This window comes from Okeania sp. KiyG1, from assembly GCF_014132355.1.
GTDB lineage: Bacteria > Cyanobacteriota > Cyanobacteriia > Cyanobacteriales > Microcoleaceae > Okeania.
The window spans coordinates 1-57,671 of the sequence record NZ_BLZO01000097.1 but is presented as its reverse complement, the minus strand read 5'-3'; the positions used below and the strand labels follow the sequence as shown (position 1 = coordinate 57,671).

General features: G+C 37.4%; 42 protein-coding genes, 1 rRNA gene and 2 pseudogenes (1 of these 45 running past the window's edge). 18 read left to right on the top strand and 27 right to left on the bottom strand.

Features of this window, described 5'->3' with window-relative positions; translation table 11 throughout:
* The 4 genes from SAGCYANO_RS45460 to SAGCYANO_RS23805 all read left to right on the top strand — a co-directional run.
* Positions 1–246: the final stretch of an NACHT domain-containing NTPase gene (locus SAGCYANO_RS45460; RefSeq protein ID WP_237396598.1), read on the top strand. 1,230 nt of this gene lie to the left of the window's left edge; only the last 246 of its 1,476 coding nucleotides appear in the window; its start codon lies off the left edge, out of view; the stop codon is at positions 244–246.
* A gap of 5 nt (positions 247–251) precedes the next feature.
* A complete protein-coding gene (locus tag SAGCYANO_RS49405; protein WP_307785962.1) occupies positions 252–1,706 on the top strand; it encodes a pentapeptide repeat-containing protein in 1,455 nt (484 codons plus the stop codon).
* A 631-nt stretch (positions 1,707–2,337) separates the two neighbouring features.
* Positions 2,338–3,759: an RNA-guided endonuclease TnpB family protein gene (locus SAGCYANO_RS23810; protein WP_202222353.1), complete on the top strand. Its 1,422-nt coding sequence runs from the start codon at positions 2,338–2,340 to the stop codon at positions 3,757–3,759.
* On the top strand, positions 3,741–4,697 hold the full coding sequence (locus tag SAGCYANO_RS23805) for a dimethylarginine dimethylaminohydrolase family protein (RefSeq protein WP_202222364.1): 957 nt from the start codon (positions 3,741–3,743) through the stop codon (positions 4,695–4,697). The genes SAGCYANO_RS23810 and SAGCYANO_RS23805 overlap by 19 nt, the downstream gene beginning before the upstream one ends.
* Before the next feature lie 131 nt (positions 4,698–4,828).
* On the opposite strand, the gene SAGCYANO_RS23800 is transcribed toward SAGCYANO_RS23805, so the two are convergent.
* From SAGCYANO_RS23800 to SAGCYANO_RS23775, 6 genes are all read right to left on the bottom strand, one after another.
* Positions 4,829–4,978, bottom strand: a complete 150-nt coding sequence (locus SAGCYANO_RS23800) for a hypothetical protein (protein ID WP_202222352.1) — start codon at positions 4,976–4,978, stop codon at positions 4,829–4,831.
* 1,055 nt (positions 4,979–6,033) lie between these two features.
* Positions 6,034–6,837, bottom strand: coding sequence for a hypothetical protein (locus tag SAGCYANO_RS23795; protein ID WP_237396596.1), 804 nt, complete (start codon positions 6,835–6,837; stop codon positions 6,034–6,036).
* A 28-nt stretch (positions 6,838–6,865) separates the two neighbouring features.
* Positions 6,866–7,429 (bottom strand): Uma2 family endonuclease, encoded by a 564-nt coding sequence (locus SAGCYANO_RS23790; RefSeq protein ID WP_202222351.1) that lies wholly within the window; start codon positions 7,427–7,429, stop codon positions 6,866–6,868.
* 254 nt (positions 7,430–7,683) lie between these two features.
* Positions 7,684–8,247: a Uma2 family endonuclease gene (locus SAGCYANO_RS23785; RefSeq protein WP_202222350.1), complete on the bottom strand. Its 564-nt coding sequence runs from the start codon at positions 8,245–8,247 to the stop codon at positions 7,684–7,686.
* A gap of 155 nt (positions 8,248–8,402) precedes the next feature.
* A complete protein-coding gene (locus tag SAGCYANO_RS23780; protein ID WP_202222349.1) occupies positions 8,403–9,326 on the bottom strand; it encodes a RimK family alpha-L-glutamate ligase in 924 nt (307 codons plus the stop codon).
* Positions 9,327–10,035: 709 nt separating this feature from the next.
* Positions 10,036–11,121: a hypothetical protein gene (locus tag SAGCYANO_RS23775; RefSeq protein ID WP_202222348.1), complete on the bottom strand. Its 1,086-nt coding sequence runs from the start codon at positions 11,119–11,121 to the stop codon at positions 10,036–10,038.
* A gap of 874 nt (positions 11,122–11,995) precedes the next feature.
* On the opposite strand from SAGCYANO_RS23775, the gene SAGCYANO_RS23770 reads away from it, so the two are divergent.
* The 4 genes from SAGCYANO_RS23770 (at position 11,996) to SAGCYANO_RS23755 (ending at position 15,505) form a co-directional block, all read left to right on the top strand.
* Positions 11,996–12,760 carry a DUF1995 family protein gene (locus SAGCYANO_RS23770; protein ID WP_202222347.1) on the top strand — a complete coding sequence of 255 codons (765 nt, stop codon included), beginning with the start codon at positions 11,996–11,998 and terminating at the stop codon, positions 12,758–12,760.
* Positions 12,761–13,059: 299 nt separating this feature from the next.
* Positions 13,060–13,857 (top strand): metallophosphoesterase family protein, encoded by a 798-nt coding sequence (locus SAGCYANO_RS23765; protein WP_202222346.1) that lies wholly within the window; start codon positions 13,060–13,062, stop codon positions 13,855–13,857.
* A gap of 582 nt (positions 13,858–14,439) precedes the next feature.
* Complete coding sequence (locus tag SAGCYANO_RS23760) at positions 14,440–15,153, top strand: RNA methyltransferase (RefSeq protein ID WP_202222345.1); 714 nt, start codon at positions 14,440–14,442, stop codon at positions 15,151–15,153.
* Positions 15,092–15,505: a hypothetical protein gene (locus SAGCYANO_RS23755; protein ID WP_202222344.1), complete on the top strand. Its 414-nt coding sequence runs from the start codon at positions 15,092–15,094 to the stop codon at positions 15,503–15,505. The genes SAGCYANO_RS23760 and SAGCYANO_RS23755 overlap by 62 nt, the downstream gene beginning before the upstream one ends.
* A 543-nt stretch (positions 15,506–16,048) precedes the next feature.
* Here the strand turns inward: SAGCYANO_RS23755 and SAGCYANO_RS23750 are convergent.
* The 4 genes from SAGCYANO_RS23750 to SAGCYANO_RS23735 all read right to left on the bottom strand — a co-directional run bounded on the left by SAGCYANO_RS23750 (position 16,049) and on the right by SAGCYANO_RS23735 (position 28,100).
* On the bottom strand, positions 16,049–17,062 hold the full coding sequence (locus SAGCYANO_RS23750) for a hypothetical protein (protein WP_202222343.1): 1,014 nt from the start codon (positions 17,060–17,062) through the stop codon (positions 16,049–16,051).
* A gap of 527 nt (positions 17,063–17,589) precedes the next feature.
* On the bottom strand, positions 17,590–24,414 hold the full coding sequence (locus SAGCYANO_RS23745) for a hypothetical protein (protein ID WP_202222342.1): 6,825 nt from the start codon (positions 24,412–24,414) through the stop codon (positions 17,590–17,592).
* Positions 24,392–24,577: a hypothetical protein gene (locus tag SAGCYANO_RS23740; RefSeq protein WP_202222341.1), complete on the bottom strand. Its 186-nt coding sequence runs from the start codon at positions 24,575–24,577 to the stop codon at positions 24,392–24,394. The genes SAGCYANO_RS23745 and SAGCYANO_RS23740 overlap by 23 nt, the downstream gene beginning before the upstream one ends.
* Positions 24,578–24,599: 22 nt before the next feature.
* Complete coding sequence (locus tag SAGCYANO_RS23735; RefSeq protein WP_202222340.1) at positions 24,600–28,100, bottom strand: S8 family serine peptidase; 3,501 nt, start codon at positions 28,098–28,100, stop codon at positions 24,600–24,602.
* A gap of 212 nt (positions 28,101–28,312) precedes the next feature.
* On the opposite strand from SAGCYANO_RS23735, the gene SAGCYANO_RS23730 reads away from it, so the two are divergent.
* Together SAGCYANO_RS23730 and SAGCYANO_RS47960 are read left to right on the top strand one after the other, a co-directional pair.
* A complete protein-coding gene (locus tag SAGCYANO_RS23730; RefSeq protein ID WP_202222339.1) occupies positions 28,313–28,516 on the top strand; it encodes a hypothetical protein in 204 nt (67 codons plus the stop codon).
* 386 nt (positions 28,517–28,902) lie between these two features.
* Complete coding sequence (locus SAGCYANO_RS47960; protein ID WP_255502677.1) at positions 28,903–29,037, top strand: hypothetical protein; 135 nt, start codon at positions 28,903–28,905, stop codon at positions 29,035–29,037.
* A gap of 89 nt (positions 29,038–29,126) precedes the next feature.
* Here SAGCYANO_RS47960 and SAGCYANO_RS47955 read toward each other — a convergent pair whose 3' ends face one another.
* From SAGCYANO_RS47955 to SAGCYANO_RS23720, 3 genes are all read right to left on the bottom strand, one after another.
* Positions 29,127–29,261 carry a hypothetical protein gene (locus SAGCYANO_RS47955; RefSeq protein WP_255502676.1) on the bottom strand — a complete coding sequence of 45 codons (135 nt, stop codon included), beginning with the start codon at positions 29,259–29,261 and terminating at the stop codon, positions 29,127–29,129.
* 59 nt (positions 29,262–29,320) lie between these two features.
* Positions 29,321–30,115 (bottom strand): hypothetical protein, encoded by a 795-nt coding sequence (locus tag SAGCYANO_RS23725; protein WP_202222338.1) that lies wholly within the window; start codon positions 30,113–30,115, stop codon positions 29,321–29,323.
* A gap of 116 nt (positions 30,116–30,231) precedes the next feature.
* Positions 30,232–30,753 carry a hypothetical protein gene (locus SAGCYANO_RS23720; RefSeq protein WP_202222337.1) on the bottom strand — a complete coding sequence of 174 codons (522 nt, stop codon included), beginning with the start codon at positions 30,751–30,753 and terminating at the stop codon, positions 30,232–30,234.
* A 119-nt stretch (positions 30,754–30,872) separates the two neighbouring features.
* On the opposite strand from SAGCYANO_RS23720, the gene SAGCYANO_RS23715 reads away from it, so the two are divergent.
* The 3 genes from SAGCYANO_RS23715 to SAGCYANO_RS23705 all read left to right on the top strand — a co-directional run bounded on the left by SAGCYANO_RS23715 (position 30,873) and on the right by SAGCYANO_RS23705 (position 34,958).
* Entirely contained in the window at positions 30,873–32,894 is a 2,022-nt protein-coding gene (locus tag SAGCYANO_RS23715) for a serine/threonine-protein kinase (protein ID WP_202222336.1), read from the top strand.
* Positions 32,895–32,970: 76 nt separating this feature from the next.
* Entirely contained in the window at positions 32,971–33,615 is a 645-nt protein-coding gene (locus tag SAGCYANO_RS23710; RefSeq protein WP_202222335.1) for a Uma2 family endonuclease, read from the top strand.
* A 161-nt stretch (positions 33,616–33,776) separates the two neighbouring features.
* Positions 33,777–34,958: a GNAT family N-acetyltransferase gene (locus tag SAGCYANO_RS23705; protein ID WP_202222334.1), complete on the top strand. Its 1,182-nt coding sequence runs from the start codon at positions 33,777–33,779 to the stop codon at positions 34,956–34,958.
* Between the two features lie 423 nt (positions 34,959–35,381).
* On the opposite strand, the gene SAGCYANO_RS23700 is transcribed toward SAGCYANO_RS23705, so the two are convergent.
* The 3 genes from SAGCYANO_RS23700 to SAGCYANO_RS23690 form a co-directional block, all read right to left on the bottom strand.
* Positions 35,382–35,792: a hypothetical protein gene (locus tag SAGCYANO_RS23700; RefSeq protein ID WP_202222333.1), complete on the bottom strand. Its 411-nt coding sequence runs from the start codon at positions 35,790–35,792 to the stop codon at positions 35,382–35,384.
* 351 nt (positions 35,793–36,143) lie between these two features.
* The gene (locus SAGCYANO_RS23695; RefSeq protein ID WP_375339981.1) at positions 36,144–36,929 is read right to left on the bottom strand and encodes a class II aldolase/adducin family protein; all 786 of its coding nucleotides are present in this window, start codon (positions 36,927–36,929) and stop codon (positions 36,144–36,146) included.
* 504 nt (positions 36,930–37,433) lie between these two features.
* A complete protein-coding gene (locus SAGCYANO_RS23690) occupies positions 37,434–38,717 on the bottom strand; it encodes a hypothetical protein (protein ID WP_202222332.1) in 1,284 nt (427 codons plus the stop codon).
* A gap of 211 nt (positions 38,718–38,928) precedes the next feature.
* Between SAGCYANO_RS23690 and SAGCYANO_RS23685 the strand changes: the two genes are divergently transcribed.
* Positions 38,929–39,099: a hypothetical protein gene (locus SAGCYANO_RS23685; protein ID WP_202222331.1), complete on the top strand. Its 171-nt coding sequence runs from the start codon at positions 38,929–38,931 to the stop codon at positions 39,097–39,099.
* Positions 39,100–39,845: 746 nt separating this feature from the next.
* Here SAGCYANO_RS23685 and SAGCYANO_RS23680 read toward each other — a convergent pair.
* The 3 genes and pseudogenes from SAGCYANO_RS23680 to SAGCYANO_RS23670 all read right to left on the bottom strand — a co-directional run bounded on the left by SAGCYANO_RS23680 (position 39,846) and on the right by SAGCYANO_RS23670 (position 42,137).
* Positions 39,846–39,989 (bottom strand): hypothetical protein, encoded by a 144-nt coding sequence (locus SAGCYANO_RS23680; protein ID WP_202222330.1) that lies wholly within the window; start codon positions 39,987–39,989, stop codon positions 39,846–39,848.
* 361 nt (positions 39,990–40,350) lie between these two features.
* The gene (locus SAGCYANO_RS23675; RefSeq protein WP_202222329.1) at positions 40,351–40,758 is read right to left on the bottom strand and encodes a hypothetical protein; all 408 of its coding nucleotides are present in this window, start codon (positions 40,756–40,758) and stop codon (positions 40,351–40,353) included.
* Between the two features lie 203 nt (positions 40,759–40,961).
* A pseudogene (locus SAGCYANO_RS23670) lies at positions 40,962–42,137 on the bottom strand (DNA cytosine methyltransferase).
* Positions 42,138–42,767: 630 nt separating this feature from the next.
* Between SAGCYANO_RS23670 and SAGCYANO_RS23665 the strand changes: the two are divergent.
* The gene (locus SAGCYANO_RS23665) at positions 42,768–43,241 is read left to right on the top strand and encodes a hypothetical protein (protein WP_202222328.1); all 474 of its coding nucleotides are present in this window, start codon (positions 42,768–42,770) and stop codon (positions 43,239–43,241) included.
* A gap of 543 nt (positions 43,242–43,784) precedes the next feature.
* On the opposite strand, the gene SAGCYANO_RS23660 is transcribed toward SAGCYANO_RS23665, so the two are convergent.
* The 6 genes from SAGCYANO_RS23660 to sufB form a co-directional block, all read right to left on the bottom strand.
* On the bottom strand, positions 43,785–44,162 hold the full coding sequence (locus SAGCYANO_RS23660) for a DUF4177 domain-containing protein (protein WP_202222327.1): 378 nt from the start codon (positions 44,160–44,162) through the stop codon (positions 43,785–43,787).
* Positions 44,163–44,476: 314 nt separating this feature from the next.
* Complete coding sequence (locus tag SAGCYANO_RS23655) at positions 44,477–45,763, bottom strand: SufS family cysteine desulfurase (RefSeq protein ID WP_202222362.1); 1,287 nt, start codon at positions 45,761–45,763, stop codon at positions 44,477–44,479.
* 2,490 nt (positions 45,764–48,253) lie between these two features.
* Positions 48,254–49,615 (bottom strand): Fe-S cluster assembly protein SufD, encoded by a 1,362-nt coding sequence (gene sufD, locus SAGCYANO_RS23645; protein WP_202222325.1) that lies wholly within the window; start codon positions 49,613–49,615, stop codon positions 48,254–48,256.
* 301 nt (positions 49,616–49,916) lie between these two features.
* Complete coding sequence (gene sufC, locus SAGCYANO_RS23640) at positions 49,917–50,693, bottom strand: Fe-S cluster assembly ATPase SufC (RefSeq protein WP_202222324.1); 777 nt, start codon at positions 50,691–50,693, stop codon at positions 49,917–49,919.
* Positions 50,694–51,536: 843 nt separating this feature from the next.
* Positions 51,537–51,704, bottom strand: a complete 168-nt coding sequence (locus tag SAGCYANO_RS23635) for a four helix bundle protein (protein WP_237396595.1) — start codon at positions 51,702–51,704, stop codon at positions 51,537–51,539.
* Between the two features lie 201 nt (positions 51,705–51,905).
* Positions 51,906–53,342: a Fe-S cluster assembly protein SufB gene (sufB, locus tag SAGCYANO_RS23630; protein WP_202222323.1), complete on the bottom strand. Its 1,437-nt coding sequence runs from the start codon at positions 53,340–53,342 to the stop codon at positions 51,906–51,908.
* A 387-nt stretch (positions 53,343–53,729) separates the two neighbouring features.
* Here sufB and sufR point away from each other — a divergent pair, with 387 nt between their 5' ends.
* From sufR to rrf, 3 genes are all read left to right on the top strand, one after another.
* Positions 53,730–54,491, top strand: a complete 762-nt coding sequence (sufR, locus tag SAGCYANO_RS23625) for an iron-sulfur cluster biosynthesis transcriptional regulator SufR (RefSeq protein ID WP_202222322.1) — start codon at positions 53,730–53,732, stop codon at positions 54,489–54,491.
* A gap of 109 nt (positions 54,492–54,600) precedes the next feature.
* Positions 54,601–54,969: a hypothetical protein gene (locus SAGCYANO_RS23620; RefSeq protein WP_307785961.1), complete on the top strand. Its 369-nt coding sequence runs from the start codon at positions 54,601–54,603 to the stop codon at positions 54,967–54,969.
* Between the two features lie 422 nt (positions 54,970–55,391).
* A 5S ribosomal RNA gene (rrf, locus tag SAGCYANO_RS23615) occupies positions 55,392–55,508 on the top strand.
* Positions 55,509–55,877: 369 nt separating this feature from the next.
* Here the strand turns inward: rrf and SAGCYANO_RS23610 are convergent.
* Positions 55,878–56,907, bottom strand: a pseudogene (locus SAGCYANO_RS23610) (C39 family peptidase).
* 415 nt (positions 56,908–57,322) lie between these two features.
* Positions 57,323–57,562, bottom strand: a complete 240-nt coding sequence (locus SAGCYANO_RS23605) for a PIN domain-containing protein (protein WP_202219771.1) — start codon at positions 57,560–57,562, stop codon at positions 57,323–57,325.
* Between the last annotated feature and the right edge of the window lie 109 nt (positions 57,563–57,671).

Here is a 57,671-nt window from a genome sequence, read left to right as displayed (position 1 = left end):
CATCGGGTATTAATTACGGGTAGACCTTTAGCACTTTATGGCATTGAAAGGTTGATGCCATCTAATCTGGAGCGAGCGAGTATTTTGCCGATGGGTGATGATATTCAGCAACAGTGGTTTGAGAAGTGGCAGACAGTTGTAGGGGGGAGTGGAAACAGAAAAAGTTTCGGGAATTTTTGCACAGCCAAAAATGTCCATATCAAGTTAAGGAGTTGGCGCGGGAGCCACTTTTGTTATATTTGTTAGCTGCCATGCACCGGGATGAGCAGTTGCAGGGAGAGATGTTTGCTACTGCTAATGTTAATGGTACAAAAGTTTTGATTTATGAGCAGGCGTTGAAATGGGTACTGGAAAAACAGCGAGTAGAAGAGGGTAAAAATCTTAATCCGGAAATTACGAAGTTGGAGCCAGAAGATTTAGAAATTTTGTTGGCAGAAGCGGGGTTGTGTGTAGTGCAGTCTGGTGGGGAATATGCTGCTATAAAAATGATTGAAGACCGACTGGTGGAACAGGGATATAATGAGTTGCAGGTGTTAATTGAAGAAGCTAGGAAAGATAAACAAGAAGATGGGTTGAAAAATGCTTTAGCTGCTTTTTATTTGAAGTCCGCAGCAAAGGCAGAAAATTCGGTAGAGTTTTTTCATAAGAGTTTTGGTGAGTTTCTCTGTGCTAAACGGATGGCAGAAAGTCTGGAATATTTTACAGAGAAAACTGGGAAGCGACGTAAGACTTATACGGTGCCTGATAAAGACTTAGAATGGCAGATTTACGATCTGTTTGGTTATGGCAGTTTGACGGCGGAAGTTGTGGAATATTTGATGGCGTTGTTGGTGAAAAGTGAGGTGGATTTGCTGGTGTTGTTTGAGCGGTTGCATGGGTTTTATCTAAAGTGGTCTGATGGGGAGTTTATTGAGGACACAAAGAAAACTTTACCTCTGGAAAAGGCGAAGCAGTTGGAGCAGTGGGATATTCAGTCTGGGCAACGTCGGGTGGATATTTATACGGGGTTGAATGTGATGATTTTGTTGTTTGAGTTGCATCGTTATGGACAGTCTCAGGAGGAGTTGCGGGAGGAGTTGCATTTTCATCCTTGTGGTGAACATGGTAGTGAAGATTTTGAAGCAACAAGACTACTTAGGATTATTAGTTATAGTGAATGTCTTGGGAACGCTGATTTTGCGGACATAGTAGGTAATTTTCTCACTAATGCGGACTTCAGAGGTGCTTATCTCGCTACTGTTATCCTCTGTGGTGCTACCCTCATAGATGCTAACCTCAGAGATGCTAATCTCAGTAATGCGGACTTCAGAGATGCTGATCTCACTTGCACTGACCTCAATGATGCTCAACTTATTCACGCCAACTTCAGTGGTGCAGAACTCACTGGTGCAGAACTCACTGGTGCAGACCTCAGTGGTGCTAACTTAGATGCTATCCTCATATATGCTAACCTCATAAATGCTAACCTTATAAATGCTGACCTTAGTGATGCCACTCTCAGTGGTGCCGACCTCAGTGGTGCCGACCTCAGTGGTGCCTACCTCAGTAGTACCGACCTCAGTGAGATCAAATGGAATAATCAAACCAACTGGTCAAATACTATCGGTTTACATGAAGCAAGAGAAGTTCCAGAAGACCTACAACAAAATCCAGCATTTGCCGCCGCAGTTGCTCAGTCGCGAGCAGCAAGTCAGGAACAAGAGTAAATTTTGTAGGGTGCGTTTTCTGCTGAGTTTGTAGGTTGGGTTGACGCCAGGAAACCCAACACCAAGATATATCTGTTGCGTTGCCCGAAAATCTTGTCTTAGGGAATTTCCCCCATGAATAACTTTCCTAATATCGCCTTCAAGAAACCTAACAGCAACCTTGTAGATGTTGGGTTTATCCTCCGGATAAGCTCCGCTAACGCCAGCTCAATCCAACCTACATTATTAGCGATCGCTCCCCATAGGAGTTAAACGCTATTAACCACTACTATATAAAGAAACCCGGTTGCTACCGTAAATCATTATTTTTAACAATAGACATTTACAAGAAGTCGGGTTTTTAGTTTCCCCCTGCCTAAACCCTGTATAATTTTAGATGTACCAATATTGCCAAAGTTACATAAATTAATATGACTGCTGAATTGAATAGTAAGAATTTGGGAGAATTTTCCTTAAAACCTAAAGCTGTCCTTGTTCACGATCCGACTCCGTTTGGTGTCTTTAACTCCCCCGGCGGGAAGTCCCGCGCTCTCCCGTAGGGGAGCGTCGGGATGAAAGCCGGGCCTTATTTGTGTGGTTTGTCGTTATTTTTGATATAATAACTCAAGTAGATATAAAGGTCGATTCTGGGATGCTATTGAAATATAAGTACAAGCTAAAACCACATAAAAGGCAAGCGGTAATTATATCTAACTGGTTGTCCATGGCTAGGAAGCAATATAATTATCGTTTAGCTGAAAGGTTAGACTGGTTTGAAGCTACGCGCACACCAGTTAACGCTTGTCCACTTAATGTTTCAGTAGTACCTGTAGAACGGATTTATCAAAATATTCCAGAGTTGAGAACGCAAACGCGCGACGGTAGGAAAAAAGACAGCAATGGTAACCCGATAACCAAGAAAGGAGATCGGCATCCGAACATAGTTAATGGTTATGTTTTGTGGGAAATAGTACAGCTAGCAGACTTAGCACAAGCTAAAAAACTCTTCCCTGAGTATAAGTCCATGCACTCCCAGGTTCTTCAAGACGTTATTCAGCGCGTGCAAAGTACGATGGATAACTTTACCTTACCCGATAAGAACGGCAAAACCAGTGGGAGACCTAAATTCAAAGGCAGCCATTACTATAATTCTTTCACTTATCCTCAGTTATCAAATACCAATATTGTCAAAAATGCTAACGGTCGTTGTTGCGTTAATCTACCAAAGATTGGTTTAGTCCCCTTTGTGTACAATCGCTCAATACCATTAGGTTTCAAGGTTAAGACGGGTACAGTAATTCGAGAAGCGGATGGATACTACATCAGTTTCACGATAGAAGATAAAGCTGTACCTGTAGAGGTTGTAGAAATTCAACCCACCGAAGAAAATTCTAAAGGTATTGATTTAGGACTGTTGCACTATGCTGTTACGTCTGATGGGGAGTTTATAGAAGTACCATCATTTTTCAGGTTCTCTGAACATAGATTATCTAAACTACAGATGAGATTGGCTAAGAAACCAAAGCACTCAAAACCTTGGAAAATTCTCAAAGGTAAGATAGCAAAACTGCATCAACTAATAGCGAGGCAAAGATTAGACTGGCAATTCAAATTAGCTTATCATCTGTTTTCAGACGTAAATGTTATTTTCATCGAAGACTTGCAGGTAGCTAATTTAGTCCGACGTTGCAAGGCAAAGTTAGGTGATAATGGTCAGTTTTTACCCAACGGCCAATCAGCCAAATCAGGATTGAATAAGTCTTTGCAAGATGCAGCTTTTGGTCAGTTTATCCAAGTTTTACAGTATGTAGCCTGGAAACTTGGCAAGCGAGTTATCAAAGTAAATCCAAAGGATACATCTCAACATTGTTGGCAATGTTTGAGCAAAGTACCTAAAAGCTTATCAGAGCGCTGGCATTCTTGTCCGGAATGTGGACAAGAACTAGATAGGGACTATAACTCAGCACTTCTGATACAGAAAATTGGATTGTTATCAACACAGGAGGAGGACATCACTTCTGTTAAAACTGCGGTCAGGGTATCCCAGACTGAAGAATCCCGCGCTCTCCCGTAGGGGAGGGTCGGGAGTATGTCAATCAGTTTATACATATTCACAAAAAAGAAATTCAAGAATACTATCTTTTTCGGGAATTCCCTCAACCAGAACTCTATCAATCCCATCATCAAGAATTTGTAAATGCACTCAAAGCAGAGATAGGATATGTCTTTTATCTATCAGATATTTTATCCTCATCGACTAATCAATTACTAAGTAAATGGCAAAATTATCTATCAAAAAACCCGAATTTAGTTTTTACTCGTGATGCTTTTATTACCCTTCCTTGGATGCCAGATAGCTATTTGCGCGGTAAAATGGGAAAAAAAATTAGGCAGCTAGAGCCTGAACTCATGTCAGACATTGGTGAAATTTTAGGCTTGAAGGAAATTCTCAAAATTCCCGATCCATTGGTATTAGAAGGAGGAGATGTGATTCCTTTTTGCCATCAAAATCAGCGATACTTGCTAATTGGATATGGTAGAAGAACAACTAAAGAGACCTTATATTTCTTACAAGAACAACTCATTGGCAGTGGAATAATCGATGGTATTGTTGGGATAGAACTAGCTCAATGGCGCATTAATCTTGATGGAGGGATGTTGCCAGTGACTGACGATGTTATTATCACTCATCCCGAAAGTCTAATTAATGGTATTCTTTTAAACCGAACAGAGACACAAATTAATCCGATTCATTTTTTCAAAGATTTAGGATTTCAATTTATAGAAGTCACTCAAGAGGAATCTCTTTATCGACTAGCTTGTAACTGTTTTTGCTTGGGAGAACGCAAGATAGTCGCTTACGATCTCTCAGAACGAGTCTACAACTTATTAAGACAGCATCATGTAAATGTCATTCGAGTCCAAGGAAAAGAGCTAGTTAAAGGAATAGGAGGACCAAGATGTATGACTAGACCTATTTATAAAGAGATTACAACCGAGGCTTTTTCCTAAAAACTAACCAATATTAATGGATAATTGATAATTGATAATTGATAATTGATAATTGATAATTACCTATGCATTATGGTTACAAAATAGAAGAAATTTATCCAATATTGGGTAATTAATATTGAAAATTTGTATCAAGCTCCCAATATTTCATCAACAGTAAAAGTCACATTAGGCAAAGCTTGAATTGACACAGTTTCACCGCTCTTAAAAGTCTGCACAATTTCATAACCATTCGCAGTAGGTTGTCGATAAACTTCCAGACATTTTTGAGGAAGATTCACTAACCAAACTTCAACTGTTCAGGATGCGAGAACTTTATTACAGGAGTTTTCAGATTGATTAACCACACCGTCATAGCCAAAACCCTGGTTAAAACTACTGTAAACCTAGCTATTTTGTAATTGATTCCAGAAAAATTATTTTTTGTAACGAAGCAAAGAAATATCCCCTCAATCTACTATTTAATTTTGTCTGTTTTGCTATTTAGTTTTTCTGTCTTTAGTAGGGGGATATTTCACTATAAGTATATAACCAGTGTATTTTGCATTTGTCAAGAGCCTACTATCATTTTTCTCAAATCTTAGTATTCAGAGGCGCATTATGACTTAGAAGAACAAGATAGTGCAAGATTTATGAAAAAGCCTAGCTGTACTAATTTGCGTGGAGTTGAGTTACGAATAAATACGGGGAAAATATATCCCGCCGCACATTATACTAAGTACATCGCTGAAAGAACCTACATACCGGAATTTTGTCAAGTTCTAACCTTGATATACTTAGCATCATCTAGCTAAGGATATATTCTTACCTAAATTAAACCAGTATATTTTGTGTTTGTCAATACCCTTTTGTAAATTATTGTTAAAGTATTGAGCCTGAAACAATAGCCTTACTTTCTACAAAAGTTTTCTTAACCCGTGAGTCATAATTTACTCTAAGTTCTCAGCTAGCTTCTTGAAGCCATACTCATTTGCGTGGAGTTGAGTAGGATTATTAAATTCTGTCTAGTTACGAATAAATACCTGTTAGTGGAGTGGAAGTGTATCCTAGCCGCACATATATTAGGATATGCCACTGAGGGAACTTACATACCGGAAAAACTTGTCAAGTTTCAGGCATTGGTAATTTTAATCTCATCTGGCCAGGGGTACACCTGTATACTTGTAGTGAGTAGGCTCACTGCAAGTTACTTATTTTAATGATTTTAGTTAGAGTGATTAGTCTCACTTGCCCTAATTTTCATTTAACCACTATATTAACCAGTATATTTTATGTTTGTCAAGAGACTTTTATAAATTATTATAAAGTATTGAGTCTGAAGCAATGGCTATAATCTCTACACAAGTGTTCTTAACCCGTAAGTCATAATTTCTGCTAAGTTCTCAGCTAGTATCCTAAAGCTATTTTTAAGCTTCCATCTGCCAACTTTCGTTGGTTGTAAAAAGCCATGAGCTGTAGTATTTCTGAGAGCTTTTGCTAATTTTACAGCCTCTTGCCAATTACAAACAGCTTGGGAACTAACAAGCCAATGGTTAATAATTTTAGCATCTCCTGCTGTTACTCCAAGAAACTCAGCGATCGCCTCATCTTCTTTTTTAATTAACCATTTTTCAAGATTTGATTTTTCTTTGGGAGTAGGAGGTTCTAATTTAGAATAACTTGGTAAGCTACACTTGTTGATAAAATCCTGAATTATTTTTGGTTTAGTATTTCTTTCAAAATAATTCATCAACCCTTTGGCAGTAATTTCAAAACCCGAATAAGCAATAACAAGTCGCCATTGAACTCCTCGTAACTTTTCATGTGGAGTACGACCTTTCTTACGAGAAAAACTTTCATCCCCAATAGTAGGGTATTTCCAATCAACTGCTGCTTGTGTTAGAGCTACTCCTCTAGTGAGAGCTTTGATAACCTTGTCTATGTGTTCTACACTCTCAGAATGCTCTGGAGAAAAATAAACAAGTTTTTCTTTAATCATAGTGCGTTTACTCTGGTCATCTTTCCAAGAATTGTCAGGTGCAAAAATATTCCAGACATTATTCCAAACATTTCTCAAATTTTCTGCTACTTCTGTGGAATTTTCCATAATTTTTGCCCAATTTTTTAGAGTTCTGATAATTCTGCACAGTCTGATAACCATTCGATATTTTGCGTAAGTCCTGTTAGTACTAATCTCCCAATATTTCATCAACAGTAAAAGTTACATTAGGCAAAGCTTGAATTGACAAAGTTTCACCGCTCTTAAAAGTCTGTACAATCTCATAACCATTCGCAGTAGGTTGTCGATAAACTTCCAGACATTTTTCAGTCAGATTTACCAACCAAACTTCAACAATATTATTCTCAGCATATAAGGGAACTTTTACTTCTCGGTCATATTTAATTGTTGTATCTGACACCTCTATAAGGAGAAATACATTTTCTGGTTGAGGTTGTTGAGTCTCATAAAAATCTGGTCGTCGTTGCAACAAACTGATATCTGGTTCTGGTTCAGAATTATTATTCAATCTTACAGGAATTTGAATTCCCACAGTAACAGTCTGTGCTAAACGCAAAAAGAACAGTTCATTAAGACGGTTGACACAACCTGCATGGCGAATACCCATAGGGGACATTGTGATAATTTCTCCTCGGATTAGTTCTACTCGTTCATTTTCAGTTAATACTCCTGCTTCCAGCATTTTATAGTACTGGTCTACAGTAAATAGTCGTCGCAATAATTGTACAGACATTATCTAACTCCTTGAGAATAATTGTATTAAGCATTCAGCTATTTTTTAGTTATAACTCAAAGCTTTTTTTACCGAAAAATTGTGGTTTAAAGCCTCCCCCTTTTAAGGGGATAATAAAGGAAAAATTTCATTATTAGTCAATCCTCTCCTTGAAAAGAAGAGGTAATTATTAATTATTAATTATTAATTATTGAATAATACTCAGAACACAATAAATTTATATAGTATTGGGTAATTAATGTTGAAAATTTCTGTTAATCTCCCAATATTTCATCAACAGTAAAAGTGAAATTAGGCAAAGCTTGAATTGTCACAGTTTCACCGCTCTTAAAAGTCTGCACAGTCTGATAACCATTCGCTGTAGGTTGTCGATAAACTTCCAAACATTTTTGAGGAAGATTTACCAACCAAACTTCAGCAATATTATTCTCAGCATATAAAGGAATTTTTACTTCTTGGTCATATTTAACTGTTGTGTCTGACACTTCTATGAGGAGAAATACATCTTCTGGTTGAGGATGTTGAGTCCGATAAAAATCTGGTCGTTGTTGCAGCAAACTAATATCTGGTTCTGGTTCAGAATTATCGTTCAATTTTACAGGATCTTGAATTCCCACAGTAACAGTCTCTGCTAAACGCAAAATGAAAAGTTTGTTCAGACGTTTCACACAAGCTGAGTGATGAATACCAATAGGGGACATTTTGACAATTTCTCCTCGGATTAGTTCTACTCGTTCATTTTCAGTTAATATTCCTGCTTCCAGCATTTGATAATACTGGTCTACAGTAAATAGTCGTCGCAATAATTGTACAGACATTACCAACTCCTTGAGAATAATTATATGAATTTGTTGATGTATAACAATTATATTTATTATAAATATTCTTGCCTAACTTTAAAAAGCGTTTCGGTCTGGAATGCTCCGCAAACAGATACCATTATCTATACACAAATTTTTAAGCTGGTAGCTAGTTAACTTGTTAATAATTCTATCAAGTCCTCAGTTATCGGACAACCAGTTTCCCTTTCAAAATGAAGAAACATCGGACTAAAATTCGCCTCCAGGAAAATAAAATCTCCATTAGGTTTAAATCGCCAATCAATACCAGTCCATTTTAATCCAAATGCTTTAGTAATAGCCAAACATTGTCTTTTCATATCCTCTGGTGTTTCTAAATAAATTATTTTTGCTCGTTTATCTTCCCGAAAATCTAAGGAACTACTTCTAATTTCAGCAGAATAAACTTTTTCGCCAATCACATAACTACGAATATTTGTACCGGGAATAAATTCTTGGATAGTTACCGGAGAAATGCTTAATGCTAATTTCATCCGATTAATTTCTAGATGTTCTTTGGTTAAAAATTGAGTATGAGAACCTCCATAAACAGGTTTGAAAATTACATCTTTAAATGCTTGAGAAAATTCTAAAATTTCATCAGCATTATTAGTAATAATAGTCGTTGGAATAGTCACACCTATTTTATTTGCTAAACTTAATTGTAATGGTTTTTCTTGATGAAATTCATAAGCTTCCCAACCATTAACCCATTTATCGGGTTGAGACCGCATAAAAGAACGCAATAAACCCATCGAATCATTAACTGCTATTCTCTCCTGATATGAATCAGTTAATTTCGGAACATTGACCCCAGCAAAAGTCCGCCAAAAAATTTTATTTATATCTGCTAAATTCCATTTTCTGCCATCTGGAAATATTAAACATCCTGTGTGAGTAATAGGTTGCCAAGATATTTTTAACTTAGTAGGAAATAAACGAGTATCTAAATAATCAACTGTTATTCCTTTTTCCATCAGAGATTTTTTGAGATGGGCAGCATGAATATCTTCTTCATTGCCCAGAATTAATATCAAATTCGGTTGAATACTTATCATATATTTGGAGTAAGGGAGTAGGGGAGTAGGGAAGTAAGGGAGTAAGGGAGTAGGGGAGTAAGGGAGTAGGGGAGTAGGGGAGTAGGGGAGTAGGGGAGTAGGGGAGTAAGGGAGTAGGGGAGAAAGATTGTTTTTGGGTTTATCCTAGGGATAAGCTGGCGCTAACGTCCCTCAACCCAACCTACATCTATTGCAACATTTAAGATAAAACAGTCTATTAGGAGCCATGTAAGAATAAGTTGTACAAATTTTATCTGGGATAAATTGTGAAATATAGCTTCCATTAAAAAAACTGTTTAAGTTATTTTTACACGACTACTTACCAATAGACATCTGTTCATTAATTGATAATTGATAATGGATAATTGATAATTACCTCGGGTTTTAACCGTTACGGAATTGAATCTTACTACCGCTTTTTCCCCTTAAAAGGGGAGGTTTCAAGGCGCGAATTATTTAATGATTAATAATTAATAATTAATAATTCGGTAAAAATCAAAAATAAAATCAATTATTATCCATAAATTATCAATTTTTCCTCCCTGTTCCCTGTTCCCTCTTTTCTGGAGATGTCTAATAGCTTTCCCGTTTATTAACTACAGGACTTACGCATAACCACCATATCTAGAATGGCATTTGCGTTCCGCAAAGCTCCGAATCGCGCCCACTACAATTGGTGTATAATTTCACATTTTGCGTAAGTCCTGAACTAAATAAAATCAAGGTTTAAATTATCTAGAGATGAAACATCTTCTACGATCGCAATCAAATCTCCTGATACAGTAGATATATTGACTGAATTATTAACTATTTCAAAACTATAATCATTCAAACTTCCTGATAACTGAATTCGGTCTAAAGGAGCATCAAAATTTTGAATTAAAGCAAAGTCTGAATAACCAAAACCAAGATAAAAAGGAGACTCTGGGGAAGAACCAAGTATAAATTGATCTACTCCTTCTATTCCTGAACTACCAACTAATATATCAATTTCTCCCGTTCCCAAACTACCAGGAATGATTCGATCGCTGATGATGTCATATCCGATAACGCTAACACCAATAATTCTGGTATTGTTGCCGAAAGCATTAATAATATCATTACTATCATTGTCAGTAAAAAAACCAATGCGTTCAATTTCAAATTGTCCAAACTGAATGTAATGTTCTAAACCAGAACTAAATACTCCTCTGTTGATAGCAACATCAATACCAGGATAAGATTGCCGATAAATCTCTTCATTAAAATCTCTACCTTCTTCCCCTATCGCTAAAGTAGTTACTGTTCCTTCTTCCGAACCTACTTGAGTGATAATTTCATTATTAATAGGATCAGCACCACCTTCTTCTCCTACTGCTCTAGTTGTCGGTTCTCTGGGTGGCACTCCTATTGGAGCAGCGCCGCCTTCTTCTCCTACTGCTCTAGTTGTCGGTTCTCCGGGTAGTACTCCTATTGGATCGATACCACCTTCTTCTCCCAGTGCTTGAGTTGTAGGTATAGGTTCACTGAAACCACCTTCTTCTCCCAGTGCTTGAGTTGTAGGTATAGGTTCACTGAAACCACCTTCTTCACCTATTGCTTGAGTTGTAGGTATAGGTTCGTCACCATTTTCTGAATCATCAAAAGCTGTTGTTATAGCACCACCTTCTTCACCCAGTGCTTGAGTTGTTGCTATCAGTTGAGATGGATCGTTACCAGTATTAGGGTTAGCTTCAACTTGACTTTTTTGTAAAGACTCAAGAGTCTCTTGGTCATTTTCAAATGGATGTCTTATATTTTCCTTTGGATGTCTCATATTTTCCTTTTGTTCAACTTTTATTTATTATAGAAAGTACTGAAGATTGTTGAACATCTTCTATCAGTTATATCATGTCCGGATAATTAGTCAGGACTTACGCACGAATACTAAATCCAGTGAGGGCGTTTTGCTACCGCATAACTCCGTTAACGCTCCGCGACATTTAACGAAGTCAGAAGTCAGAAGTCAGTAGGGGCGAACGGCCGTTTGCTTCGCATAACTATCGTTAACGCCCGTACAGAAGTTATTTTTGTAACGGGGATTTAAGCCCCGCTCCAAAAATATTACGCCTTAAAAGGCGGGGTTTTAGACCCATGTTATTTTGATAAAGCGGAGCTTTGCGGAGCGCAAATGCCATTTGCTTCGCATAACTATCGTTAACGCCCCTACTTATGGCGTTTTCAAGGTGAATTTGCGTAAGTCCTGTTAGTGATAAAAAAACTTTCTCCTTTTCCTCCTCTTTATTCTTTCTTCTTCAGGACTTACGCACGGACACTAAATTCAGTGAGGGCGAATGCCATTCGCCCCTACATATACGGACACTAAATTCAGTGAGGGCGAATGCCATTTCCTAAGGTCATGCTCCGAATGGCGCCCCTACATATACGGACACTAAATTCAGTGAGGGCGAATGCCATTCGCCCCTACATATACGGACACTAAATTCAGTGAGGGCGAATGCCATTTCCTAAGGTCATGCTCCGAATGGCGCCCCTACATATGGTGTTTTCAAGGTTGATTTGTGTAAGTCCTGTTCTTCTTTCTTCCCTCCTGACTCCTGACACCTCCGTCATTTATTTATTAAGTATTCAACCGGACATGATATTACAGTATAGTTGAGAAACTTAGAAATATCGATCGCTATTTATAGATGAATAAACTACCCAATGACATAGATGAGGCACTCACTCAAGCTATAGAAGCTGCTAAGGCAGCTCTCCAAGATGGTTACAGTAGAATCCAAATCGAAATAGTTATTCCAGAAATTGAACTTCAAGCTCAATCTCTAGCAGCACAATTTATTCCTGCTTTACTTGAAGAAGGTATTCAACCAAAAGTCTTTTTTCCTGATACTGGTGCTGCAGCATTGGCAAGACGAGATTGGCAAGATGCGTCTTTTAAGGTCAAAGTAGAAGATATTGGTACAAGTAGGTCTCCAGTTGACAGCAAAATTGCACCGGAAGACGAATTTTTTCTGTTAATTGCCCTTTCTTCTGTAGAAGTGGCCCAGGCAGAAAAATTGTGTAATTTGGCAGGCGATCGCCCAGTTGTAATGTTAATTCCAAGATTAGAGGATGTATCTATTGTCGGAATTGGCTATGCTGCACGTCAACTCCGGGAAAGATTTCTTAAAACTATTGAATCTTGCTACTATATCAAGTCTTTTGGTGAGGGTGCATTGTATCGTTGTTATCCTTCTCCGTGGCAAGTTTGGCTTGAGGAAAATGGCCAGTATAGATTGATTGCAGAGCGGCCTGAAAAACCGATGGGAGATACGCTGGAAATAATTATAGCTCAAGCTACTGCTACAGTTCAAACAGATAGCTCTACTTCTTCTCAGCAAACTACTGCTAAACCACAACGGAAAGGATTTTTAGCTGAAGTTCAAAAATTCCTGCGTGCTTTAAGTAACTAAATTTTCAGGGACATGAACTTACTCAAAGTATTTTTCGTCTAAGGTAAGCCGACCCCAATTTTAATTGAAGCTACAATTTGTTTCAAATTAGTTACAATCTGGATTTGCCGGAAAATTAGGGTCGGCTGACTTCAGAAATTATGTTATTATATGTACAGATAAAATGAATAATATATTAGATGTTTGAATTAAATTTTCTGAGATTAAAATTTGACAAAAAAAGTCTATTTTGCCTTACTTAATGTAATTAAGTAGATAGAGGTCTAACTAGATATAATAGAAAATCTTTAAAAGTAAAAATGAAACAGAGACGTATTATCATTGGCGATGTACATGGGCATTATGATGGTCTGATGGTTTTGCTAGAGGCGATCGCCCCTGGAAAAGATGAAAATGTGTACTTTTTAGGGGATTTAATAGACCGAGGCCCGAAAAGTTCTCAAGTAATAGAATTTGTCAGAAAAAGCTCCTATCAGTGTCTACTGGGAAATCACGAACAAATGATGATTCAAGCTCTCTCAGATAAAGGAGGTAAAAAAGGAGCATGGGAAGCTTGGTTTTACAGTGGAGGGAATGAAACGGTAGAAAGTTATAGAGATACAGGAATTATGCCTTATGAAGATGTAGAGTGGATTAAGTCGCTGCCTCTGTATCTAGACTTAGGAGATATTTGGTTAGTTCATGCAGGGGTAAATCCACAATTGCCTATTCAAAAGCAAACCTATCATGAATATTGTTGGATTCGCAAAGAATTTCATTCTATTGAAAAGCCTTACTTTCCCAATAAGTTAATAATTATAGGTCATACTATAACTTTTACTTTTAATAATGTTGAGCCTGGAGAGTTAGTTCGTGGGCCAGGTTGGCTGAATATTGACACGAGTGCCTATCATCCTCGTAGTGGGTGGTTAACAGGATTAGATGTTGATAATAATATTGTTTATCAAGTTAATGTTAATAATAATGAAACTAGGAAAATGGCTGTAGAAGAACTTGTAAAACCTTATGTTCCCAAGCCAACTTTAAAAGTAGTAATGCAAGAACGTTTTTTGGCTAAAAAAAAGCACAAAGAGAAACTCAAAGTTCAGAACGATTGATGACCACATAATAATTTAGAATTTAGAATTTAGAATTTAGAATTATCTGTTCTTATAAATAAGAGGATTGGCTAAAATGATTTTTTATTTTTGTAAGCATTCAGGTATTATACGATTTTTAAAAAGAATGTTATGAATAATAAGCACCATAAAAATACTTTATCTGAAAGTATATTTGATGAAAAAGATGATTTAAAACATCAAAAATGGTATTAAATCTATTAATTATGCATTCTAAATTCTAAATTCTAAATTCTAATAAATACCCTAACTATTTCTAGCAAACATTTATCAATTTGGTATTAGCTGTCAGCTTGAGCGGACTAATACTCTACCCTTAAGAAGAGTGTTGAGATCAAAAAAACTTTAAGATTAAAGGAACTTGCTTTTGTAGTAATATTTAATTCTGGCTCAATTAATAAAGCTTTTATCGCCCACCAAAAATAATAGCTGTTAACGCAGTTCCTCCGATAGGAGGCTAGCTGATAGCTGAGGGCTGAATGCTTACTTATTTTTTATCCATGAACAGAGAGGCTTTATACCTAAAATTTTCGGTAAATATAAATATTAGATTAATGCTGAATGCAACTAGAAGAAAAACAACAATTAATTAGTTATTTAGGTCAATTTGTTACCCATGCTCGTTGGGAAAAAATTGTATCTGTTTTGCAACAAAGAACTCGTCATATTACTGTTATTTTAGAAGATATTTATCAACCCCATAATGCTAGTGCGGTACTCCGAAGTTGTGACAGTTTTGGGGTACAAGATGTGCATATTATAGAGAATAAAAATATATTCACAGTTACTCAAGGTGTTAGTGTTGGCTCAGACCGCTGGTTAACGTTATATCGTTATAATCAACAAGGCATAAATAATACTCAAGAATGTTTAAAAATGTTAAGAAGTGAGGGTTATATCATAGCAGCAACAACCCCTCATACAGAGCAAATAACTATTGAAGAATTATCTGTAAATACAAAAGTGGCGTTAATGTTTGGTTCAGAAATTAATGGGTTGTCAGAATATGCTCAAAATAATGCAGATGTGTCGGTAAAAATTCCAATGCAAGGATTTAGTGAAAGTTTTAATATTTCAGTGAGTGTTGCTTTGTGTTTATACGATTTGACAAATCGTTTGCGACGACAGCACAATAATTGGGAATTAACTGAAACAGAAAAATTAGATTTGGAATTAAATTGGCTGCGGAAATCTATTAAAGCTGGGGAACTTATTGAGAAGAAGTTTATTAGGAAGAAGGAAGAAGGAAGAGGGAAGAAGGAAGAAGACGTTTAGTTATCTAGGAGAGAAGGAAGGGGGAAGAAGGAAGAAGGCGTTTAGTTATCTAGGAGAGAAGGAAGAGGGAAGAAGGAAGAAGGCGTTTAGTTATCTAGGAAAAAAGGAAGAGAGAAGAAGGAAGAAGGCGTTTAGTTATCTAGGAAAAAAGGAAGAGGGAAGAAGGAAGAAGGCGTTTAGTTATCTAGGAAAAAAGGAAGAGGGAAGAAGGAAGAAGACGTTTAGTTATCTAGGAGAGAAGAAAGAGAGAAGAAGGAAGAAGACGTTTAGTTATCTAGGAGGTAGCTGGATAAGGTATATAGCTTTGAGTAGGTTAAATGTTGCACTTAAGGTCATAACCGAAACTCTGTAGGGGCGAATGGCCATTCGCCCCTACAATTTTAATATTGACAGGACTTGCGCAAAATCTTAGGTCATACACCATCTTCTGTTTATAATTTCTTGGATTACTTCAACATTAGACATCTCCTTCATGCATAGTAGGAACATTCCATGGAACATCCGTACAGGGAAATAATTGATAATTTCTGTACGATTATTGATTTGATTTTTTATTATTGAAGATGTCTATTTAATCTCCCCTACTCCCCTACTCCCCAAATTCCCCTCCTGGGAGGGGCTAGGGTGGGTCCCCTACTCTCAACTATATAATAAGTATTCAACCGGATTTGATATTATTCCCCCCACGCATTGGGCGGCTAGTGCAGAATGGCGGAAATAACTGACCAGTTACAAAACCCTAAAAGCCTTACCAATTAATACTTCTGACTTCTAACTTCTGACTTCTGACTTCCGCGTAGCGGCACTAGGGTAGCTCTGCATCATACCCAGAATCAGCAACGCCCCTGATTGAATAACACCGATGCTACCGGATTTGATATAACACCAAATTTATTTAATTGATTGAATTTTGTTTAAAAATAGGTTGACCCTCAGGGGATAAAACTATTTTACCTTGACTATCTCGTTCCACATCACGAAATAGATAATTACCAGAATCATCTCGTTCTAATATTAACTTTCCTCCAAGCATTTTATAACAAGGAGGATGAAATTGTGGCAGACCTTGATACTCAAAAACTTGACCTTTTTCATCTTGTAAAATCGGACTAACTACCAAATCGCCATTAGTATCAAATACCCAATCTTGAGTTTGTGGGTCTTGCAAAGGATTAGGATAAACAGGCATATCGTTTGATGTTTTAATTAACTCCCCATTACTATCGGTAAGGGGATAAATAAATACAGGTTTTTCTTCCTTATTGTAGACAAGTTCATTAGTTTTAATGTCTCGTAATGCCATAGCACCCGGTAATGGTGGCTTAGGTAAATCTAGGTCTGGATGAGGAGGGTGTAAACTTGGTAATTCAGTATTATTAGAAATATCATAATGTTTGGTAAATTGAACTGCAGCAGGTGTAAAATCAGAGCGTTTTAAAAACGCTTGAATGCCTTTTTGGTCAGCAGCAATTAATACATCTATATCGCTGACTTGCATTAATTCTGCTTTTTTAATAGCAGCAGTTACTAAGAGTAAAATATTTTCTTGTAGGCGATGTTCTGGTTGTACATACAATCCTAAAACCGAGCCGACACGCCTTGGTAAAAAAGGATTTTCTAGTTCATGTTCTGCTAAAAATTCTGCTGGTAAATCTGGGGGTGGAGCTTCATCATAACAGTAGACTAATATACAGCCGACAATCTGAATTTGATTGTTAGTTTCATACTCTAAAACATAACCAAAAGATAAAGGTTTACTCAGTTGATGGGTGACATATTTTTCAAAGTCAAAATTGGGTTTTATTTTCATGGAAGGGTCAATATTTTGCCGTTCGATGGCAAATTCTTTCCAGAGTGGAGCAATAGTTTGACTGTCTGCTGGAGTTGCTAATCTGTGAGTGTAATTCATGGTTTTTTAGTTAATGTTTTGTTTGATTTTTGGTTATGGAAAAGAGATAGTGAAAAAATCTAGTTTTTTCAGTTTAAGTTTGGGTAAATACCTGAAGATTATCGGAGATTTTATGGTGGTTTTTCCACTTTAATAGAGTTGCTAAAAATCATAAATCTTTTTTTGTGTAAGGTTGTTATTAGAGAGGCGATCGCTTACTTTGTATTGGTTGTTTTGAGTAGTTACTAGGCGATTCACTCTAGAGATCCCCCCTAGCCCCCCTTAATAAGGGGGGAACAAGAGTTGCAACATAATTTTAATTGTTTTTGACTTTCTCCAGAAAGCCCCCCTTTTCTAGGAGGTTGGGGGGATATATGCCAGTACTTCCCAACAAAGTAGTTAACTGGAGCGATCGCCTACTTGGTATTGGCTGTTATTTGACCAGTTTATATTTGGGGATAGTTAGGTAATCTGTAGGGGCGTTAACGATAGTTATGCGAAGCAAACGGCCGTTCGCCCCTACAAGGTTTGGAGAATGCTACAAATATTTATGGTCGTACTGGCCTATTATTGTTAGGGTTCAAAGTGCTGAGAAGGTCTAGGAAAGAAGCTTTCACTTCTGATTTTAGTTCTGAGTTCGCCCAATTCCATAAACCTTCCCACATCTGTTCATAGGTATCCCAATTTGTTATAGCATTGTATAGCTCCTTAAGACCATCAGCTTTTTTGATATCTTGATAGCCTTCTATTTCCTCTATATCTTTCTTTAAGTCTTTGGCAACTGCCTTAAAGTGTTCCTTTAACTTATACTTCTTAACATCGTCTTCCCATCCCTCTTTAAGGTCTTTCCATGCCTTACCAGCACCTTTTTGTAATCCCTTCAACCCATCAGTAGCACCGTCAATAACCTTGCTAACAGCTATAGCAGTATAACCAGCATTTTCTATTGCATTAACTAGGGGATCTGCAAAAGTATCTTTAGCGTAGGTTTTAGCTGAACTAATAGCAGCTTTCAATATTTCACCAATGCCATCTACCCACTCACCTTTTTCTATTGACTGAATCCCCTTACTAATCTTCTGTGGTGCTTTTGATAGTACCTTCACCGTATTAACAAAAATTTTGTGAAACTTATCGCTCAGACAGAACTCGCACTGAATAAATTTTGCAATGTCACTTGCCTTATCATTCCAGATGCTTGCAATATTACCAATTCCATTCAACCAACCATGAATCCCTCCTTTCTCAATTGCCTTCCCTAATTCCAAAACTGTATTACCAGCACTACCCAAGTAATCCAAAACTTTAACAGCAGTCTGATTAAATACACCTGCAAAATTTTGACCGATGGAAATAGCAGCATTAAAAATATTACTAATTCCCGCCAATAAATCTCCTTCTTCTATACCTTTAATGCCCTTATAGATTTGAACTGGGGCTTTTTCTAGGCTCTTGAATACTTGAAGCATGAGCTTTTTAGTTATAGTAGAGCATTTGTTGATGAAAGGTTTCATCCAACTGCTTGCGGCACCAGCAACACCACCAAGGATTTGCAGAAAACCCAGAATGCTTTCACCTGATTGAATCGAACGCACCCCTTCATAAGCTGATTTAGCAATAGAAGTTAATCCTTGTATTGCTGTCTTTGCTCCTTGACTGAGTACGTTGCCAAAGCCAGCAGTCATTGCATTCAAGCCACCCATTACTGCTCCAAAAATTGCTCCAGCCCAGTCGCCATTAATGGCAGCTTGGATAGCACTAATTCCTGCATTGGCAGCACTTAAAGCCCAGCCTATAGGAGCTAAAGGTGTAAAGCTAATAATTGCTCCAACAATACCAATCACAGTGGAAACTACCCCCAATAGCTCATTCCAAAACGCTTTCTTCCGCGCTTTCCGTTGGGCAATACGTTGCTCAATAATTTGCTCCAATATCCCCCGCGACTGCTGTGCCAAGTCTTCGGAAATATCAACCGCTTGCTCTGCTAAAGCAACTTTATTCAACACTTCCAAATACAAAGGATCGATAACATCCCGCTCTTCTAACAAGTCGCCCGATCGCTCTAATTCTTTCAACAATTTCCGGGAAGCACCTTGCAAGTCTGATTCTGCTTGCTGCAACAATTGAGTATCCAACTGTTCCTCTAAGTCGATACGGTTAATCTCTGTTTTGTACTGCTCTATTTGCCCAATCAAACCATCCATTGCAGTCAAGAGATTTTCCTGAATATTCTCAGCTTCTTTGCCTTGCAATGCTAGATGAATATCGCCCCGCGCTTCTGCTAATAATGCTTTGACATCATCGGGTAATTCTGGTTGGTTGGTTTCTAGGTTTTGCAGGTTGGTTAGTAGTCCGGCGAGTTGTGTTTGTAATTGCGCCTGGTTTTCGGTTGCCTCCAGGTTATCCAAACCTACGCTACCGCGCACTTGATTCAAACTTTGTCTCAAGTCTTCTTCTGCTTGCAGTTGTTGCAGGTGTTCTATCCGTGCTTGAGTTTCTAAACGCTTGCGTTTTAATTCTAGTCGGTCTCGCTCTTGTCGCGCTGCCACTGCTGCATCTATTTCTGCCTCTCTGTTTTGGGCAATTTCTTGCTCTAACTGTGCTTGAGCTAGATTCAACTGTTCGATGGTGACTAGGTGGATGAAGGTTTGTTCGGTTTGTTCGCGGATGCGGGTAATACCGTCTAACCGCGCTTTGGCAACTGCTAACTCCTGTTGTTTTTGCTCCCGCTCTGCCTGAGTTTCTGCAACTTTGGCATTTAACTCATTCAATATTTGTTGGGCGGTTGCTTGTTGTGTTTGTAATGTCTGCATCTGTGCTTGGGCGGTTTCTTTTGCCCGCCGGAACGCATCTGCTTGTGCTTGGGCACGACGTTGTAATTCCCGGTTATGGAGCATTTCCCTGTAGTAGCGGTCTGCTAATATCCGGTCTTCGGGACGCGCTAAACCTCCAGCACTACTACTACCTTTGTCGCTTGCTAAGTCGTCGTAGTCGCGGTAATAAATTTCGGCTGCGGTCGCAATGTCGTTATATTTGGCCACGTCTAATAAATGTTTGGCTTCGTGATAGCCAGCATCGGCGACAGTCTGCAAACGTTGGAGAATTTGGAACTCTAAATCATTGACTTGTTGCTGTTTTTGTGCTAATTGCACGGTATAGTTGGCATTGGACTGGGTAGCTTCTACGAGAGCGCGGAGAATTTCTTGATGTTCTCTGGCTGCTTGCAAGTGTTGGTCATTTTGGAGGAGCAGGTCGGTTTTGAGTTGTTGCAGGGGTTCTGTTAACGCCTGACTGGCTTTTTCGGCTTGTTCGGCTAAACGTTGGGCTTCTGCTAGAGCTTCCCGTGCATCTTGTAATTGTTGTTTTAGGTTGCTGGTATCGCCATCGGGGTCGTTGATGTAGGCATCCAGCAGTCGTTGTTCGGCGAGAATGACTTCGTTTTGGGCGGTTAGCAGGGTACGTTTTTGAGTGAGGGCGGTTTTTTGGGCGGTTAACACTGCTGCTTTGTTGACGAGCATTGGCAAGGATTTTTCTATCTGGGCGTTTTTGGTGTTGAGGTCGTCTAAACCAGTGGTAATACCTTGGGCGACCAGCTCGTTAATTTTTTGCTCATTTTCCTGTTGCTGTTGTTGCAGGTTTGTGGTAAGTTGTTGCACTGCTGCCAACTCTTCACTCAATACGACGCTCTGACGTTCTACCCATAATTCAGATTCGGCAATTTGTTGTTGAGTTTGGATGGCTTGTTGATTGAGTTCGCCCCGACGTTCTAAAATATCGGCAACTGCTGCGCGATATTCTGCGGAGTCGGTATCGTATTCTTGCCACTGTTGTTTAACTTTGGCATTTTGTGCTTTTGCTTCTGCCTCTGCTTCTTTTAGTTGTTGTCGGAGGGTGGGTAATAGTTCTTCAAAAAGTTCTAACTGAGTTTGCGCTTGAGGAATGTCGCTCCGTGCTGCTTCGAGTTCGGCAAATAAATTACGAGCTTCTTTGACAGCAGGGTGAGCTTCATTGGCTGCATCGTTGGCTTCAACCCACTGATTTTTCAGAGGTTCGAGGCGTTCTTTTGCTTTCCGCCATTTATCTGCTTCGGCAAGATGGTCAGTTCCTTGTTGTCGGAGTTGGGGAAATATTTGCGAGTAGTTTCTCCAAGTAACCCAATGATGGTCTGTATGTGTGACAAGTTCATTCCGACATTTTTTCTTTCCAGTCCACTTGCGACTGCAAACCCGACGCCATTCTGACCATGTAGGACCATTTTTCCGACTCCGCGCCCAATGATATGCTGCTTGTTGTTCGTACCATGCTGCTTGACTTAAAAGCGAATGACCTTGTGCTGTATGGGTTGCCTCTTCTGCTTTTGCTTTATCGTATAAAGCTTGCAGTGGGTTGCGACCTTCTACAGCATTGGCATTAAGAATAACATCTGGATTAGTTGTATTTAACTGTTGGGCTATTTCTGTATTGGGAGTGTTTCCTTGTAATGTTGCTGCTGTGAGTAGATCGACTGCTGTACCGTTATCGGGATATTTGGCTAAAAATGCTGCTCGCCGAGTTTTCTCATCTCCTGGTGTTGCAAGATAATCTGCTAATTCTTGGGACTCAACTCCATAACGAATGGCAATAGGAGCAATTTCTTCCCACAATTTCGCATCCTGTTCTATCCGCAATTTCAACTTTTCAATGGCATCCTCTGTAGAAGTAACGCTACTATCCAATTCGTCGGCACGACTTTCTACAACTCCCAAGGTAGTAATGCCATCCCTTAAGTTTGCCTCACTGCGGTTATATTCCCCATCGGGGTCAGCCAAATTACCAGTAATATAATCAATCAATTCATCAACTGATTTAGATAAATTCTGCTGACTGTTACCCAATTCTTTTGTTTGCTGATGACCTGCTAATAATTGTTCGGTCCAATTGCTGGCATTATTGGTCAAGTCTTGGCGAATTTGGTCTGTGAGTTGGACGTAATTCTGTACCGTATTAGTTTCTTGTGCTGTTTCGGCTGCATTTTCGGAATTTAACTGAGATTCTAATGCTTGTAAACGTTTATAGTTGCTGTCTAATTTTTGTCGAATTTCTATTTCTTGTTGTTGGCGCAATGGTGTCAGAGCAGCATTAGCCTGATTTAATAAGTCTTCTAGTTCGTCAGCAGCTTGCTGATTTTGTGTTTTCAATTCTTCGAGGTTGGTCTCCTGCTGTTGCAACTGTTCTATTAAATTAGTCAGTGCTTGTTTGCTGGTTTCATCGGTGGCATTTGCTAATTGTTGTTCGGCGTTGGCAGTCCGCAGTTTGGCATTTTCTACCTGGGCGGTTAATGCTGTGTCCCGCTCCTGTAATTGTTGGATGGAACTATTGACTTGTGGCTCGACTTGTGTTAGGAAGAAATCAACATCGGATTCAGACGCCAGAATGCCAAAGCCAACGAGTTGACGTAAAGCATCTCCCTGAAGTTGAACTGTTTGCGCTAATTCTGTGGCAAGGTTTTGCATCTGAGCTTCAGCAGCAGCAATAGTTTGAGTATGTTGATTTTCCTGAATTTGTAATGGCTGTAAACGTTGGTTAACTGTATTTATCTGACCATTAATATTGTCTACTTGCGTCTGTAGTTGGGCAATATCTCCCAGATTTGCTAACTGTTGTTGTTGACTGTTAATTTCTGTCTGCTGTTGGCCTATCTGTTGATGTAGTTCGCCAATTCTTGTCTGAGCTTGTTGTCGTTGCTGCCAGGCTTTATTGCGTTGGTCTGCAATGAAAGAAGCTTGCTGTAAATATGCGCGATAAGCTGATGCTTCACCAGGGTTATAGCGGTTGTTAGCCCAGATTCGTTGTTGGCTTTGTGTGGCTAAGTTGGCATAATATTGCTGTGTTGCTGCCATATCTGGATCGCGGTCAATGAGGCTGCGCAATAGCAAGTGTTGATTTGCTAGTTGTAGTTGGCTGAGTGCGAGTGATTTTTGAGTATCAGTAAGAGATTCTTGGAGGATTTTTCCTTCATCTAGACTTTCTTGGGCTTGAGTTAATTGGGTTTGTAGGGATGCTAAAGTTGAGCGATCGCTTGCTCCTGCTTGACGGATGGCGATTAATGCTTCTGTAGCATTGGTTCGGGTTTGATTGGCTGTTTGCCATTGTTGCCAATTATCTTGATATTGTTGTTGAAAGATTCCAGCCCTGTTGAGCAACTCTAGGCGACTATCGAGGCGATTTATTTCTCCTTCGACTTGCGACAGATAATTGTTGGTGATTTCTATTTCGCGGTATTTGTCGATTAGTTGTTTTTCCAGGAGCGAGACTTGTTGATGGAGATTATTTAATTCGCCGTTTAATAGGTCTAACTCCTGTTGCTGTTGTTGCAACTGGTTATTTAAACTTTCTATTTTTTGTTGCTCTTGCTGAATGTTAGTTTCTAGAGCGTTTAACTGTTGGCCAATAGTTTCTAGTTGTTGTTGTTGTTGTTGCAAAGTTGCTTGTTGGTTGGCAAGTTCGTTTTGTAATGCTTGCTGTTGCTGAATTAGAGGTTGTTTTTCTTGGTTGAGTTTGTTAATTTGCTCTTGGGTTATGGCAATTTGCGGTTGCAAGCTAGCATTCAACTGTTGTGCTTGTACGGTTGCTACATCTCGCTGTTGGGCTGCATTATTAGCTGCTGCTTGATGAGCGTTGCGGTTTGCTTCTGCTTGTGGGTTGTGAACCCAACCGTAGATAGGAACATTTCGTTTTCCTTGTCGCTGATGACCAACAACTCCCCAAGTCCGAATTCTTCCATTCCAATAATTAGCAGAATTCTGATGATACTGCCGTTGTTGTTCGTGATGGTTAGCAACAGCATAAGCTTGATTAATTTGATTTTGATAACCTTGCGCAACAGAATGCTGTTCCTGAATTTCGGCATCCTTAGCACTAATTTGATTCTTAATATCAGTAATTTGCCCCTGAGTTTCAGCGATAACCACTTCCTGCTGCTGAATTTTACCCGCTTTTGCTGCCCGAGCATTTTCAGTCTGAGTTAACTGACCTTCCAAAGAATTTAAACTCTCATAAGTTTGAGCGATCGCCTCCTCAGTTCCCGAAATCTCCAGCTCTTTTACCCCAATCTGATTTTCTTTTGCCGGAATTTGATTATCTACCAACTCTGCTTTCTGTAAACCAAGGTTGCGATACTCATCATAGAGTTTGCCCAGAGATTCTTGCGCCTGAACTTTTTCCGTCTCAGCATTAGCAAGACGTTGCTCTAAATTATCGAACCCTTCCAAGAAATTCGCCCCACTTCCCTCAACATCATAGAGAAAATCAAGATACTGCTCTACTGGTATGTTATCCGCAATAGTAGAATTTTTAGCAGCCTGCAATTCCTCAATTAGAGAAGAAATAGCCAACCTTTCCGGGGGAGTCTGCAACTGCCAGAGCTAACTGGTCTTTCTGTAAATTTGCCCAGTCTAACTCCAACGTTATAGTTTCCAAATAATTTTGCCAGTCATTGAGTTGCTGAGTCAAAGTCTCACTTGGGGTTTGCAGCAAAGCAACAGTTAGTTGTTGCATCGTTTCCTCAATGTGTAACTTTTCATCCTCCAACTGTTGAATAGTTTTTTTCCACAGCAGTCAAACGTTCCCGGTAAGGCAACAGAAAACCAGCAGTTTCCAGGAAATTTTGCAAATTACTCTGAGCTTCCGAACGCCTTGCCTGAATTTCCTCCACCTCAGACTGAGTTTCTAGTAACCTTTCCTCCGTCGCATCAGTTAATTTTTGTTGGTCGGGCAACCTTTCCCCAATGAGCCTTTGTAATTCTGTCTCAGCTAGAGCAATAGACAAATTCAACCTTTCCAACTTTTGCTCCTGCACCGGGTCATACATTGCCAATAAATCTTTTTCCGCCTGAAGACGTAATTCATCAGCAGAAATTTCATACTCAATACCCTGCTTCAACACAGGCCAATCTCTCAACCTTTCCTGTAACTTTCGCCCTTGCTCCGCTAAAACATCAGCCTGTTGTTGTGCTTGCTGTCCTAACTGAGCATACATTTGCCGTCGTGCATTAGCTTCATTTGCCAATTGTTGGGCGCGGTCTCTGGGGGCAATATGTTCCGGATAATGTCGCCAACCATAAACATTTTCAGTTTTACCCGAACGCTTGCGCTTAGTTCCCACAACTTCCCAACGATTAATCAGACTATTGTGATGGTTTGCCAGATTCTGACTTTGGTTTCGTTGTTGCTCTGCAATATTAGATTGCTGGAAATACTTATTAGCCAAAGCTTGTTTTTGAGCTGCCTGCTGTTGTAACAAATGTAAGACTTTTGCAGCATCCCCAGTCGAACCCGAACCAACAGTTAAATTCTCTTTCCTGTTATCTAAAAATTCACCATATTGCTTCAACGCAGCAGCTTGTTGTTCCGTTTGCCCAGCCAACTGTTGTAAAAATTGACTGTTTTGAGCCGTAATACTAGCCAACCATTGATTTTGATTCTTCTGCTTCACCAACTGCGGGTTTTGACCCCATCCCCAAATTTCCTTACTACGGCCACTTCGACCAGACTCACGCCCAACAACTTGCCATCGTGTGGGATTAATACTATTAGCCGTCGCCTGATAATTTTGACTTTCCGCAGCCAAACCAACCGCTTGTTGCCGGAAATTATTAGCTTGCTGCTCCTGAACTCCTGCTGCATCAAACCAAGGTTGAGAATTTGTCTGTAAATTGGCATCCACATTAGCAAAAGGATTAGTCAATTTTGCCCGTGCATCAGCCACATCAGACTTTGCTCGGTCAATTTCCTCCCTAATTCCAGCCAATAACTGTTGCGTTTCAGTTTCTAAAGCCGATTTTTCCTCCCCAAACCCTGCCAACAGTTCCTCAAGCTCCTGTTGTCTGGCAAAAAGTGCCTGTAGTCGCCCCTGCTCAATTTGATAATGTTGAGTTGCCAAAGCCAAAGCTTCCACCCACTGTTGCGCTTGAGTAGTAGTAATCTCAGCATCCGTACTAACTTGCTGATACTTCTCCAACGCCTCAGTTATCTGACCTGCAACTTCAGATTTCAAATCTGGCAGATCCGTCAATGGGTTGCCCAAGTCTAGCAAAACATCCCACTGGTCGAGCAACCTTTCCTGAGTATTTTGCAGTTGCTGAATAACCGCCTCAGTTCCCGAAGAAGCAGGTCGCGCCAAAGTTTTAACTCGCCCTTCCCCACTGAATGGCTGCCCAATATTCGGTTGTAGGGAAAAATCAGGATTTTGAGGCTCTATAAACGGGGCGCGATAAATTGCCTCTTTAATATCCACCAACCCCGCACCAGTCCGAGCATCCCATCCAGGTACATCTAAATCTGCTGCCGTATCTATTAATAATTGTTTGACCTGCTGAAAACTCAAATCTGGATTTGCAGACCAAACCAAAGAAGCAGCACCACTCACATAAGCCGTCGCCTTGGAAGTACCCACAAAAGCTTTAGGGTCGTCCTGCCAAGTTCCCCCAGGAGCCATCAAAGTCAACCCATCCCCATAACCAGAATAATCAGCCTTCGACTCAAACTGGTTTACCGCCCCCACTGTAATAATATTGTCAAACTCTTGACTTGCTTGCCCCAAAGCAGACATCACACCGCCCGTATTTCCAGACGCCACAACCAACAAAACATTATTATCGCGGGCATATTTAATCGCTTCTTGTTCCGCCGAAGTTAACTCATACCGAGTAGTTACACCAACATCATCCAGTTGAGATAAGTCAAAAGAGAGATTAGCAATACCACGACTTTCCCCCGCCCGTTTCACCTTATCCACAAATTTCACAAGTTGAGATGCCCAGTTGCCACCCCTGACTTTAAAAGATTTATGCTTTGCCAGGGGGTTAACCGAAGCAAAAGTGTTTCTAACCTGCTGAATATGATTATCTTGGGTAAAGTCGATAAATCCAACTTTTGGCTGTTTCGCATTATCCGGCAACAGAGAAATTGCCTCATCAGAATTCAGCAAGAAATTGTCAAATATTCTGGAGTCTGGCTGACTCAAAGCTTCCCCAAGAGGTACATCTAAACCAAATTCATTACCTAATTCTTGACTCTCCAATAGTTGTTGTAAAGTCGCCACACTACTATTATCTAAACCTAAATTATTCAGACTTTCTGGAGAAGTCAAAAGTTGAGTAATTTCTGGATTTTCCGCCAAAGTTCCCATCAACTTATCGGCATAAACTGCCCCAGCATCATCATTCAAAGCAGCCAATAAATTCCCAGAATTAGCATCAATAATATTTTGTAAATCTGCCAAACCACTATTAATAGTTGCCAAAGATTCTGGAGCGACATAATTATTAAAAACGCTAAAAGTATGAGTAGCAATTCCGCCAGTTTCAGAAGTCGCCTGAATCGTAACTTTACTTTCTCCAGTTTTCGGTAGTGCCTCTATATATAATTGGTTATCTTGCAAATTAACATTGAGAAGTTCACCATCGTAACTAATAACTTTATATTCAACATTCCCACCACTCGGAACAGTAAATAATTCTGAAATATCTATAACTTGCGAGGAATTTTCCGCCGTTAGATTAATATCTGGAATAGTATTTGTCAGTAAAGGTGGATTAGGATTAATATTAGTTTTCCCATCACCAGAATTATTTCTCGGCGGGTCTACTGGCACAATAGCCGGAGGAGGTAAAGTATCAAATGCACCACCAACATCAGGAATATTTATTGGTGGCTGCCCAGAATTTATTAACGCTTCCAGAGTCGGCCAAGTAGATATATCATCTATATTAAAAGTATCAAGTGCTGCGGGATTTTCTGCAAAGTATTTCTCGATGTTATCAAAATAATCTTCCCAGAAAATTCCGGCTTCTAAATTAGTAATATCTTCCGGAGGAGTAATATTTAAAATAGTCTCAATTAATTCTGGATTTGTGAATAATTTTGAAAGTTCATAGTTAAGCAGTGGGTCATCTAATGACGCCGGGCAAGACACTACACCAGGACTTATTATTTCTTCTAAGATAAAAGTATTACGTCTTGGCTTTTTGGTAGATTGATTTTGTTTTTGCTTGTTTTTTTTATTCCAAAATAAACCCATGATTTACACCTCTGAAATTAGTAGATATTTTTTACAGAATTTTTCATTTAAGTAAACTACAAAATTCTTTTTGCTTAGGGAGCAGGGAGTAGCAAAAGCATTTTTCTACTTTAGTCCTACTATGTGAAAACCCCTAGAAATAAAAATATAAATTTAATATTGTAGGGGCGTTTTGCTCCTCAACTTATGAAGCGACAGCTCTAGGTTAGCAAATGGTCATTTGCTTGCGATACTCCACAGGTATCCCTACAGGGGATCTAATTCTTAAGAAAATTCTAGAACAGACAAATTTCAACATTATAGATGTATGGAGCAAACCGCCATATACTCGCGATGGTTTTGTCAAGGCGATCGCTCCCATAACCGATTTTCAACTACAAACATATTACATTGTAATATTGCGACATACGCAATAAAAGAGAATGAACGCCCAAACTACCCAATAGAAGGGAGTTAGGGTGGATCTAATTGTTAGCTACAACGTTTATATCTGAATAGAGCGATCGCTGTTTAATGAATCATCAATTTTTAACTACAAATATATTACATTGTATTATTGCGACATACGCAATAAAAGAGAATGAACGCCCAAACTACCCAATATAAGGGAGTTAGTAAATTAGACGTAGGTTGGGTTAAGCGTCGGAGCGCAACCCAACAAAAAAGTTGTATCTGTTGTTGTTGGGTTTCCTTTCGTCAACCCAACCTACGATTAGATTAAATGTAGAAACACCCTCTGTAAAAATGCGGTTACTGCTATTATTCATAACCAATGCAATTTTAGAACAGGTAAATCAAAAAGTTGTCGAAGATCGACAGTGAAGATAAATCTTGTCGAAGATCGACAATTTTGTTATCTTGTTCGATCGCTCTAAGCACCCTTAGCAAGCAGACTATTAGGTTGTTTCCACGTTTTCGAGCTGCTGAAGAATGTTAACCTTTCTAGAACAAGCAAATCAAAAAATTGTCGATTTTCGACAGCGAAAATGACATATTTGCTCGTATATGAAGCACAGATATTAATAATTAAATGTTTATAGTGCGGGCATCTTGCCCGCGATAAGTGTATCTCACACTTGGTGGAATCTGCTGTAAATCTTGTTGAAAATCGACAATGTTGTTACCTTGTTTGATTGGCCACTCCGTGTCTACAAACCCCAAGCAATTTTTCCTTCTGCCTTCTGTCTTATACCTTTTGCCTTTTGTTTTATTCTCAAAATTTACTCTTCATCATCTTGACTACTTTCTACAACCTGTTGAATCTTTGCCATTTCATCTATCATTTGTTCTGGTGTTCGTTTCTGAGAATTTTGAATATAATTCAACTTCATTTCTTCCAACAAATCGGACAGTAAAGACTGTAATTCATGCAATGTTGCTTCATCCTGAAGTTCTTGGCGTAAAGCATCTTGAAATTGTTTAGCTAAACTGTCAAAAAGTTCCCTACCTTCTAAGTCAGAATAAGAGGAAGAAATTACTTCATAAGTAGCATCAGTAACAAAATTTGATAGTTGTTTAATCACATCATCTGGCAACTGTCCCAAAGTCGGAATTTGACGTACAGTTTCATAAAAATCATTCTCTTTAATAGCACTTTCCAAAGAATGGTGTAATAAAGATTCCATTTGTGGTTGAATCTTGGGCAAAACTTTATAAACAGTTAAATCTAAAAGGCGGTTACTAATAACTTCAACCTCATTTACATCATTAATTTTAATTCCCGGTTCGGGAGATAATAAAGACCGCGCCATATCTCCCTTTTGAATTGATTCTTGAGTTTGATTGATTAATCTTAAAGTCACAAATTCAGCTACACGGTCAGCCAAATAAGCAGCAGGTTCGTGAGTAATTTGAGCTAAAATTCTTTCTAAATTAATAATTTTTGCCCGATGCAAACGAATAGTAACAGGCAAAATTCTCAGCCATCGCCAAACAGGAAGTAACAGAAAAATATCGTACCAACGGCGCAACATTCCATCCACCAAACTCAGTTGTGGGTTTTGACGATAAATCACTAAACTACGCAGTAGAAAATCTCCAGCAAAAAAGACAATAAAAAATATATCTATCCGCCAAAAATCATCAACAAACTGACCAGTAACATCCGTATTCCGAAAATAATTAGTGCGAATTAAAGGACTAATTTTATTCTCAAAAAATTAATTTCTTGAATGACATTTTTTGACATTAAATAATCCACACTCCAGAAAGTAAGAAAAGCTTCTTTTGTAGATTCAACCCCCACTCGTTCCCGCATTCGTCTTTGAATTTTGGCAAAAGTGGCAAACTTATTACCCGCGATAAATGGGTCATCTTCTATTAAGGCCACACTCTGACTGCGTAAGGAAGCTAATAAATCTTTCGTAGTTTGGTCTAGGAGTCCTTTTTCTGGTAGTTTTGCCACTAATTGATTCACAGTAACAACATACTTATCTGTCTGGGTATTAGGTTCAATGCCTTTTATAGGGTCGTAAGTCCTGACAATAGCAGGTAAATACCTGAAATAAATGTCCCGTAACCGCACATAACTAATATTAAATAGTCCTAGAGTCAGATTCAAAAGTGCCAATAGAGCGATCGCTTTTGCCCACAATGGTACTTGATTGGAGGGAGGGGAATTTATATCTTTGTTGGTTAAATTAGCATTTGACATAAATATTAAGCAGAGATTCAGATAACTTCAACACTACTAGACTTATAGTCCAATTAAGGCAATTAACACTCAGTCCCAGGGAAGAATTAACATAGAGATAGTAGCCCAATCTTATTAATATGAGTTATTGTTTAAATCCTCAATGCCCAAATCCCCAAAATTCTGAAGGGACCCTATATTGCCTTGCCTGTGGGTCAAAGTTATTGCTCAGAGAAAGATATCGCCCAATTAAACCTATTGGCAGGGGTGGGTTTGGTCGGACTTTTTATGCCGTAGATGAAGATAAACCTTCTCACCCTCCTTGTGTAATTAAACAATTTTTACCTCAAAATACTGGCGACCCAAAAAAAGCTGCCGAATTATTTCAACAAGAAGCAGTTAGATTAGATGAACTTGGTCAACATCCACAAATTCCAGAATTATTAGCTCACTTTGAACAGGATAATAATCAATATTTAGTACAGGAATTTATTGATGGTTCTAACCTTGCTCAAGAGTTAACAAAAACAGGTCCATTTAAGGATAATCAAATTAAACAAATATTGAATGAATTATTACCAGTTTTACAGTTTATTCACGAACATAAAGTAATTCATCGGGATATTAAACCAGAAAATATTATTCGTCGTAATTTTCCACCACAAACTACAGGATGGATGAGTAATACTAATCGATTAGTATTAGTAGATTTTGGTGCAGCTAAAGTTATTACTGGAACTGCTTTAATGCAACCTGGAACAATAATTGGCAGTCCGGAATATGTGGCTCCAGAACAAGTAAGAGGTCATGCTATTTTTGCTAGCGATATCTATAGTTTGGGAGTTACTTGTATTCATTTATTAACTCAAGTATCTCCTTTCGATCTATTTGATGTAATGAAAGATAAATGGGTGTGGCGAGATTATTTGAATCAGTCTATCAATAGTATGTTAGGCAGAATTCTGGATAAAATGTTGGCAACTAACCCCAAAATGCGTTATAAGTCTGCTGCTGAGGTAATGAAAGAATTAAACCCAGAACAGAAGCTCCCTACTCTCCCTAATATTTCTCCACCCACACCATCCCCAACCACAAGACCAACACCATCTCCCACCCCCACCAGAGCGCCAATACCTACATACACACCAATTCGACAAACACCAAATTCTATAACTGCACCACCTCATGTTATCCAACCGACAATTATTCCTCAACCGCAAAAGTCAACTTGGAAATGTGTATCGACGCTGACCGGACATTTTGACTCGGTAAATTCAGTAGCATTTAGTCCGAATGAAGAAATTTTAGCTAGTGGGAGTCGGGATAAGACTATTGAAATTTGGGATATGAACAAAGGCAGACGTTGGTATACCCTGACTGGTCATGGCGACTCAGTACAAACTGTGGCATTTAGTGAAAATGGAGAAATGTTAGCCAGTGGAAGTCGGGATAAGACTATTGAAATTTGGGATATGAACAAAGGCAAACGCTGGTTTACTCTCATCGGTCATTCTGACTGGGTGGATGCAGTGGCATTTAGTCCAGATGGTGAGGTATTGGCGAGTGGAGGTCGGGATAAGGCAATTGAAATTTGGAACTTGCAGAAGGCGAAAAGGTGGTTTACTCTGGTTGGTCATGAAGACCGGGTTTATAGTGTTGCTTTCAATAAAGATGGTCGGATATTGGCAAGCGGGGGTCGCGACCAAACAATTAAAATATGGGATTTTCAGAAGGCGAAGGAGTTGTTTACAATTAAGGGCCATTCTGACTGGGTGCGATCGCTTGTTTTTAGTCCAGATGGTGGCACATTAGCTAGTGGTAGTAGGGATGGCACGATTAAGTTATGGCAGGTTTATGGAGGGGAACTTATTTCGACACCGATACATAATTTGAAATATGGTATGAGCGATGTTTTGTCTGTTGCGTTTAGTCCGGACGGAAAAATTGTTGCGGGTGGGTATCGTAATGGGATTATTAATTTATGGGATGTTGTCACCGGAGAATTGTTGGAAACTCTTAAGGGTCATTCTTCTGATGTATTTTCAGTTATGTTTAGTCGGGATGGTAAAAGTTTAGCGAGTGGGAGTAATGATAAGACGATTAAAATATGGCAGGTTCCTATTTACGGAAGTCAAAAGTCAAAAGTCAAAAGTCAAAAGTAAGATTTTATAGACTCGAAACTTTGATGCCACAGTAATTTCAGGAAATTATTTCAGATATGGGGTTTAAAGGAAAAAAATGCTACTAGAACTCAAAAGATTAACCGTACCACCAGGGCAAAAAGTGTTGTTAAAAGATGTAAGCTGGCAAGAATTTGAAGAAATTCTCAAAGACTTAGGAGAAAGTCGTGCTTCTCGAATAGCTTATGCAAATAACACTTTAGAAATTATGAGTCCATTACCAGAACATGAACTTAGCAAAGAAATTATTAGCGACTTAATAAAAGCTCTCCTAGAAGAACTAGACAGAGAATTTTTAACTCTAGGTTCGACAACTTTCAAAAATGAGCAAATGGCAAAAGGAATAGAACCAGACAATTGTTTTTATATTGAAAATGAAGCTAAAGTTCGTGGGAAAGAACGCCTAGATTTAACTATCGACCCACCGCCAGATTTAGCTTTAGAAATAGATATAACTTCTCGTACTCATCTGAATATTTATGCAAATTTAGGAGTAGGGGAACTTTGGCGATTTGAAAAAGGAAAATTACAAATCTATGTCTTAGAAAATAATAAATATATAGAATCAGAATTTAGCCCTCATTTTCCCGGTTTGCCCTTAACTGAAATAATTCCAGAGTATAGTATTCGCTGTCAAAATATAGGTAGAAATCAAACCATGAAAACTTTTCGGAATTGGGTGAGAGAACAAACTATTAGTTAGTTTTTGGGTAACCTGAATTATATTATGGGCAATCTCTCATAAGTATATTCGGAGTAAGCTTTCTTCCATGTAGCCTTAAGTCGGAGGACCCATTAATCCATATTAACTACAAGTTGAGAATAGATTAACTTAGATATCAGACGCGCCAAAAAGATTTAAATATGATCCAACAGCCTAAACCTCAATATTCTCTAACCTGGATTGGCAAAATTGCTAAAGTCCCTAAACCAGAGTGGGATGCTCTGGCCCAACCTTTAAAAACTCCCTTCCTAGAATGGGACTGGCTGCATAATATGGAAACTTCTGGTAGCGTTGGTGGTAGAAGTGGATGGCTACCCCAACATTTAACAGTATGGCGAGATAGACAACTAATAGCAGCAGCCCCACTTTATATCAAGGGACACAGTCAAGGTGAATTTGTCTTTGACCATCAATGGGCCGAGATAGCTTACCGCTTAGGTATTGAATATTACCCGAAGTTATTGGGAATGTCGCCTTTTACTCCTGCTGAGGGTTATAGATTTTTAATCGCCCCTGGGGAAGATGAAGATGAAATGACAGCCTTGATGGTCAGCGAAATCGATCATTTTTGCGATCGCCATAATATTTCTGGATGTCATTTTCTCTATGTCGATCCAGAATGGCATCCTGTACTGCAACGTAATGGTTTTAGCAGTTGGCTACACCATAGTTACATTTGGCAGAATCAAGGTTATCAAACTTTTGATGACTATCTCAAAGTATTTAATGCTAATCAACGTCGTAATATTAAGCGGGAACGTAAAGCAGTAGGAAAAGCTGGTTTACAGATGCAGACTTTGACTGGGGATGAAATACCGAAAGCTCTGTTTTCTAAGATGTACAGTTTTTACGAAAGTACCTGCGATAAATTTGGTTGGTGGGGTAGTAAATATTTGACGAAGCGATTTTTTGAACAATTACATCACGACTTTCGCCATCGAGTATTATTTGTGGCAGGTTATAGTGAGGAGGACGACCGCTTACCTGTGGGAATGTCGTTTTGTATTACTAAAGGCGATCGCCTTTACGGTCGTTACTGGGGTAGCACTTACGAAATAGATTGTTTACATTTTGATGCTTGTTATTATGCTCCGATAGAATGGGCGATCGATCGTGGTGTTAATACTTTTGACCCTGGTGCTGGTGGGCGTCATAAAAAACGGCGTGGTTTTCCAGCGACACCTAACCATAGTATGCACAAGTTTTATCATAATCGTTTGTCAAAAATCTTCTTGTCTTATATTGGGCAAGTGAATGAAATGGAACAGCTAGAAATGGAGAGAATTAATGAAGATTTACCTTTCAGTCAGAGCAATTCTTAGAAAGTAAGAAAAAATGTGGGATGGAAGAGTGTGGGGAGTGAATCTGGAGGCAAATTTCCACCTTTTCCTCTATTCTATTTCTAGAACTCCTGATTTAGCAGGTTTAGCAGGTATTTAAATGGTCATGCATTGTAACTATTTTTGTTACCAGACACGGTAGTGGGAGCATCTTGCTCCCTTCCCTTTACAGCGCTTTTGCTGATTAATGAACCACATTGTTATAACCAAAACCCTGTAGGGGCGTTAACGATAGTTATGCGCAAGCTTTCGGCCGTTTGCTGACGCATAGCTCCGAATGGCGCCCCTACTGTGGTCTACCAAAATGAAAACCGCTGTAAGGATACCCGTACTAGGGATTGTTTATCTGCATATACCATTATATGCAGAACTACCGATAGTTTAATATGCTGAATTACCCAAAAATTATGATTCTACGAAGTCTTTTAAGGCTAAAATTGTTTGAGATAAAGATTCTTTCATTTGAGCAGCTAACATAAATGAAAAAATATACTTGAAAATTCCCGAAAACAAAATTCTGTGTGTAACTAAAGTTTTGCTTTCAAATGGTTGAAGAATATGTTCATACCTGATAGTACATAAAGGTAATTTTGATTCACTAATAAATGACTTATTCCTAATTACTTTTACTAACCTAATTTGAACGCGAGTCCCAGATTGGATTTGTAAATCAATCAATGAATTATCAGAAAAATCTCCATGAAGATATGCATATTTAGTATCTGGGTCCCAATTCGACCATTGGTTCACCTCTGAATAAATTTTAAAGATATTTTCTGGGTTTGCATTAATTTCTATTTTGGACTCAAATTGCATTGTTGGTTCACCTCTAAATAAATTTTAAAGATATTTTCCGAGTTGGCATTACATCAATTTTTATTTGAATAGACGACTGTAGGAAGGTTCCATGAAACCTCCCTACAAGTATTATTATTTTGAATATGTGGTTTATCAATATTGAAGAATTTTTTTATTTCCAATAAAATCATGTTCGGATAATCAGTTATATAAACCTTATCTCTTTAAACCTTTCTTTTCCTTTCTCCAAAGTATAAGTATTTAACCGAGCATGATTTGATATAACTCCCACTATAGCAGTCGAAGCAAAGATTAGGACATATCAAAAGCTTAAAACTCAGACAACGCCATATCTTTCCTTCTTGCTTCTTACTTCTTGCTTCTTACTTCTTGCTTCTTGCTTCTTACTTCTTGCTTCTTGCTTCTTGCTTCTTGCTTCTTGCTTCTTGCTTCTTGCTTCTTGCTTCTTGCTTCTTGCTTCTTGCTTCTTGCTTCTTGCTTCTTGCTTCTTGCTTCTTGCTTCTTGCTTCTTGCTTCTTGCTTCTTGCTTCTTGCTTCTTGCTTCTTGCTTAAATTCAACAAAATATTAGCAGCTTCATCTAAATCTTTCCCAAAAGAAATTATCCCATCTTCGTGACCTGCCATTACTAATATTTTTTCTACTCCTAATTTCTCCTCATCAAACAAACGAAATATTTCTTTTGCCATTTGTGGAGTACCATAAGGAACTTCTTGATTAGAAGTAGGAACTTTATACATAAGTTCTTGCCAAAGCTGAGAATTATGAATATGAATAATACCCATAATTTCTGGTTGATAATAATAGATAGCAGCATGAGTTAATGATTCAGAAGAAGCTTTGACTGGTCCGCAACAAGTTAGGCTATTTTCCTCGATATTAAAATCAGTAACTACCGTGTAAAATTCTGGTCCTAAAGTTTCTAAATGGGTGGTTTGAGTGCCAGTAATAATAAACTGATTTGAGTCATTTATTCTCTGACTGACATTACCAAAACCAATGCCATTTTCATAAACGCCAATTAATCCTAACGAGTACATGAAATCCCGCTTTTTCATTAAATCAGTAATGCTATAGCTTGCCACAGGTTCGCCTTTAACCCAATGACAATTATATTTTATTACTCCCTCATCCATAACCATAAATTTAATAAATTTAATAGTGAAAAATAACAGTTAATATTATTAATGTTATACCATTTTGAAAAAAGAATGTTACAAATAGTAAGCAGTATTACAGCGCTTTTCAAATTGATGAACTACATCGCCATAACCAAAACCCTGTAGGGACGTTGCATAAGGGCGTCCCTACTGTGGTCTACTGAAATGAAAACCGCTGTAAAGTAATTTATAGAAAATATCTATTGGACGAAAAAGATAAATTACTATATAAAAAATGGTATCAAACCTATTCTCATACGACTCGGTCCTCCTGTCTTCCCCTCCCCTCCACGGTCGGGGTTAGGGGTGGGTTGACTCAATCGCAGTAACCTAAATATTTGTAGCAAAGATTTATCAAACTGGTATTAGTCAGAGATTACTTTTGACTTTTGACTTTTGACTTCTAACTTGCGCGTAGCGCTATATTTGTTGGGTTGCGCTCCCGCTTAACCCAACCTACTGTATCATAATTAATTGGGCTTAATTTTCGGCAGGAACAAAATTTAATGCTTGACCATTCAACTGAGGAAACTCAATAAACACATCTATCAAGTCACCAGTTGCACCATCAAAACGAACTACACTACCAGTACCAGTGCTACTAGCATAGAGATTACCATCAGGTCCAAAACCTAATCCCCTTGGAGCATCTAATATTGGCACTCCCTCTGCATCTAAACCAGCATCAAGTACATCTAACAACGCTCCTGTATCAACATCATACACGCGAACAGTAGCTACCGAGTCATCCTGACCAAATGGAAATTCACTGCTGACATAGATATTGCCATCGAGACCATTAATCACATCTAGGGGACTTAATTCGGGGTCATTGACAAAATTAGGATTCAATACTTGACCCGTGAGACCATCATATTGAATGACTGTACCACCACCACCACCTGTTGCTGGGTCGGCACCATTTCCTAAGTAAAAATTGCCATCGGAACCAAATACAAAACCTCTGGGAAAATCTACTAATTCTGAGGGAATAAATTCGTCAATAAAATCTCCAGTTTGACTGTTGAAACGTACAATTGAACCTAGCGATCGCGCCCCTACATAATAATTATTATCTGGTCCAAAAACGGCACCACCACCATTTAATTCGGGAAATTCTATAAATGTTTCAATGAAGTTTCCTGTAGTGGCATCGAAGCGTAAAACATTGTCATTTCCACCGTTAATTAAAACAGTATTAGACTCATTAATTTCTTGTACAATATCCCTGGGGTCGGTTAATCCTCCACCATTAGGAAATTCACCAATTAATCGACCAGTTAAACCATCAAAACGAATGGCTGCATCGTTACCGTTATTAGCTGCGCTGGTGACAACTACATCAAATATTGTGCCGATAAAATTTTGGGAAAATAAGCGATTTTCAGCAATACCAAAATTAACGAAATGTTCAATGGAAGTTAATAAGTTTTGTTGAACTGCATCAGCAATATCTGGATTTGTTTGAAGATAAATATCGGTATTAAATTGAGAATTAGGGTCGCGATTTTCAAATTGACCGACTTGAATAAAATGTTGAATGGGAGTGATTGAGTTTTGTTGTACTAAGGCAGCAACATCTGGATTGTTGGTTAAATAAAAGTTAGTATCAAAAAAAATACTAGGGTCTCGCCCTTCAAATTGACCGAAGCGAATAAAGTGGTCGAAGCCGCTTTGTACGATGCCATTGTTTACTGCTTCTGCAATTTCAGGATTAAAATTTAGATAAAGGTTTTCATCAAATAAGTCAATAATTTCTAGCATAAGTCATTTATTTATACGGGATATCTTAGTTATTAATGCACAAGTCTTTTTCTTTGGCAAGTTTTTGTATTTTATTGCTTTTGATTTAGCAATAATTGAATAATTTTTGTGGAGATTTTCCTATGTTTATGAGTTGTTTAGAAAAATTCAGTAAATTCTATTTAGATATTTTCATTTTTACACCTTTCTACACATTTGAAAATTGACGATTTTGAGTGGATTTAATGATGTGCTTTTAGACCGAGTATCATTAATTAGACGTAATAAAAATACTATTCTTGATTCTCTTGAAAATATCTTAAATTTCCCACTATTCCCTACTCCGATACTCCCTACTCCTGTACGGGAGATTTGCGTTTGTGGAGCATTACCAAATAATTAATAATTAATAATGAATAATTAATAATTAAGAGTTGATAGTTAATAATTAGGGTTTGCTGAAAAAGTCTAATAGTTATGGCAGGGAACACTTAACTGGGAACAGGGAACAGTTTAGACTATCTGTAATGACCACATTTTCTGATAGTTAGTGTCAAAACTTTACTATTTTGAGACGACAACAGCCAAAAACTAGGTATTTTTTCCAGACCTAAAAAGGCTCAAACCTTTATTTGTTAATACTTTTATATTTAATCAGCAAGCCCTAATTATTCATTCAACAATTCACGCCTTGAAGCCTCCCCTTTTAAGGGGATAAAATCAAAAAAAATCCTTTTAGTCAATCCTATCCGTTTTAAGAAGAGGTAATTATTAATTGTTAATTGTTAATTGTTAATTACTGAACTAGAAAATAGCCCCTAGCTATTAAGGAAGTCAGAAGTCAGAAGTTATTTTTGTAACGGGGATGCGTGAGCAACTCTCCAAAAATATTTCGCCTTAAAAGGCGGGGTTTTAGACCCAATTATTTTGATAAATGTTATTTGTGGGTATTTAAAGATACATGATATTACCTGTTATAGCACTCGAAGGAAAGGTTAGGAGATATTAAAAGTCTAAAACTCAGACAAAGCAATATTTTTTCTTCTTCCTTCTTCCTTCTTCCTTCTTCCTTCTTCCTTCTTCCTTCTTCTTTCTTCCTTTTTCCTTCTTCCTTCTTCCTTTTTCCTTCTGCTATATTTGATAGATATTTTAAACCAGAATATTTTCCACTCCAGCTATATTTCCAATTTCTGCTTGTTCAATAATTCTTCTATATTGTAATCTCCATTGCAAAGCATTAGAGATAGTAATATAACCCTGTTGTGGAGGTTCTTTTATTATTCTTTCAGCCAAAATTTCCCGTCCTATTTCATCTAAAGGAAGGTTACCGAATAATTAATAATTAATAATTAATAATTAATAATTAAATAATTCTAGTTTAAAGCCTCACCTTTTAAGGGAAAAAAAGCGGTCGTTAGCGCAGCTTCCCGTAGGGTGGGATGGCGAGGTCCCCTCACCATATCCAATCGACCAAGACAGCGGTCGTAGCACAGCTTCCCGTAGGGTGGGATGGCGTACTTCGGAGCGGCTCTGATAAGAGCGGGTCTCCTCGCCATATCCAATCGACCAAGAGAAGAAATAATATTTCCTTATATTCAATTCTGTTACGGTTAAAACCCGAGGTAATTATCAATTATCCATTATCAATTATCAATTAATTAAGGTCTTCTAAAAATCCTATTACATCATCTTGATTACCATTACGACTGATAATTTCTAGTAAACCTCGTGTAGTTTGATAATCTCCTGTTTTTTCTTTGGCTACAAATATCGCGCTTTTAAAATTTAAACTTGCTTCTAGTAATTCTTGATTATCAATTTTTTCATACACAAAGAAAAGTAGATGATAGCCTAATCCATAAACTTTTTGACTAGCATCTCGAAACGGGCAAGATGATTGTGGTTGTCGAATAGATGTCACCTTTAAATCTACTTCTAATTCTGGAAAATCTATCCCACTAGATGTACTCCCTGGAGTATATAAATATTTGGATATTAAATATTTATTGAATGCTTGTTCTACATAAGTTCCTATTGCTTTACCATCGGTAATACCGTACAAATAAAAATTGGTCTAACAGTTAACTCTCTAACAAAAATTGTTGCCTCAGTTTTAAATAATGATAGTGTCAGTTATTTCATATATTAGACATCTCCAATAATAAAAATAAAATCAATTATCGCACAGTAAATTATCAATTATTTCCCTCTACTCTCTACTCCCTACTCCCTCTTTTCTGGAGATGTGTATTGATTAATATTGAATTAACTAAATAATGTTAATTGTTGCCAAGTCCGATGGTTAAATCTAAAGTTTTGTTTGCCTATTCTTTGACAGATCCATTTTACACAATCTGGCACAACTGAATTACCATATAAAGCATATTGGTGATAAATTTTAGTAACTCTACACCAATGATCGGGAAATCCCATTAGACGAGCATATTCTACATTAGTTAAACGGCGAAATTTATCACCAACTTGATATCTTTCATAATGTCTAGAAGTAGAGGCAGTTAATGTGGAAGTAACTCCATTAATACCAAATATAGTATAGCCAAGACGGGCCCCTCCACCCTGGTTATATAATATTTCTACACCGTTGCAATATCTATTGATAGTTTTGCTCTGTTTGATTCTTTCAAGAGTTTCAGAAGTAAAATCAAATTGTGTATTTATTTCTGACTCATGTTGCAGAATATCTTTGAGTTTTTTTCGGGGTTTGATGTCAGACATTAAAGGTAAAGATTGACTATAAAATTTATTTTTATACGCAATACCCCAGTGATAATTTTTGCTAGTACCATGAAGAATTGGCTGCATAGATGTTTCTATTTCGCTATTTTTATTCCAGGGTAAACTGTCAATATCGTTCTCTGTTAAAAATACAGAAAGTTTTTCTAGATTGAGTATTTTTTGTGTTGATTTTACTCTAGTGCCCAAAATAAAAATTCTGTCTCTATTTTGGGGAATACCAAAATTTATTGGGTTAATAATCCGCCATTCAATAAAATAATCTAATGCAGCCAAAGCATTTAAAATTATTCGGAAATGATACCCCTTTTCCATTGTTAAGATTCTTTTGACATTTTCTAATAGAAAATATTGGGGTTGTTTGGCTTGAATAATTTCAATAATCCCCTCAAAAAGTGTTCCTCTAACTTTATCTCTAATTCCCATTTTTTTCCCAGCTTGACTAAATGGTTGACAGGGAAAACCTGCTGTTAAAATATCATGTTCGGGAATTTCTGATACCTGAATTTTATTAATATCTCCTAATACTATTTAGTCACTACCAAAATTACTTTGATAAACTTGACAACAAAGTTCGTTAATATCATTAGCCCAAATAGTTTCAATATTTGCAGCTTTCATTCCTAAACAAAATCCACCAATTCCAGAAAATAATTCTATGGCTTTGAGTTTTTTAATATTATTCAATTTATTATCTCCTTTTAACTAGCTATCAGCATTTTCCGTACCGGAATGCTCTGCAAACAGCACTCAGCACTCAGCTTTCAGCACACTAAAAGCTTGGGTTTAAGTCCCCAACTTCTAGCTTGTTATTTAATTTTAGGAGGGGTTTAATACCAAATTTAAAAAGAATGTTACAAATAAACTGGCTAGTAAATAACTAATAATCCACCTAAAACCTAACACCTTCCACCTACCACCTAACACCTAGAAAATTATTTGTAGCAAACATTGATCAAATTGGTATAAATTCCCTTTTTAAAAGCTGAATTCTAAACCCTGTTTGCGTTTGCGTTTGCGTTTGCGTTTGCGTTTGCGTTTGCGAAGCATTCCGTAGGAAAGCATTCCGTAGGAAAGCATTCCGTAGGAAAGCATTCCGTAGGAAAGTATTCCGTCAGGAAACGCTTTTTAATGAAATAACGATCGCTATCTCAAACTTTCAACCTAACTAACTATCAAAACGGACATAATATAATTTGTGTTTAAACTATTTCCTACGTTCTAAATTTTTAAGTATGACAACTTGTCTTTTGACATTTTAACTACCCTTACCCATCATAAAAAAATTAAAAATCATAAAATAAAGGAAAAACAAGGATGAAAAAACTACTAAAACTCACATCAATCATATTAATTGTAACTGCGGGATTAGGAATTGCTAAAACAGTTCATTCTTCTGGTAACAATCTAATTGCTGATGAATCTCATGGAGGTATGAATCATAGTCATAAAAAAATGGAAATTCCAGCAAATAAACCAGTTCCTAAAGTTGATTTAGTTGCTTATAAGGATACTATGAAAGGATGGAATTTAGAGTTGAAGCTAACTAACTTTAAGTTTGCCCCAGAAACAGTAAATCAAAGTAGTAATCCTAATGAAGGTCATGCTCATTTATATATCAATGACAAAAAAATTACTAGAATTTATAGCAATTGGTATTATCTGGGAAATTTAGACCCAGGCAGTAATAAAATAACTGTTACTCTAAATACGAATAAACACGAAGATTTAGTCAGTAACAGTAAGATGATTATGGATACAGAAATTATTGAAGTGACAGCACAAAAATAGGGTGCATCTCAATGCGTGAATAAAGCCAAAAATTTATCGCTTTTAGGAAACAGGCAACAGGGAATAGGGAATAGGGAATAGGGAATATATAGGAAAAAAGTATTTTTGCAAATATGAGATGCATCCCAAAAAGAGGATTAATTACAGCAGTTATTGAGTTGATAAAGTACAAGGTTTTATTGCTTTAGGGAACAGGGAACAGGGAACAGGGAGAAATTTATCAGAGAAAAGATTTTTATTATGGCTAATTAATAAAACTTGATATAACTTATAAATAATCATCTTGATGATCTTTTTATTCTGGGTTTAATACCCCACCGTCAACGGGAGTATTTACAATTAGTTGGGGTTTGACTTCCCATCCATTTTTTCTTCCTTTCTTCCTTCTTCCTTCCTTGTTCCTTCTTCCTTCTTCCTTTTATTTTGGGTTTAATACCCCACCGTCAACGGGAGTATTTACAATTAGTTGGGGTTTGACTTCCCATCCATTTTTTCTTCCTTTCTTCCTTGTTCCTTGTTCCTTCTTCCTTCTTCCTTCTTCAACTATTTATCTTTTTTAAATATCAGAATATATAACCCTCGCCCACTAGAAGGATTAAAAACCACATCAGTTTGACTTAATTCCCATCCATCTTTACCCGCATCATTTAAAGCTTCTATATAGCGGTCTCTTTCTTCATTACTTTGAGGAAAACCAAATTGATATTCAACCTTATATTCATATTTTCTACCTCTACCTTGACTTAACTTTTCTGACTCAAACGACTCAATTTTTTGTTCTATTTTAGGTGTAGTTTCAGGAATAGAAGTTGCGAAAGTCCTATTAGGTGAAAAAATTAACGCCACCGCTAGAAAAATAATCGCAATATTCAAAACAATTAAGTTAATAACTATAAGTTTATTTAGATTCCAGTCTCTCATATCATGTCTGCTTGAATATTTACACTTTAGTGGAAGGAAGGCAGAAAGCAGAAGGGTTTCTTACAATTATGATTTAATTCTATATTCACTTTTATAGGTTGGGTTGAGGAACAAAATTCAACACATAGAACATTAGCAGAACTTACATTATTTCTGCTTAAACAAAGAAATATAATCAACTATGCTCCGGTCATAATATTTCGCATTTTTAACTTCTAAGAGCTGTCCATAACCATAAATTTAAGAGTGAAAAATAACTGTTAATGTAGGTTTGGTTTAGGTATTTGTTGGGTTGCGCTTCCGCTTAACCCAACCTACTGTATCTTTCTCCTTTTCCTCCTCTTGCTTCTTTCTTTCCTCCTGACTTCTGACTCCTGACTCCTGACTCCTCTCTTATCCCATAATATTACTAAAAATTCTATTGTTTCTTTCAAAGCAGCAATAAAAGCATCAATATCATCACGAGTATTATAAAAAGATAAACTTGCTCTAGCTGTGGATGAAATATTCAAATATTGATGTAAAGGTTGGGCACAATGATGACCGGAACGAATTGCTACACCTGCTTCATCTAACATTGTTGATAAATCGTTAGGGTGAAGATTTTCTACGGTAAAAGATGCTAATGCTGCCCTACTTTCACCATTTTCATTTGGTTGAGGTCCATAAATAGTAACTTCAGGAATTTGGTTCAATTTTTCAAATAAATAAGTAGTTAATTCTGCTTCATAATTATGGATTTTTTCCATACCTATATTTGTCAGATAATCTACTGCTGCACCAAGAGCGATCGCTTCTCCAATAGCTGGCGTTCCTGCTTCAAATTTATGTGGTAATTCTGCATAGGTGGAATGGTCAAAAAATACTTCGGAAATCATTTCGCCTCCTCCTAAGAATGGAGGCATTTTCTCTAATAATTCTAATTTTCCATAGAGAAAACCGATACCAGTAGGAGCGCACATTTTATGACCGGAAGCTACTAACCAATCACAATCTATTTCCCCTACATCTACTCTGATATGAGGTACACTTTGGCAAGCATCTATTAATACTTTTGCTCCATTTTGATGAGCAGTAGTGCAGATTTCTTTTACTGGGTTTTGACAGCCTAAAACATTAGAAATATGGGCAACTGCTACTAATTTTGTTTTGTCGGAAACTAGAGTTTTATATTGTTCAAAATTAAATTCTCCAGTATTGGTTAGCTCTACAAATTTTAAAACTGCTCCAGTTTTTTGAGCAATCATTTGCCAGGGAACAAAGTTACTATGATGTTCCATAACTGAGACAATAATTTCATCTCCTGCTTTGAGATTATTTAAACCCCAAGAATAGGCGACTAAATTAATTGCTTCACTAGCATTTCGAGTATAAACAATTTCATTCCGAGATGCTGCATTAACAAAAGTAGCTACTTTATCTCTTGTTCCTTCATAAGCATCTGTTGCTTTTGAGCTTAAGGTATGAATACCTCGATGCACATTAGAGTTATATTTCAGGTAATATTCTTGCCAAGCATTAATAACTGCTAGGGGTTTTTGGGAAGTAGCAGCATTATCTAAATAAACCAGTGGTTTACCATTTATTTCCTGATTTAAAATCGGAAAATCTTCCCGTACTTTTTCTCCTAATGTTTTTCTTGAATAATAGTCATTTTTTCAGTTATCAGCTTTATCAGTTATCAGTTATCAGTTATCAGTTATCAGTTATGAGAATCTATATTGTAGGGGCGAATGGCATTCGCACTTACCCATTTTGATAAATTCTAGAGGTTTTTGGGAAGTTTTTTACCATTTATTTCCTGATTTAAAATTGGAAAGTTTGCCCGTGTTTTGTCTGCTAAATTTCTTTCTTGAATAATACTCATCTTTATCAGTTATCAGCTTTTTCAGTTATCAGTTATCAGCTATGAGAATCTATATTGTAGGGGCGAATGGCATTCGCACTTACCCATTTTGATAAATTCTAGAGGTTTTTGGGAAGTTTTTTACCATTTATTTCCTGATTTAAAATTGGAAAGTTTGCCCGTGTTTTGTCTGCTAAATTTCTTTCTTGAATAATACTCATCTTTATCAGTTATCAGCTTTTTCAGTTATCAGTTATCAGCTATGAGAATCTATATTGTAGGGGCGAATGGCATTCGCACTTACCCATTTTGATAAATTCTAGAGGTTTTTGGGAAGTTTTTTACCATTTATTTCCTGATTTAAAATTGGAAAGTTTGCCCGTGTTTTGTCTGCTAAATTTCTTTCTTGAATAATACTCATCTTTATCAGTTATCAGCTTTTCAGTTATCAGTTATCAGCTATGAGAATCTATATTGTAGGGGCGAATGGCATTCGCACTTACACATATTGATAAATCCTAGAGGTTTTTGGGAAGTATTTTACCATTTATTTCCTGATTTAAAATTAGAAAACTTGCCCGTGTTTTGTCTGCTAAATTTCTTTCTTGAATAATACTCATCTTTTCAGTTATCAGTTATCACTTCTCAACTATGAGAATCTATATTGTAGGGGCGAATAGCATTCTCCCTTACACATATTGATAAATCCTAGAGGTTTTTGGGAAGTATTTTACCATTTATTTCCTGATTTAAAATTAGTCAAATTTGCCCGTGTTTTGTCTGCTAAATTTCTTTCTTGAATAATACTCATCTTGTAAGGATTCAGGTATCAGTTATCACTTCTCAACTATGAGAATCTATATTGTAGGGGCGAATGGCATTCGCCCTTACACATATTGATAAATCCTAGAGTTTTTGGGAAGTATTTTACCATTTATTTCCTGATTTAAAATTAGAAAATTTGCCCGTGTTTTGTCTGCTAAACTTCTTTCTTGAATAATACTCATCTTGTAAGGATTCAGGTATCAGTTATCACTTCTCAACTATGAGAATCTATATTGTAGGGGCGAATAGCATTCTCCCTTACACATATTGATAAATCCTAGAGTTTTTGGGAAGTATTTTACCATTTATTTCCTGATTTAAAATTAGAAAACTTGCCCGTGTTTTGTCTGCTAAACTTCTTTCTTGAATAATACTCATCTTTTCAGTTATCAGTTATCACTTCTCAACTATGAGAATCTATATTGTAGGGGCGAATAGCATTCTCCCTTACACATATTGATAAATCCTAGAGTTTTTTGGGAAGTATTTTACCATTTATTTCCTGATTTAAAATTAGAAAACTTGCCCGTGTTTTGTCTGCTAAACTTCTTTCTTGAATAATACTCATCTTTTCAGTTATCAGTTATCACTTCTCAACTATGAGAATCTATATTGTAGGGGCGAATAGCATTCTCCCTTACACATATTGATAAATCCTAGAGTTTTTGGGAAGTATTTTACCATTTATTTCCTGATTTAAAATTAGAAAACTTGCCCGTGTTTTGTCTGCTAAACTTCTTTCTTGAATAATACTCATCTTTTCAGTTATCAGTTATCACTTCTCAACTATGAGAATCTATATTGTAGGGGCGAATAGCATTCTCCCTTACACATATTGATAAATCCTAGAGTTTTTGGGAAGTATTTTACCATTTATTTCCTGATTTAAAATTAGAAAACTTGCCCGTGTTTTGTCTGCTAAACTTCTTTCTTGAATAATACTCATCTTTTCAGTTATCAGTTATCACTTATCAACTATGAGAATCTATATTGTAGGGGCGAATAGCATTCTCCCTTACACATATTGATAAATCCTAGAGGTTTTTGGGAAGTATTTTTCCATTTATTTCCTGATTTAAAATTAGAAAACTTGCCCGTGTTTTGTCTGCTAAACTTCTTTCTTGAATAATACTCATCTTTTCAGTTATCAGTTATCAGTTATCAGCTATGAGAATCTATATTGTAGGGGCGAATGGCATTGGCCATTATGCATATTGATAAATCCTAGAGGTTTTTGGGAAGTCTTTTACCATTTATTTCCTGATTTAAAATTGTCAAATTTGCCCGTGTTTTGTCTGCTAAACTTCTTTCTTGAATAATACTCATCTTTTCAGTTATCAGTTATCAGCTATGAGAGTCTATATTGTAAGGGCGAATGCCATTCGCCCCTACTTTCTTTCCTTCCTCCTTCTTCCTTCTTTTAAACTTTACAAGCAACACATTGTTTTAAAATATTTTGCAAAGAAGGTAGGGGTAACTTGCTAAGAATTTCTGCCGCAAAAGCATCAATTAATAAGTTACGACTTACTTCTTCATTCAAACCTCGACTTTGCAAATAAAACACTTCATCATCATCCAACTGACTAACAGTTGCTCCATGAGAACATTGGACATTATCTGCAATAATTTCTAATTGTGGTTTTGTATCAACTCTCCCACCAGAAGAAAGTAACAAATTACGATTTAACTGAGCTGCATTAGTCAACTGTGCATCTTGAGAAACATAGACTTTGCCATTAAATATAGAATGTGCTTTCTCATCAACAATAGACTTATAAACTTGGTCAGTCACACCATTGGGATGATTCAAAATAATAGCACTGTGAGTATCCGCTTCTTGCTCATTCCCAATAAATGCCAAACCGTAAAGATTAGTTTCTGTACCCTCTCCCATTTGAGAAACTTCCAAGTTATGACGAGATAACCTTGCTCCTAAATGGATAGCATTGCAAGTATAGCGACTATTCTTAGCTTGAGCGATCGCTGTTTTGCCGATATGAAATGCTGCACCTGCATCTCGCTGCACCCTGCTATGATTAATTTCCGCATTTTCCTCTACCCATATTTCTGTCACAGTATTTGTCAGATAGGGGTTAGAACTGGGTGCTTCTGGACAAATAACTTCTGCTGTAACGCAATGCTCAATTATTTTCGCACTACTACTACGCTCCGCTACTACCAAACAACGACGCTGAGTCAAAATCGGAATTTCAGTCTGAGTCGCAATAAATAATAGATGTATTGGTTTCTCTACAACCTGATTTTTTGGCAACCATACTATTGCTGCATCAGTTAAACCAGCAGTATTTAAGGACGTAAATACTTCTTTACTTCCCTGTTGTTGCCCCAAATAATCTCCGATGCGGTCTTGATACTCGGGAGGTAACTGCCCCAAATTTCCGACAAACACTCTATCTGTCAAACCTTTCACCGATGATAACTTTGGTGCAAATACCCCATTCACAAATACCAACCGACTGTCTATTACTTCCGGTAAAATAAACGGAGTAATATTCAAAGCATCCAAATTTACTGGTGCAGGTGCTTGAAAATCTAACTTCATCATTGCAGACAAGTCAGAAAACCGCCATTCTTCATCTTGCTTTGTCGGAAAGACCAACTCACGCACCCAGGTTGCTGCGCGATCGCGTACTTGCTGTAACCAACTTGCCATATTTCCATCTAGAGGAAATTCTGGCGGTACAGTTGGAGATACTCCTTTACAACACTCTTTCAGCAACTTATCTAAATAAGATATCTCTGGTTTTACGGACACTTGCATACTTTTTACCGAATAATTAAGGTTTAAAGTCTCTCCTTGAAAAGAAGAGGTAATAGTCTAAGCATTTCCTAGGTCATGCTGCGCAAACAGCAGTCAGCTATTCCTAGGTCATGCTGCGCAAACAGCTATATTAACTTTAGTGGACAATTTAAGCTAGTTGTTCTTGTACTTCAATTCTTTGTTTAAAAATGTAGTATAAGTTAAGCAAATGCTTGCTTCATTCATTAAAAAGCTATTAGCTGTCAGCTCTTAGCTGAATGCTTACGTAATTATTAATTATTAATTATTAATTATTAATTATTTAAGTTTTTGCTGCTTCAACCACATCATCGTAACCTTTTTCTTCTAATTCTAATGCTAGTTCTTTTGTACCAGTTTTAATAATTCTACCGCCTTCAGTCACATGAACAAAATCTGGCACAATATAGTTTAATAAACGTTGGTAGTGAGTAATTACTAACAGAGAATTTGACTCATTTGCTAATTGATTTACTCCATTTGCTACTATTCTCAAAGCATCAATATCTAACCCTGAGTCAGTCTCATCTAAAATTGCTAATTTTGGCTCTAACAATGCCATTTGTAAGATTTCATTTCGCTTTTTTTCTCCACCAGAAAAACCTTCATTTACACTCCGGTCTAAAAACTCTGGTTTCATCTTGACAATATCTAATTTATCCTGTACCAAATCGTCAAAATCAAAAGCGTCTAATTCTTCTAATCCCTGATGTTTACGTTTAGTATTATAAGCAACTCGCAAAAAGTCTAAATTACTAACTCCAGGAATTTCTAGGGGATATTGAAATGCCAAGAAAATACCATTTAATGAACGTTCTTCTGGCTCCATTTCTAATAAGTTTTTGCCTAAAAATGTTATTTCTCCCCCTGTAACTTCGTAGGCAGGATGACCTGCTAATACTTTAGAAAAGGTACTTTTGCCAGAACCATTTGGCCCCATAATGGCATGAATTTCTCCAGCTTTTATTTCTAAATTTAAGCCTTTGAGAATCTCCTTTCCTTCTACATTAGCCGTTAAATTTTTAACAGATAAAATAACTTCGCTATTTTCTTTAATCATAGTTACCTCTGAACAGTTATGAAATGGATAATTAATAATTAGGATTTGCTGAAAAAGTCTTATGGGTAAGGGTAGGAGTCAGGAGTCAGGAGCCAGGAGAATTATAGAGGAGCCAGGAGGAAGAATATTCCCTTGATTTTTCTGCGCAACTCTTGCCTAAAATGCTAATTTTTTGAACCTAAGCGACCTAAAACCTTGGACTTTTTTTTTACTAAAAATGCTAAAAACTTTATATGTCAATGCTATTAGATTTAATCAGCAAACCCTAATTCATAATTAATTATTAATTATTATTTTATTTGGCAGATTTAACAATAGCTGTCAGGAGTTTTAATAGTTCTATACAGTCTTGATTAATTGAGTTAAATCCTCTGAAATCAATGTAATTTGCGTATAGGTAATAGCTCTAACCAATAAAGTCAAAAGTCAAAAGTCAAAAGTAAGATTTTACAGCCTCAAAACTTTTACACTACAGTAATTTCAGGAAATTATTTCACATCTAAGATTTGAAACTATTTGTGACATCTCTAAAGTTAATTTGTATCACTGCTTTGATAAAACATACTCCTGTTTCTCTTGATTCAGGTGTTTTGACAGTTTAACAATTCGTAGTGCAAATGCAAATGATTTTTCTTTAACTACATTATTTTCCATAATTACCAATTATCTATTAGAGTTGTTGGGAAATAAAAGTTCAAAAGGCTCAACAGCTGACTATATTAAGATTTTCATGCTTTGAGGATTTTAAAAACTATAAACATTGACTAATAAGGGTTTTAGCCATTTTTTAGCTTAATTCCCAACAACTCTAATAATTATTCATTATTCATTATTCATTATTCATTATTCATTATATTCAGCTTCACGCACCAAAGCACCAATTGCTGTACCACTACGAAGTAATTGCTTTGATAAAACATACTCCTGTTTCTCTTGATTCAGGTGTTTTGACAATTTAACAATTCGTAGTGCAAATGCAAATGATTTTTCTTTAACTACATTATTTTTCATAATTACCAATTACTAATTATCCATTAATAATTATTCGAGCTGATTTACAAAGTAAATATTAAGAGGATAAATGCTTTACAGTGTAAGAGTTCGACACTATCCCCCCAGGAAATAGTTTTCCGCAAACCTATAGTATAAATAAGTTTCAACCCAGTTTACAAATCAGCTCTTAATTATTAATTATTAATTATTAATTATTAATTATCCCACTGTTCCTTCTAACTTTAAACTCAATAGTTTGTCAGCTTCAACAGCAAATTCCATAGGCAACTCATTAAAAACATCCTTACAGAAACCACTAATAATCATAGAAACTGCATCTTCCGCAGAAATACCTCGTTGAGTAAAATAGAAAAGTTGGTCTTCGCCAATTTTAGAAGTAGAAGCTTCATGCTCAACCTTAGCAGTATTGTTATCTACCTGAATGTAAGGAAAAGTATTTGCTTGAGCGCGATCGCCAATTAACATTGAGTCACATTGAGAATAATTCCGCGACCCCTTAGCACCAGACCCCATTTTCACCAAACCACGATAACTATTAGCAGAGTTGCCAGCAGAAATACCCTTAGAAATAATTGTACTGCGAGTATTTTTGCCAATATGTACCATTTTCGTACCTGTATCTGCTTGCTGCTTATTATTAGTCAGAGCAACAGAATAAAATTCTCCCACAGAGTTGTCTCCCACCAAAACACAACTTGGATATTTCCAAGTAATAGCAGAACCAGTTTCTACCTGTGTCCAAGAAATTTTAGAATTTACTCCCTTGCACAAACCACGCTTAGTCACAAAATTATAAATACCACCTTTACCATTTTCATCACCAGCAAACCAGTTTTGCACAGTCGAATATTTAATCTCAGCATTATCGAGAGTAACAAGTTCAACTACAGCGGCGTGAAGTTGGTTAGTATCAAACATTGGAGCAGTACAACCCTCCAAATATGTTACCGAACTACCCTCCTCCGCTACAATTAAAGTACGCTCAAATTGACCAGCGTCTCCGTTATTAATTCTAAAGTAAGTAGAAAGATCCATCGGACATTTTACACCTTTAGGAATAAACACAAAAGACCCATCACTAAATACAGCAGAATTAAGAGCAGCAAAAAAATTATCCCCTACAGGTACAACACTACCAAGATATTTTTCCACCAACTCTGGATATTCCTGCACCGCTTCAGAAATAGAACAAAAAATCACACCATCTTCAGCAAGTTTCTCCTTAAAAGTAGTCGCAACAGAAACACTATCAAATACAGCATCAACCGCCACATTACTCAAACGCTTCTGCTCCGAAAGGGGAATGCCAAGTTTATCAAAAGTCTCCAACAAAGTAGGGTCTACTTCATCCAGACTTTTCTTCTTATCTTGAACTTTTGGCGCAGAATAGTAAATAATATTCTGATAATCTATTTGTGGATAGTCAACCTGCGCCCAAACTGGTTCCTTCATTTGTAGCCACTTTCGATATGCTTTCAGACGAAAGTTAAGCATGAACTCTGGCTCATTTTTTTTAGCAGATATCAGACGAACTACATCTTCGCTCAGTCCACGAGGAATAGTTTCTGATTCGATATCAGTAACGAAGCCATATTTATAAGGTTGATTAACTAAGGTTGTTACTTTAGCAGTCATTGTATTTATTTCCTAGTTATATTTACTTCTTTAGTAATTTAGATGGCCTTTTGTGGCCACTTAAACAACTTGTTTGTTGCTTAAGTCTATTTTAGGTTACATTAACAACAGTAATATTGTCAAAGTCCAATTTAAGTATTTTTCTTGACCAAAAATAAGGTGTCCTACCCTTTCAAGGGAATGAAAAAGCGGTTGAGGGATGGCGAGGTCCCCTCGCCATATCCAATCAACCAAGACAGCGGTCGATCTTCGGAGCTTCCCGTAGGGTGAGATGGCGAGGTCTCCTCGCCATATCCAATCGACCAAGAGAAAATCAACTCCAGTATTTCAAGTCTCTGAATACAGCTAGAGACACTGATAACTGATAACTGATAACTGATAACTGAAATGATGGAAATTACCCAACAAAATTCGACCAAACAAGAAATCCTACAACATTTAATGAAGCGAACTCAAGCCACCGCTTTAGAGTTGGCAGAATCTTTAGAAATTAGCCCCCAAGCTACACGTCGCCATTTAAAAGACTTAGAAACAGAAGGACTTATTATGTATAAGTCAGTACAAACCGGAATGGGAAGGCCACAACATATTTATCAATTAACAACTCAAGGACGCGATCGCTTTCCCCATAATTATGATGAATTTGCCGTTTCCTTCCTGGACACCTTAGCCGAAACTATTGGCCAGGACCAACTCAGTCAAGTATTCCACAAACAATGGCAGCGTAAAGCAATGCACTATCGCCAACTATTAGGGACAGGAAAAGTGCAGGAACGCGTAGCCAATTTAGTAGAACTCCGCAAAGCAGAGGGTTTCATGGCAGAGTGGTATCCTGTAGAATCTCAGGAAGTGGATAATCAAGCACTCAAAATTCAGAATTCAAAAGTCAAAAGTGATTCAGCTTCCTCAGCAGAAATAGGAGAACCACAGTTGCCCGTTGAACGCTACATATTTATGGAGCACAACTGTGCTATCTCCAGCGTGGCCGAATCTTTCCCCAGTGTTTGTGGCCATGAATTAGAGATGTTTGGTGCTGTATTGCCTGATTGTACTGTGGAGAGAACTCATTGGATTGTTAATGGAGAACATCGTTGTGGTTATTTAATAACTAAAGTCAGCTCAAATTCCTATATCAAAAGTCAAGAGTAATCCTGCTCATTCACCCTTTTATAAATTTCAGTAAGTCAAAAGTTGTATGGGTGCGTTTTGTCGCTAAATAAATAAAAATATCAAATCAAAAATTAATATGCAACAATCTATGGAATTTTTAACAGCCGAAGAATCTGCTCAAGTTGATGCAGCACTTCTAACTTCCAAAGACAAGTTTTCAGCGCGACTGGCCATTTATTCATTGAGGTGTCTGAAGCAAGTAGCAGAGGAAACAGGTTTAGCTCCAGATGAAATACCTTCAGAACAGATAACTACTTGGATTCAAAGGGACGAGAATATTAAGCACAATTTAGATGTGGATGCTAACTTTGAAAGCTTTTTTACTAGGTTAGTCATCTCCTCGTTACGTCCTTTGAAGGAAGTTGCTCAAGAATCTGGCGTACCCCTTCAAAATTTGACAGTCCAACAAGTTGTTAAGTGGTATGAGAAAGAGGGGAGTAAGGGAGTAGGGGAGTAGGGGAGTAGGGAGAAAATCTCAACCTTTTTCCCCTTTGTAGAACCCCTAAGCGTATCTTTTATTGGAATACAAAGGCTTTAGGAAAGCCGTTTTAAGGAGCCTAACAACTACAAAGATTCAGGAGACCGAAAAATTATGAACTTAGGACTGCCAGAATCATAAAACCCAGATGGGTATTGAACTTGTAACTTCTTAAATAGATACCAAATGGCTTCTATAAGAAGAGGTAATTCTAAATTTTAAATTCTAAATTCTAAATTCTTGAATCCCCTTGGCCGAAAATTTAGAGATTAAAAAAATTTGCTTAGGGGTTGACATTTCTGAAAAAGATATTTATAGTAGTAAATGTAAGGAAAAAAAAGCGCCTAATGCCTTAAACGGTTAAAGGTAAGAATAATTAGTCTATATAGTTATTAGCTTTTCCTGGTGTCTATGACGTAGTGGACCCACTCCGATCCATCCCGAACTCGGAAGTTAAACGCTACGGTGGCGAAGATACTTGGTGGGTAGCCGCCCGGTAAAATAGCGCGATGCCAGGTTAAATATAAACAAAGGTTCTCTCAACGATACGAGGGAGCCTTTGTTTTTTGGTGAATTGAAAAGGAAACCAGATTTTATTGAGTAGGGGAGTGGACAGGGACGTTGCATGGAAGGTCCTTCTACATTCCGCACGACAAAATGTAGAATTAAGTCAAAAGTTAAAAGTTCTGGAGTTTAGACTACGACAAAATTTCCCAAGATTGTTTTGGGTGAAAAAAGAAGGTAAATTAACCAAAAATTGAGTCTAAGTTTTCTGATTTTTTGCTTTTTTTGTGGAACTTTTTCGTTATTCATTGTTGAAAATACCGATGCCACCAGACTTGATATTAGTATGTTAGCCTTTTCTTCCTTATTCCTTCTTCCTTCTTCTACTTTGAAATAAAATGTACCCAAAAACTCCCATCTGGCATACAAACATTCCGAATTAATCGATAAGAATAATGTAAATAAGCACCACTTAGGTCAGTACGATATCCAGTAGAAGACCATTCACCATAAGGGTCATGAATAAATAATCCTTCATTATCAAAACCAACACCAACAATCAGATGACCAAAAGAAGTAAAATAACTATGTATAGCCACAGGATTTCCTGCTACTAGCCAATCTTTAACCTCTTCAATAGTGGCATTAGTTTTAAAATTATCTCTACATCCATAATCTCTAACAATTCTAGCTAAATCAGTTGGACTATGACGACTGTAACCTTGATTTAAAGCATATTCATAAAGTTCCTCTTCAAATTGACCATAATTAGACCTTCGATTAGCCTGCAAAAACTCTAAACAAGAGGCGATAGAAGTAATATTACATAAACCTGTAGGATTATACCAATCATCTAGTTGAGATTTGTAGAGAACCTTAATTCTAATAGTATCTGGTTGAAGCTTGGGATGCAACAAGTTGATTATTTTCAAAAATTTCAATGTGTTTTTCATGGATATACCAAACACCAGAACCATTGTGCTTATTATTTTTAAACGCAATTCGGAAGTGGTTTCTAACTGGAACATAAGCCAAAATTTGAAATTCTTGATTAGCCGGGATATAGTGTTTTTCTGACTCAGTTAATTGAGAAGATTGAAGGGGTCTAGACTTAAGAATAGTATCTTTTTTAGTTTTGAGGATAATTGGGGCAGCCGGAATATTTGCTTCTTTGGCCTCTAATAACTTTTTCGTAGTTTTCTCACCTAAATATCCAGCCTCACCGCTTTTTTGATCCACTTGAAACCGATGAAGTGCTGCTGTAGTTAATGGGCCAAATATGCCATCTACTGGAGGGTTAAGCATATTTAGGTCAACAAGTATGGCCTGAATCTCGCGAGTCAGGTTTTCATCATCAGCGAGGGTTTTAACATCGTACTTAAGGTCTGTTCTCAGAAAGTCTTGGAGTTCCATGCTAGATTAATGATAACTACGAAATAGCTAATCAGCAGCATAGTATAGTCTGACTCTAGACTCAACTCGGAGATGGGACACTTTTGAGAAAGAGTTGGGCAGTGGGGAGACAGAATTAAGGCGTTGCTTAATACTGGGATTATTTCGGCGCTCCACGGGGACACGGGGACACACCGGACATGGGGATTATGGTTTCTGCTCTGGTGACAAAATCATCCCGCAATTATGCCATGCCGAATTAATTATTGGGAGGAGCTAAAGGGAAGTCGCGACCTCTTAGGTCACTAGACCTTCACGCACGGGAACAAGATGCTCCCACTGGCCAACAACTGAATCTTGACAGACTACTACTTTTAATTGCTCGGTGCGTTAAGGCGAACATTTTCAATTTAGTAAAATTGTATCGGAATAGTTATTACCATTTGTTTAATCTTCTATCTCTGCAAGCATCCAGATATCTATAACCCGGACTGGGATGGCGTAAAGCAGTATCATTTGTCAGAAAAATGGTGCATCCTGCTTCTATGGCGGTTGCCAGATGCAAGGCATCTACTAAACCTAAATTACTGCTTCCTCTTAGGTTTGCTGCTGTAATTACTGTTGCTCTGGTAATACTGCAGAGGGTGAGATTGGGAAACTTGTTCGATGGCCTCAAAAATTTTGAGGACGCGATCGCCAAATTCTTGGTTTCCTTCCAATTACATGAAAAAGTTGAGAGACACACCTTAATATTTTGAGGTGCATCTCCTTACAATTGAATATTT

Coding starts and splice junctions, on each gene's coding strand:
- SAGCYANO_RS49405 (WP_307785962.1), top strand. CDS start 252: ATGCACCGGGATGAGCAGTTGCAGGGAGAGATGTTTGCTACTGCTAAT.
- SAGCYANO_RS23810 (WP_202222353.1), top strand. CDS start 2,338: ATGCTATTGAAATATAAGTACAAGCTAAAACCACATAAAAGGCAAGCG.
- SAGCYANO_RS23795 (WP_237396596.1), bottom strand. CDS start 6,837: ATGGTTATCAGACTGTGCAGAATTATCAGAACTCTAAAAAATTGGGCA.
- SAGCYANO_RS23790 (WP_202222351.1), bottom strand. CDS start 7,429: ATGTCTGTACAATTATTGCGACGACTATTTACTGTAGACCAGTACTAT.
- SAGCYANO_RS23785 (WP_202222350.1), bottom strand. CDS start 8,247: ATGTCTGTACAATTATTGCGACGACTATTTACTGTAGACCAGTATTAT.
- SAGCYANO_RS23780 (WP_202222349.1), bottom strand. CDS start 9,326: ATGATAAGTATTCAACCGAATTTGATATTAATTCTGGGCAATGAAGAA.
- SAGCYANO_RS23775 (WP_202222348.1), bottom strand. CDS start 11,121: ATGAGACATCCAAAGGAAAATATAAGACATCCATTTGAAAATGACCAA.
- SAGCYANO_RS23770 (WP_202222347.1), top strand. CDS start 11,996: ATGAATAAACTACCCAATGACATAGATGAGGCACTCACTCAAGCTATA.
- SAGCYANO_RS23765 (WP_202222346.1), top strand. CDS start 13,060: ATGAAACAGAGACGTATTATCATTGGCGATGTACATGGGCATTATGAT.
- SAGCYANO_RS23760 (WP_202222345.1), top strand. CDS start 14,440: ATGCAACTAGAAGAAAAACAACAATTAATTAGTTATTTAGGTCAATTT.
- SAGCYANO_RS23750 (WP_202222343.1), bottom strand. CDS start 17,062: ATGAATTACACTCACAGATTAGCAACTCCAGCAGACAGTCAAACTATT.
- SAGCYANO_RS23740 (WP_202222341.1), bottom strand. CDS start 24,577: ATGCAACAACTAACTGTTGCTTTGCTGCAAACCCCAAGTGAGACTTTG.
- SAGCYANO_RS23735 (WP_202222340.1), bottom strand. CDS start 28,100: ATGGGTTTATTTTGGAATAAAAAAAACAAGCAAAAACAAAATCAATCT.
- SAGCYANO_RS23730 (WP_202222339.1), top strand. CDS start 28,313: ATGGTCATTTGCTTGCGATACTCCACAGGTATCCCTACAGGGGATCTA.
- SAGCYANO_RS23720 (WP_202222337.1), bottom strand. CDS start 30,753: ATGTCAAATGCTAATTTAACCAACAAAGATATAAATTCCCCTCCCTCC.
- SAGCYANO_RS23715 (WP_202222336.1), top strand. CDS start 30,873: ATGAGTTATTGTTTAAATCCTCAATGCCCAAATCCCCAAAATTCTGAA.
- SAGCYANO_RS23710 (WP_202222335.1), top strand. CDS start 32,971: ATGCTACTAGAACTCAAAAGATTAACCGTACCACCAGGGCAAAAAGTG.
- SAGCYANO_RS23705 (WP_202222334.1), top strand. CDS start 33,777: ATGATCCAACAGCCTAAACCTCAATATTCTCTAACCTGGATTGGCAAA.
- SAGCYANO_RS23700 (WP_202222333.1), bottom strand. CDS start 35,792: ATGCAATTTGAGTCCAAAATAGAAATTAATGCAAACCCAGAAAATATC.
- SAGCYANO_RS23695 (WP_375339981.1), bottom strand. CDS start 36,929: ATGGATGAGGGAGTAATAAAATATAATTGTCATTGGGTTAAAGGCGAA.
- SAGCYANO_RS23690 (WP_202222332.1), bottom strand. CDS start 38,717: ATGCTAGAAATTATTGACTTATTTGATGAAAACCTTTATCTAAATTTT.
- SAGCYANO_RS23665 (WP_202222328.1), top strand. CDS start 42,768: ATGAAAAAACTACTAAAACTCACATCAATCATATTAATTGTAACTGCG.
- SAGCYANO_RS23660 (WP_202222327.1), bottom strand. CDS start 44,162: ATGAGAGACTGGAATCTAAATAAACTTATAGTTATTAACTTAATTGTT.
- sufD (WP_202222325.1), bottom strand. CDS start 49,615: ATGCAAGTGTCCGTAAAACCAGAGATATCTTATTTAGATAAGTTGCTG.
- sufC (WP_202222324.1), bottom strand. CDS start 50,693: ATGATTAAAGAAAATAGCGAAGTTATTTTATCTGTTAAAAATTTAACG.
- SAGCYANO_RS23635 (WP_237396595.1), bottom strand. CDS start 51,704: ATGAAAAATAATGTAGTTAAAGAAAAATCATTTGCATTTGCACTACGA.
- sufB (WP_202222323.1), bottom strand. CDS start 53,342: ATGACTGCTAAAGTAACAACCTTAGTTAATCAACCTTATAAATATGGC.
- sufR (WP_202222322.1), top strand. CDS start 53,730: ATGATGGAAATTACCCAACAAAATTCGACCAAACAAGAAATCCTACAA.
- SAGCYANO_RS23620 (WP_307785961.1), top strand. CDS start 54,601: ATGGAATTTTTAACAGCCGAAGAATCTGCTCAAGTTGATGCAGCACTT.